The sequence below is a fragment of the Thiomicrorhabdus chilensis DSM 12352 genome, from assembly GCF_000483485.1.
Classification (GTDB): Bacteria; Pseudomonadota; Gammaproteobacteria; order Thiomicrospirales; family Thiomicrospiraceae; genus Thiomicrorhabdus; species Thiomicrorhabdus chilensis.
Map to the genome: position 1 here is coordinate 1 of NZ_KI519609.1, position 57,671 is coordinate 57,671.

The window sequence follows — 57,671 nt, forward strand, 5'->3', positions numbered from 1 at the left end:
GTCTGTTGTGCTCACCGTGAAGTCTGCACTTGAGACACCTGCCGCTGTACCTGTAAGGGTCAGGGTGTCTCCATCCAGACTCACATAATCCGTACCTTCGGTCGCCGCCAAGGTTAGTCCTTCGCTGTTCGTCGATAGGTCAACCGTGTAGCTTTGACCTTCTGTCAGTGTCACTGGGTTGTTGTCTTTGTCCACCAAGCTGACGGTGTAAGTCGCTTGCTCGCCTTCAACCACACTTTCGGCTCCCGTCAGGACTGCATACACAGTATCTTCTTCTCCTGGAGGGTTGTTTGGCGTGGTGTCGTCTGTGATCGTCGTGATGACAGGCGTATCATCCACAGAAATGTCTACAAATTGTTCCGCACCGGCAGTAATGCTATTGATGGCAATAGAAAAATCTTCAGGAGCTTCTGCCAGGGCGTCATCAACCGTATTGACTTCAAAAGCAAAAGAACTTGATCCTGCAGGAACCGTGACTGACAAAGTTTCTACAATATCTTCACCTTCTGCAGTGATATAGCTATAAGTGAAGTCAACGGTAAGGTCTTGTGAGACGACAACCGGATTACCATTTTCATCATTTAGGCTGACTATATAACCCGCAGCCGCTCCTTCTTGGACCGAAGTATCTCCACTTAAGCTCACTATAACTGGAACGACAATATCTCCCACAAACTCTCTCGTAGTAATGTCATTCGCGGAACGTGTTCCTGTATCAAAACCACTGGTCACTTCACCTTCTGATCCAAGGCGCTCCACCACATTTAGACCACCCGAGTTTGCACTTGAAGCATCCCCTTCACCGGCCGCCGTGGCTTCTAGGTCTTCGGGGTCAATGATGCCATCAAGTAAGGCCTGCTGTAACGCCTCTACATCAACCGCACCTTCAGTAGCCGAATCGGCAGCCAATCCCACCACATCATCGTCCAATACCATTTCGGTATTACGTCCTAGCGTCAACAGGTCTCCGTTATTCAAATCAACGGTTACGCCACCCGTTACCGAGGTTATAATTACCTCGTCGGCAAAAACCTGATCGCCAACAACAAGCAACCTCACTTCTCCCGTGTTTGGGTTCACAGCTTGAACAGTTCCAGTAACAGCAGTAATTTTTCCGGCAACGATTGACATGACATTTCTCCAATGTGATGAGTGGTCTGGATAGGATTATCCATTTATGGCTTCTATATTACTCTTAAATCCATAAGGTACTATTGTCCTAAAGTACTACAGAGCCAAAAAATATTTAAATCATAGAATCACCCCTCACCTGTTGCTTAAAAAAGAACGAAAAAACAAAGCCCTAGCTAAATTTCATCTGATAGGTTTATAATGGCATTTCTACCATCACTGATAGAAACGTCTATAGAGGTGAAGACAATGAGTACAATCAATCCGGTTCTATCCTCAGCCGCGTTAAGCGCGCAAAGCCCCATGAGCAATCCTGTGCCAAACGAAGAGTTGAGACTCAATGAACAAAGCACAACGACCTCAACCCAAGCAGGCAACAGCTCGGTCACACTTTCTGAACAGGCCTCCAGAATGGATCCCAATGCACAAAACCTGAATGCCAGTCAAACGGTGCAAGATGCGGCCGCACCAGAAAACCGAACCGCAGAAAGCCAACAGCAAGACAGTGGCTTAACCTACGCGGCAAGCCTACAAAATCAAGCCAATTATTTACAGTTGAACGAGACTGCTATGCCATCTGAAGAAGAGAGCTCTCAAGCCAAGTCTTAAACAAATCTTTATTGTGGCTGTATTACCAGCCACAAGGTGGCAATAAAATAGAAAATGCTGCTTGAATGCAATAGGTGACTCAAGCTCGATAAGTCATTAATATTCAATAATTATAAAAAAAACTAATCTATACATAAAAATTAATACTTTCTCAATGATTCTTCAAGTATTTGAGATTGATTATCAAATGCCTCGGGAGTAAACTTTACTCAACTTAAATAAATTACCTTTATTCAAGTTGGACTTAAAATTCCCTTTTAAGTCAATTTAAGCGGCTACATTGTCAAACCGCTTAAATGCTCCTCAGACTTAAAGCACGATATGGCCAATATCGTGCTTTTTTTTTATCCGACAAACCTATTAGAATACTCTCAATACCGTTTCTTTCTCTGAAGAGATTATATCCAAGGAGCCAATATGTCAGACCACCCGCACCGCGCCTACAAACATGGCCATGGCAGTGATGCCCAACACAAACAGGATCAAGCACTGTTCAGCAAACTTCTGGAATGTCACGACCAACTCAAACGAGAAACCGTGAAACTGGAAAACGGTATTTGCAGCACGACGACCGCCAATACCGCAGAGCTTGCAAGAATCATTCAGGAACATGTTACAGGCATGGAAAAACGCTTTGGAATGGGGCGTGCGATTCGCTCTTGGGATCCTTTGTTTGCGGCACTGTTTGAATATAAAGATCAAATCACCATGCGCTATCGCAATGTCGAAAACGGCGTGGAAGCGACCTTAACCAGTGACGATCCTAAAATCATCGAACTGATTCATGCGCATGATGACACCTTACATGGTTTTGTAGACCGCGGTTTCGAGGCCGGGCGCGAAGAAAGCCCTAAACCCAGCTGGCTTGAATAAGGTGCTGACTCCCTTGAATTCGCAACTCACAGCCGCTATAAAAAGAATCAAATCAACAGTTATGGAGCAAGCCCATGATCATTATGTGTCCTAAATGTGCCGGTTTGAATCGCGTCGCAGACGATAAACTGGAAAGCCAACCCACCTGCGGAAAGTGCAAAAGCCCACTATTCAACGCCAAACCCGTTGAAATGAATTCAGAACAATTCCTACGCGCTTATCAAAAAACCGATCAGCCGCTAGTCGTGGACTTCTGGGCTCCCTGGTGTGGCCCGTGCAAAAGTTTTGCGCCCACCTTCAGCCAAGCGGCTGCCCAGTTTGAGCCGAAAGCACGCTTTATTAAAATCAACACAGAAAGCGAACAGCAGCTGGGCGCTCAATTCGGCATCCGCTCGATTCCGACTTTAGCTATTTTCAAAGGCGGACAGGAAGTTACTCGCTTATCCGGCGCTTTACCGCCTGCAGAATTCAGTCGCTGGCTGCAGCAGTACCTGTAAGCACTTAAAAGTGCCTGTTTTTCATTCAGATGAAGTAAGATGGCAGGCACTACATTCTTCATTAAAGACTCAAGGATACCTTATGGAACTGGGCTCAGCCGAACACAAACACAAGCTCATCAACGGCATTCTCAAGGTCGCACTAAAGACTGCATCACTGGGGTTGATCCTAGGTGTACTGCTGATGATTCCAAGCCTGCTGCGCGACAATACCTTTGCCAACGGCCTAGCCTATGCCGGAAGTGCCGTCGTGATCGGCTCACTGATTTGGGCGGGGTGGATTGCCTTTCGCAAATATCAACGCATCATCAAGCCGTTTGACGAAACCTTCAACTAAATGCCACCGGGCGGTGACTCTAAACCCGGGTTATTTTTAAAGCCTTTGAAACAGGGCGAATAAATTTCTTCAACAGATTCAAAACCTGACTTTTGCCAATCAATGGAATCTGTCGAGCCCAGCTTTGAGCGTGCGTTTGTAACTCAGACATGGATGAAACAGACGCTTCACCCACTTGGGAATAAAGGGACACATTAAGCTTAAACACCAAGGCCTGCAGCGCAATAGAGGCTCCAAATCGTCTTTGATACCCTGCCAAGAACTGGCCAAGTGAGTGATTTTTCAAACCCGAGTCAATAACCGAACCTGAATCCATTGCCTTAGAGACGTCCCCAGACCAGGCCTGCTGGTTTTGCCAAACAAACATCGCCTCAAGCAATTGCGGAAGGCTTTGAGCCTGAGCGATGGCACGACGCAATTTCCAATTCAACCAGGCCTGCTTAAACAGCCATAAACCGCTGAATACTACAAACAGGCTCACCAGCAAAGCAATCCACTGGGCGAACCACGATAACCAGGCCGGTATCGCCAAGCCCCAGTCAGATGCAACCGCCTGGATTTTCAGTTTACCGCTTGAGGGATCAAAATAGCGCACTTGCAAAGCCGGCAAATTAAACACCCCCGACTCCAATACTCGATAAGGCACACGCACTTGCAAACGGCTCATCAAGCCACTCTCGTTCATGGATTGCTGCGCTTGGTAACTTTCGGTGAGCCACTCGATTTTCGGATCATGACCAATCTGGGCAATCAACTGGTAAGCTAGGCTCTGCAAATCCTCCGAACTCACCCCTTGGGCTTGAAACGTCCAGATCCAGTGGCGTAAATCGCCGGACTCATGCAACCAACCGGCACCTTCAGAGACAAATGCAACCTCTCCGACAACCTGCGTCACCGGAAGAAAACTCGGTAAAGGGTTTAAGGTCAAACCGGCCGGCTTGTCGTAAAACTGCCAACGTTGGTTGCTGGTATTTTTCACCACCACTGCCGGCGATTCAACCAAAAACTCAGTGCCAATGGCATCTGGCTTGAGTCGGTAATTCGAAGCCAGCCAAACCCGTTTGCCCTGATTGCCCTGCTCCTGCGCAAACACTTCTTCACGCACTGGCTGTTGCGGAACAACAACATTCCAATCAGCGGAGTCACGGCCCTCAAAACTAGCTAGATTAGCGGCATCCAAAAGGCTTACCTGCGCTGTCCAACTGACATTTTGCGCCGCATAGATCGATCCTGACGGAGCCGACCACTCAATTCGTACTTGCGGATTCGGCCTGACCTCGACATGCATCTCAGGCACTCTGACACGCCCAAACTTCTGGGCGGGGATGTCGATTAAGCCCTCCGTCAAAGGATACAAGCGCAAACGGATCCGCTCTGAAGAGGCATCGACCTCACCGATTGCAAACTGCTGTTTCAAGTCGCGCAAATCCCACTTCTCAAAGTCCTCTACGGCGACACGCCCCTTAAAAACCAGGGTTACGCGCTCGCCCAACATGACGTTGTCCGGATAGATCCTGACGAACTCATCCGCTGCACTGGCAGTTGAAAACGCCAACAACCAGGCAATGGGCAACAGCGTCCAACGAACCCTCTTAACCAGGCGGCTAAAAAACGTCAAACTCACCATGGCTGCACTCCCGGAATCGGATGCGCCTGTTCCTGTGCCGCCTGAAACCCTTCTTCGCGTTCAAAAATCCGTCTCAAGAGCACGTCCTGTTGGTCGTCTATTTGCTGCAATTGCTTTTCGAACACTTGTGCCCTTTGTTGTTGTCGTTGAAGCTGCAAAATGGCCGCTCCCGTTGCGTTCTGCGCGCGCTGCTCGGTGCTTAGCAAAGTATCCGCTCCCTGGGAGTCAATACGGTAATCGGTAATCTCGCCGGTTTGCGGCAAAATCACTTTGTCTTCCCCACTGGAACCTTCGATGTCATCCGCACCAAACCCCGGGTTTTCAGACGACATATTCGGTTTTTGTCCGCCATAAAAGGCCCCGTCGGAATCACGCCCTTTACCGCTGCCATCGTCCTCCTCTTCTGCTTTGGCACTCTGACCGGCGTCCTCAAACTGTTTGCGCTGCAAGGCCAAAGCCAGGTTTTGCTCAGCCTTATCGTACTGAGGCCAGTAGAGCAAAGCCTGCCGATAGGCTTCAATCGTTTGCGGAAGTAGGTTCGCCAAATAATAACTGTTGCCTAGATTGAACAACGCCTTTGCTCTTGAAACGTCATCCTCCGCGGTCAGTGCCGCCTGCCTGAAATAGAGCACCGCGGATTCCAGATCGCCGGCTTTATAGGCCGAGCTGCCGGCGCCTAAATAACCGTCATACTCGGCTACTTCATCATATAAAGAGGTCGCCAAATCATACTGCTGGGCTTGAAAAGCCTCATAAGCTTTTTGCTTAATAGACTGTGTCGACTCGCTCGCTTGAATCTCCGGTGAGGACAGCAGAGTGGAGAAAAACACCGCAAAACCAAGCGAAAACATCGGCACCACAGTCTTCAAGCTCGATTTAGAAGGTTTTTGGGTAGAAGCCAACACCAGAGTCAGTGGATAAAAAGCCAGCAATAAACTCACCAGTCCCACCACCATAAACGGTTGGGAAAAATCACGCCAGACTTGCTGATTGGCTGGCAGACTTCGACTTTGCGCAGGCAAGGTCACCTCTTTCAATAGGCGTCCCATAAAGGCTTGATCCGCCGAGGCCTGCAAATAAACGCCTTGCAGGGTTTGCGCCCATTTTTTGAGCACCGCCTCTTCCAAACGGCTCTGCACCAACAGTCCGTTTACATGCAAACGACCGGTTTTGTCACTTACGTCTGGCAGGGGGCTAGGGGTCGGCTTGCCGACTCCTAGCCAAATGGTTTTGACATCGGTTGTGCCGTTGCGCAAAGCTTGAGTCACCGGAAGTTTCTGTAGCGCTTCCGGCAGACTCTGAGGTTTCCAGAACGCCGGAGCGCCATTGCTCAAAACCACCATCACCTTGGCGTTGCCGGCTGTTTGCTGCAAATGATTTAATCCAAAAATCGTTGCCAACTCCAACCAGCTTCCTTGGGTCGGCAACATATCCGGCTCCAATAAATTCAAACCATGCTGAAACAAACCTCGGTCAAAGCTCAGCGGACTCACCAAATGCGGTTGTCCGGCAAAGCCCATCAAAGCCACTCGGTCGTTCGGCTGCAATCCCTTGACCATGGTTTCGACCAGCGATTTAGCCTGTAAAAAGCGATTCGGATAGACGTCCTCAGCAGTCATGGAGTGGGAGAGATCCATCATCACCAATACATCCACCCCCGCTCGGCTGACCTGATCTGGACTCGGCAATAGACTTCGTGGTCCAGCCAATGCAATAATCAAACACAGCCACCCCAGAGTAAGCAGGCGGCTCGGCGAAACCCATTTTTTGAGCTGATGATAAAACCCCATCACCCGACTCATTAACCCAGTTTGAGAATGGACAGGCCTGTTCAAACTTGAATATTGGCCTTTGCTTGCAGAAACGGAAGCACTGGCGTCAATCCAAGGCCACAAGTTAGAATCCGCATAACGCTGCTTTTGAGCCTTGAGCCACCACAACTTAAGTAGCCACAATAGCGGCGGCAGAAACACAGCCCACAACCACATAGGGGCACGCCATTGCAGACCGCCGCTCAATAACACCGACCAAAATTCCAACATCATGTCCATTAATGCCCTCCTTGTGTGGCGGCTTCAGTCTGTTTGGACAAGCGTGACGCCAAAGAAAGACTTAACAACAGGTATAACAACAAAGCGGCCACACCAAACAACAATGGCCACTGATACAGCGGAACTTTACGGGGCGGACTCGGTGGTGCCAGATAGGGCACACCTTCTGTTTGATCGATCTGACGCAACACCTTCTGCAGATCATCCCCGCTGCCGATCTGATAATAGTGTCCATTGGTTTCAGCGGCAATCTGTTTCAAAGAAGCCGACTCCAGCGGCTGGTAAAGCAGACCGGAATAAAGACGTGTATCGGCCTTATCGCTACTGGCCCCCACTCCGACCGTATAGATCGGCACATTCATCATCTGCGCATAGTTAATCGCTTCCTCTACGGCCACTCGGCTAGGCTGCGACTGGCCATCACTAATTAACACCACCACTCGTCTCAACGTCTCTTCATCGCCTTTCTGCATACCCTTTTCGGCCTGCTTCAATGCCAATCCCAGGGCTTCGCCCAGCGCCTCATCGGTGCGACCGGCCAAATAAGGTTTCAAACGTTTCAAGTTCAGTCTGGCGGCGGTCTGATCGGAGCTCAACGGCATTAAGGTATAGGCCTGCTGTGCATAGATGGTCAAACCGAAACGATTGCCGGCCAGGCCGCCAATAAACTGATCCAATACCGACTTCACCACGTTCATGCGTGTATCGGCTTGACCGTTCACCTGATAGTCGGGCAACAAAAAGGAGGCCGAACTCTCAATCACAAACACCACATCACGCACGGTTTTTTCTTGTGGCAAAGGTTCAGATAGCTGCACCTTTTGCGGCTGAGCCAAAGCCAGTGCAACACTGACAATCACCAAGCCACGCAAAAGCTGTAACCCCATTCTCAACCATGAAAAGGCAGAAGGACGTGTAGAATCCACCGCGCCCCGAGTCTGCAGATGAATCAGCGGATGCCGGAACACAAACTGACGTTGCGCCTGTAGCTGTGCCAAATCATCCTCCCCTGCCTGAACCGGCCCCAGAGAAATAGTTTGCAACATCCACAGCAGCGGCCAAGCAAACATCAACCACAGCCAAACAGGTGATGCAAAACGATCCACGTCAAACGATAAAACATCCAGCCATGACAATACCAAGGATTCCATCTACTCAATCATCCTTGTTCAACAGGCCTAAATGGACAGGCCTGGTCAAGTTCAAAACCGAATGCGACTTCAACAGGATTCGTGCCTGCTGAATCAGTTCATTGTAAGTTTCACGTGAAACCTCCGCTTGCGAGAACCCCAAACGGCTCAACTTCTCCATAAAAGCGGTCATCTCAGCGGTTTCGGCTTCGGATGGATGCAAGCGACTTTGCAACTGCTTGGCCCAGCCATATAAGCTCCACAACTGAGATTTATCGATCACGAACCTGTCAGCGGAAGACTTGAGTGCCGCATTTTGAAAACTTTGCAGTTGCCTGGACAAGCGTATCGGCACGTAATAAGATCGCCCCACCCACAGCAAAAACACAACAAGCAGCACCCCGATAAGGCTCCAACCCAACAGAGCCAACCAAAAATCCCAGTCAACACCGGGCGGCATCGGCACTTCAATATCCTGCAAAGACAAACCTTCAAAAGGAACAGGAGTCGAATTGACTGCGGAATCAGCCATCGGCGACCTCCCCTCGCTGCGCCAGCTTGCTTAAAGAGTCATGCGTCAGCAATCTGGTGACCAAGGCCCCGGATTGCTTTAAACGTTTCTGCAAGGTCTGAAAATAATTCTCCGCCCAAAGATGATATTGCTGCACCTGCTGAATGCCGTGAAGCCTGAATACTTCAGAGGTGGCCACTGACTGCAGTTGCATGCCTTCCGCCATCGGTAAATCACGCTCAGCGGCATCTTCAATGAGCACGGCTTTCACTTGGGTTGTCTGCTGTAGGGCAGTCAGTATCGTCGTGGTCTGAGCATCGGCATCGTGAAAATCGCTGATCAGAATCACTCTCGACCCGGGCTGGATCCGCTGAGTCAATTCCAGCAGCACATCATTCAAGCGGGGCTCTTGACGACTCAAGGCCTGCGGAGGACAAGGTTGCGAGAAAATCTCCATCAGATGCTCAAAAGTGCCGCGTCCCTCAAAGGTCGGGGTGGGCTGCAAATCCTCGGCCAAACGCGCCCCTTCCACCGGAATCGACGATTGCTGCGCCATCCACAGGTAATAACCAGCCACGCGCAATGCCTGCTCGGCTTTCAGGCGGGTTTGAGTCCCAAAGCGCATGCTTTGGCGCTGATCGACCAATATGAACCAGTTTTCCTGGCGCTCTTCCTGAAACAGTTTGGTGTAAGCCTGTCCGGTGCGTGCCATCAGACGCCAGTTGATACGCCGAATCTCATCTCCAAGCTGATAAGGACGACTCTCCTCATACTCCAGACCTGCCCCCATAAAACGGCTAGTCTGCTCGCCTTGCCGTAATGCCTCGCTTGGCCGAAGATTCCTCGGCAGGGAACCGGCCAAGTGAGAAACCTCTTCTGCAAGGTCACCGATTTGCTGGGCCGACAACAGGGGCTGCTGCAAGCGTTTGGAGCTTTCCATAGACGGCTCCATCTGCTTTAACAAGCCCTGCATTCCCGATTTTATTAAGCGTAATAGCGACATATCCCCTCGCGATTCCAATCGTCAACCCAGCTTCATCAAGCGCTAGCTTCGGTTAAAGGCACCGGCACCAAATCGATGATTTTCTTGATGACCGAATCCGCATCCCACTGTTGTGCACGTCCACTGAAGCTCACAATCAAACGGTGACGCAATACGTCGGGCAGTAAGCTGATCACATCATCGGGTGTGACAAAGTCACGTCCCTGCAGCCAGGCATAAGCACTGGCGGCGTGCAATAAGGCAATCGACGCTCGCGGCGACGCCCCCACCTCAAGCACACCTGCCAAATTCGCATCCAGTTCACCCAGTTTGCGGGTGGCGCTGATCAATGCCACCATGTACTTTTCAACCGGTTCGGACACATACTGTTCTGAAATCGCATGACGCGCATGCAATACATTTTCAGGGGTTAAAAATGCGCTCGGCTGCTCCTTGTCTTCGCCAAAATGATGAGCGCGGTCGCGGCGCAGAATCTCCAACTCTTCGACCTCATCCGGGTAATCCAGCACCACGTGGAGCATAAAACGATCCAGCTGAGCTTCCGGCAACGGATAGGTGCCGCTCTGCTCTAACGGGTTCTGAGTCGCCATCACCAGAAACATTTCCGGCAAGGTACGTGTCTGTCCACCGGCGGTCACTTGCTTTTCGGCCATCGCCTCCAACAAGGCCGACTGCACCTTGGGCGGCGCACGGTTAATCTCATCGGCCAACACAATTTCATTAAAAATCGGCCCCTTCACAAAGCTCAACTGACCGGTGTTGACGTCCAACACCTCGGACCCCATCACATCGCCCGGCATTAAATCCGGCGTAAACTGAATGCGCTGAAAGCTGGCGTGTACACCCATCGACAAAGCTTTGACCGCTGTCGTTTTCGCCAGGCCCGGCGGACCTTCCAACAGAATATGTCCGCCCGTCAATAAGCCGATGATCATTTTATCCAACAAGGCTTCCTGACCAACAATGACGTTTTGCAAATGCTGTTTCAGGGCATGAAATTCTGTTTGTGTAGACATAAACTTATTCCTAAATAAAGGGGGGTTCTTATCACCATATTATGGCATATTCACTTCAATTCTTCTGCAAGACAAACATTCACATTGATGGCCTCCTCTGCCATTTGGTTCTTTGCCGCGCTTTATACCACTCATGATTCAACACCAGTAAAATCGGAAACGGAACCAACAACCACAGATTTTCTAACGGCACCGTAGCGGTATTAAATACCGTCTGTACCGGTGGGACATACAACACCGCCAAGATAAACAGGGCCTCAGTCGCCACCCCAAACCAGATCATCTTGTTGATACTGGTGAGTTGCCAGATTGCACCTTCCCAAGAGCGCAAGGTAAACACGTTCGCCATCTGGCAGGTGATGGCCCCCAACAAGGTCATGGTCATCGCCTGACGATGAAATTCCGAATCAATCGACAGGTCGCCGTACTGCCAGCCGTTCAGGAACAAGAACCCCAGAAAAGCAAACATCGCCGCCAAGCCCTCAAACACACCGTTCATAAAGTAACCGCGTTTGAAAACTTCCCAGTCGAGAATTTTCTCGTCCTTGCTCATCGGTGGCCGTTGCATAATATGTTTTTCCGGCTTTTCCGACCCCAACCCTAAGCCGGGCAACTGATCCGATCCCAAATCAATCAACAGGATTTGAATCACCGACAGCGGCATCGGTATCTTCAAAAAGAACTGCAACACATAGGGCACAATTTCCGGCACATTCGAACTGAGTATGTAGGTGGTCAGTTTCTTGATATTGAAATAAACCGTACGCCCTTCCTCAACCGCCGCCACAATCGACTTGAAATTATCGTCCAGCAAGATCATGTCGGCCGCCTCTTTGGCGACATCCGTACCGGAGCCCATGGCAATGCCGATATCCGCCTGCTTCAGCGCCGGTGAATCATTGACACCGTCACCGGTCATGGCCACCACTTCGCCGTTGGCCTGTAACAGTCGGGCAATGCGCAGTTTCTGAGCCGATGCCATGCGGGCAAATAATAAGTGGTGATGCTTCAACTTGGCTTGTAACGCGGTGTTCGACAAACCATCCAATTCATGCCCGGTCAGCACTTCGTCCACCCGCAAACCGATATGTTCGGCGATGGCCTTGGCCGTCACCGGATTGTCGCCGGTAATCATCGTCACCTTGATATGCGCCGAATAACATTCGGCAACGGCCTGCTTGATATCTTTTCTGGGCGGGTCGATCATGCCAATCAAACCCAAAAACGTCAGCTGATCTTTACCATCACCGGATTTTTTAGCCACGGCCAAAACCCGATAGGCCTTCTCAGCCAGCTTTCGGTTCTGCTCTTCAATCTGCTGCCGAGACTCTTGAGTCAAAGACTCTATCGACTCGGCCTGAACCTCATCGCATAAAGGCAACACGCTTTCCAGCGCGCCTTTGACAAACAACAAGCTTTCATCGCCTTGTTTAACCAGCGTCGACATCAGTTTTCGTTCGGTCGAAAAGGCATACTCTTTAAGTTTTTCAAGCTCAGGAACTTCGATGCACTTCCTGGCTGCGGCCACCAAAGCAGCCTCGGTAGGATCACCAATGACTTTTTTCTCGACCGCATCCAAGGAGACATTCGTATTCAACGCGGCAACCGTCAAAAATTCATGAAGACGATGTTCACTCTGCGACGATGTCTGTTTTTTAAACTGACATTCTCCTGACCCGAAATAACCATTTCCGGTAATCTCCACCTCACTGCCGTCCGCCAAATGAATCACTCTGGCAGTGATCTCGTTCTGGGTCAAAGTGCCGGTTTTATCGGTACAAATCACCGTGGCCGACCCCAAGGTCTGCACCGAATTCAGGTTTTTGATCAACGCTTGCCGTCTCGCCATACGCTGCGAAGCCAAAGACAACGACAGCGTAATCGTCGGCAACTGGCCTTCCGGGACATTCGCCACAATCAACGAAAGAGCAAAAATCGCCGAAATCAGCAGGCCTCTATCTGAAAACCAGCCCAGAAAAAAGAACACCAGTCCCACCCCCAAGGCCAACAGGGTCAAGACGGTGGTCATATGACGAATTTCTTTCTCAATCGGCGTCTGAGTGGTGACCACTTCCGCCGTCATTCTCGCAATCTTGCCGAACTCGGTGGCATCGCCAGTGGTCGTGACCACCGAATGGCCATTACCGTTGGTGATTGACGAACCGGCAAACACCATGTTTTTGGCATCCAGTTCACGTTTCGCTTCGCCGGCTTCCATCTGCCGGGCAGAAGGCGTGGATTCGCCGTTTAACACCGACAAATTCAGATAAATGTCATGGGCACTGAGCAGAATCGCATCCGCCGCAACCTTATCCCCTTCTTCCAGTTGCAGGATGTCACCCGGCACAATCTGACTGGCCTCTACCGTCTGTACTTGCCCTTCGCGAATGACTTTGGCTTCCGATTTGACCAGTTTCAGCAGGGCTTCCATCGCCTTATCGGCTTTGAATTTCTGCCAGAATGTAAAGTTGGCATTCAAAAACACCGCGCCAAACACCGCATAGGCCAAAATATCGTTACCCTGACCGGGTTGATAATGATCGGCCACCAACGCCAGAATCGCCGCCACTTCCAACAAAATCGGGAAAAAGGAGAGGTACTCTTTTAGGTACTCGATTCGATAATCTTTTTTGTCTTTCTGTCGAATCTGGTTTGGGCCAAAGGCCTCCAGACGCCGAACGACTTCTGCATGCGACAGCCCGGTTTCGCTGCTTTTCAGCGACCGCAATACCTGCTCAGGAGCCTGTTTAAACAGCATGGTCAAACCTTCCAGGGATGGAAAATAATGCTGTTGACCGAAGACTCGTCAGTGATGCGATTCAACATCTTTTGTGAATAGGCATTCGCGTCGTAAATCGCCAAATCCAAGTTATTGGCAATCAGGTAAGCGTTTATTTCCTCGGGATCGACCGGCTGCATGCTGTTCACCACCTCAACACTCTGGTTCAGCATCTTAGCAATCTGCACAAATGGCGCGGCCTCATATTTCAATCCCGACTTGGTCGAGGCTTTGGAGGCCGAGCGGCTATTCTGCAAATAGAGTTTTCCCAGGGAATGCTCATCAGCAAGCAAACCCAACCAAAGCAGATAGGCATGCGGGTTAACGGCCTTGCCAGCCGCCAACATGACCCGGTGGTAAGAACGCACCTGCGGCAAGTTCTTGATCTTCACAACCGCAATCGCGGTTTCCAAGCCGGCACGCACAATTTTTTCACTGAATGAATGGCTTTGGGAAAGCTTGCGGGTTGCACAAAATAGGGTATCGATCGCATAAAGCTGTTCAAAGTGCTTCAGCTGCGTCAGCATATCGCCTTGCAAGATGACGGTTTCGACCTCGACCTCTTGTGCGTCCGCCAATTCTTTCAACGAAGCGACCGAAAGGTGTAATTTCTCGACCGATTCCTCACCATTATCAATAAACAATAACGTCAAGGGCAACTGCACCGAACGTGCATAATTGATTGCATATAAACTCGCCGCTTCCGACAGTAGCGAACCATTCACCAAAGACACGACACGCATACCGTTCTCCCGTTTTGAAAACTCGTTTTAGTAAGCTGAAGTTATTGCATAAAATCCAATAATGACAATAACATAGCCAACATTAATGCAAAACCCATTTTCACTCAAAACCTTATCAAAAATCGGGCTATTTTTGCGGTACGGTTTTTGGTACCACCCACTGCACCCAAAATCCAGACAGTAGCATGGCGGCACCTACCAACCAAAACGCCACTTCAAGCGAATCCAGCCACTGTGCCATCACCCCCATTAGCAACGCGCCTATCGCATAACCCAAATCGCGCCAGAATCGATAAATTCCTATCAAACTGGCCTGATGTTTAACGCTGCTGAAGTCGGCAACTGAAGCCCCTAGGTTAGGATAGAGCATTGCCATTCCAAGGCCGATAAATGCGGCTTCCACACTCCAAAACACACTACCTTGGGTCAATGGAATGGCCAAAACCCCTAAACCGCAAAATCCCATTCCCCAAACAATCAAGCCCTTTCGGCCAATCTTGTCCGACAAAGGGCCGGTCACCAGCTGAGAAGCACCCCAAACCAAGGCATAAATCATAATGATGGCGCTGCCCTCAACCAAAGACAGATTCTGAGATAAAAAAAACACCGGCAGAAAAATCCAGATCAACGCATCGGTAAACTTTTCCACCAGGCCTGCCTGATTTAAAGCGAACAGATTACGATCTTGCCAACTGGCAGTTTTAAACAATTGCCCGAGTGTTTGATGGTCCGCAGGGTCAGCAGATTGGTGATGCAGTTCCGCCCACATCATCGTGTCTTTAATAAAAAACATCGCCACCAACAAACCTAGTAGAATCACCAAACTGCTGAAAATAAACAGGCCTTCGCGCGCACCATATAAATTCACAAAATAAGCGGTCACCACCCCGGCAATGCCCACTGCGGCATAACCGGAAAACTCATTCAACCCGTTGACCAACCCCTTCTGCGTCGATCTGGCCAAATCCAATTTACTGTTCAACGCCATTGACCACGCCAAACCTTGATTCAATCCCAGCAAAAAGGTCGCGGCTATCACCCAATTCCAGCTCGGGGCATAGAGCAACATAAACGGAATCGGCAATGCGACCAGCCAACCAAGAATCAAAACCTTTTTGCGTCCGTAATAATCCGCCAGCTTGCCAGCCAAAAGGTTCATCACCGCCTTGACCAGACCGAACACCACCACAAATGAAGCCAACAGAAAGAACTGTTTTTCAGCCAGCCCAAATTCGGTTTCAGCCAGCCCCGGAATCACGGTACGGGTCATTCCAATAGTCAGCCCCACCAGAAAAACTTGAAGCAACTGCAATAGAAACTGACTTTTATTGGCACGAATACCGTGTTCAGGCGAGGGGTGAGTTGTCATTTTCAAAACTTAATGTATGTTATTCATGCTTAAATAAACGGGAATGTCCTATCTGTTGCAGTGCATTCTAATCAATCACACATAACTATTCAATTAATCAATTGAATAGTTTAAAAATTCGATTCAAACGGGTTTATATTGTCATGTCCTCAGTTAAGAAACAGTTATTCGAACAATTGGCGAACATCGCACAGGCTATCTCCTCCCCTCAACGGCTCGAATTGCTGGATTATCTGGCACAGGCTGAGCGCAGCGTCGAAGAACTCAGCCAGCTCACTGGCTTAAGTCTGGCCAATACCTCAAGGCACTTGCAGGTACTGAAACAAAATGCTTTGGTAGAAGTCAGAAAAGACGGCAATAAACGCCTATATTTATTGGCAGGTAATGACGTTGTCAACCTGATTACCAGTCTCAGGAAAACCGCAGAAACTCATCTGGCTCAGGTTGAGTTTTTGCTGGACAGCTACCTGACCCAAAAAGACAAGCTCGACCCCATCAGTGCAGACCAACTCATGGAAATGAGCCAAAACGGCGAAGTCATCGTTGTGGACGTCCGACCCGAAAAGGAGTACCGGCAAGGTCACATTCCCCATGCCATCAACATCCCACCGGAAGACCTTGACCGGCGACTGAATGAACTCGATAACAGTAAAACCATTGTCGCTTACTGCCGCGGACCTTACTGCCTGTTTTCTTATGATGCGGTTGAAGCCCTCCAGAAAAAAGGCGTCACGGCGCACCGTTTGGTTGACGGTTTCCCTGAATGGAAAGCCGCCGGACGACCAACCACGGAAAAAAGTCAAAGCTGACTGGCATAGACTCTAGTGTAGAGTCCTAAACTGTATCGTTTAGCCATCAAAGCAATTTATTAAGTGCGCTGAAATTCTGTTGGGAGAAGCGATTTGGCTCTGCTAATATAGCAAATCGGCTCAATTAGCCGTTGCCTTTCACTTTTGAGGAAACAACAATGAAAACAAAAACAAGATTCTCGATATTCACCCTGTTCTGGCTGCTGGCCTTTTCAGCCTTCAGCGCCTCTGCCGAAGAGGTCAAGGAGAACTTCAAAAACTTGACCGTTAACGCCAATCTGGTGATGGCGGAAGGTAAAACTTTGGCGGATGATGTGGTGCTACTGACCCACGGAACCACCACCCACAACGGTCGCGAAACCTACCGCAGCATCCAGAAGTTGCTGGCCGAGCAAGGCATCAGCTCTTTAGCACCGAACCTGAGCCTGAACGTCAACGACCGTCACGGCGAGGTGAATTGCGCACTGCCACAAACCCACAAACATGAAGACGCGTTGGAAGAGATGGGCTTCTGGCTGGATTGGTTGAAAGCCAAAGGCGCAACCTCAGTGACCCTAATGGGGCACTCGCGTGGCGGAAACCAAACAGCCTGGTTCAGCGTGGAACGTGACGAGCCGGTTATCAAAAAAGTGATTCTGATTGCCCCCCAAACCTGGAGCAAGGAAGCCGAACACAAAGACTATGCCAAAAAATACGACTTACCGTTGCAACCGATTCTGAATTCGGCTGAAAAACTGGTCAAGGAAGGCAAAGGCGACACAATGCTCAAGGGCATCAACTTCATTTACTGCAAAGACACTTCAGCCACGGCCGAAGCCTTTGTGAGTTACTATAAAGACGAACCACGTATGGACACGCCGACCTTGTTGAAAAAAGCCCTCAAGCCCACTTTGGTGATCATGGGCTCCGCCGACAAGGTGGTGGCCGATTTGCCGAAGAAGATGGAAAACGTTGATAACGACTTGGTTCAGACCTACAGCATCGAAGATTCCGACCACTTCTTCCTGGACCTGTTCAGCGAAGAGCTGGTGGAAACCGCGGTGGAATTCATTCAGGAGTAATCTCCGACCAAGGATAACGCCTTAAACCAAAAAGCCCGGTTAAACACTTTTGTTAACCGGGCTTTTTTTATTGGCTTTTAACACTCACACGGGTCAAAAGCCATCTAACCTGAAAATGAACAGGCCTGTTCATTTTCAAAGACAAATCCGCAAAAATCGATTACAGCTCCACGTCGTAATAGACCTTTTGCACGTCGTCCAAATCTTCCAAACTGTCCAAGAACTTCTCGAACATTTCCAGATCCTCACCCTCAATCTGCTTGAACATTTGCGGAATAAACTGGATTTCGTCCACTTCAAACTCGATGCCGGGAAAGGCTTCGGTCAAAGCTTGACGGGTTTTAGCGTATTCGGTATTGGGAGCAAACACACTGACTTTTCCATCCTCGCACTCAATATCCGTGACATCCACATCGGCCATCATCAGGGCTTCCAGCACGGCTTCCTCGTCTTCACCCGGAAACACAAAAATTGCACTGTGGTCGAACATATGCGCCACACTGCCTTGGGTTCCGATTTTGCACTTGGCTTTGGTGAAGCAGTGGCGCACGTCACCGAAAGTACGGTTCGGGTTGTCAGTCAAACATTCCACCATCACCATCGAGTTGCCCGGGCCGTAACCTTCATAACGCGCCATGGCAAAGTCTTCGCCGCCGCCGCCCTTGGCCTTTTCAATCGCTTTGTCGATGACGTGAGCCGGAACCTGATCCTTTTTGGCGCGTTCAATCAAGCCCGACAAGGCCAGATTACTCTCCACCTCAACCCCGCCATTTTTGGCGCACACATAGATTTCACGGCTGTATTTACTGTAAACCTTTGCCTTTTGATCGGAAGTTTTAGCCATCGACTCTTTACGGTTTTGATAGGCTCTACCCATTTCGCACTGCTCCGTTGAAATATCAATATAAAACCTAAATTTTACACCATTCGTTTTTGATTAGGGATTTAAACGGTTCCGAAATCCTGCAGACGGTGCTTAAAATGGTTGGAACATGGCATAAAAACCGTCAACGTCTCACAAAAAACTGGTTTTCTTTGCAAAATAAACAGGCCTGTTCAATTACTCAATCCTACAATTTTACCCCTCAAAACCCGCAAAAAAACAGGCTTTTAAAGTGCTTGCTTTCCACCCGTTTATACATAGAATGAATGTTCTACTTTCTAAGCAAAAGAGTTTCACTCACATGCGAAAAAATTGGATTCTCCCTTTTGTCTTGGTTGCCGCCTATTTACAGGCCAATCCAGCCTTTGCCAAGCCACCCGTTCAGGTGATTGCCTATGAGGCTTCCTTGACCTCTCAACCGCAAATGATTAAAGCGCTGGGACAGCTTCAGGCAAAAGAGTCCATCGACATTTCCGCAAACGTCACCGACACCATCCACGCCATTCACTTCAGCGCCGGGCAAACCGTGCGCAAAAGCCAACTGTTACTGGAACTGAACAGTGCTGAAGAACTGGCGGCGCTTGAGGAAGCCAAAGCCCTGGCAGAAGAGGCGAACCTGCAGTATCGACGTGTCAAGGAAGTGGTCGGGCGCAGTTCGGTCACACAATCGATGGTCGATCAAAAATACCGCGAATGGCAGACCGCCATCGCCAAACGCAAGGTGATTGAAGCCCAAGTGGCCGACCGCCGAATCTACGCCCCCTTTGCCGGGCAGTTGGGTGTCTCGCCGTTCTCGGTGGGCGCCTTGGTGACTCCCGGCACCAAAATCGTCAGTCTGGACAACACCCAAGAGATGAAGCTCGATTTACTGATTTCCACCCAACACCTGCGCTACCTGAAGATCGGACAAAACGTCACCTTAAGCACCCCGGCGTTTCCGAACAAAACCTTTGTCGGCACCATCAACGCCATCTCGCCACGCTTGGAGCAGAATGTGCGCATGGCTCAGGTGCAAGCTCTGATTGGCAATCCGGCAGGCCTGCTCAAAGCCAACATGATGGTCGAAGCGCAAATCGACCTGCCAAACAAAACCCAGTTAAGTGTGCCCAATACCGCGGTATTGATGCTCGGGGACAAGGAGTTTGTTTACCGTTTGCATGCCAGCCAAGATGGGAATCACCAAGCGGAAAAGGTTGAAATCCAAGGCGGTAAAATCGGCCCTTCCATGACTGAAATCCTGTCCGGTTTACAGGCTGGTGACCTGGTCGTCAGCCAAGGCGTCATGCGTGTCAACAGCAAAGTTCCAGTTGCCATCAAAGCGATGCAGAATCAGGCCTCGCAGGAGACACTGTTGCGCCCCGTTAAGCAATCGAATTCACAGCAGGCGCCTTAATCATGTGGCTTTCAGACACTTCGGTTAAACGTCCGATCCTGGCGACTGTCGCCTCCTTGCTGTTACTTGCGTTTGGCTTGATGGCCTTTGACCGCATGAGCCTGCGCGAATACCCGAATGTGGACGCCCCCATTGTCACCATCGACACCGAATACCTAGGCGCTTCGGCCGCCGTGGTCGAATCACGTATCACCAAACTGATCGAAAACCGTATTTCCGGCATTGCGGGCATCCTCTATATCGAATCGACCTCCAGCGACGGCCGTTCACGCATTTCGGTGGAATTTTCCATTGAACGGGACATTGACGCCGCCGCCAACGACATCCGCGACCGCGTCTCGCGCGTGGCCGACAACCTGCCGGAACAGGCCACGCCACCGGAAGTGGAGAAAGTGGACGGCGACGACAGCCCAATCATGTGGTTCAACCTCAACAGCGACCAGATGAGTGTCACCGAGCTGACCGACTACGCGGAACGCTATCTGGTAGACCGCTTTTCCACCATTGACGGTGTGGCGCGGGTACGCATCGGAGGCGGCCAGTCGTATGCCTTACGTATCTGGCTCAATCCGAGCCAAATGGCGCTCCACGGCATCAGCGCTCAGGACATTGAACGCCAACTGCGTGCCTCCAATATCGAACTGCCAGTCGGCTCGGTACAGGGTGAACACATTCTTTTCAGCATGCAGGCCGACAAACCCCTGCAGAGCGTCGCCGACTTTGAAAACCTGGTGATCAAGCAAGGGGACCAGATTGGTCAGGTGACACTTGGCGAGGTGGCGGAGGTACGTCTGGGCGCGATTGAACGCCGCCGCTCTTTCCGCGGTAACGGCCAACCGATGGTGGGCATCGGCATCGTCAAGCAGTCCAACGCCAATACGCTAAGCGTGGCCAACCTGGCGCGCGAACGCCGCGAACAGGTCAACAAGACCTTGCCCGAAGGCCTCTATCTGGCTGAGAGTTACGACTCCTCGGTGTTTGTGGAGCAAGCGGTCAATGAAGTCTATAAAACCTTGTTCATCGCTTTGTCCCTGGTAGGCCTGGTGATGCTGGCTTTCCTCAAAAACTGGCGTGCCGCGCTGGTGCCGATCGTCACCTTACCGGTCTCGCTCATCGCCACCTTTGGTGTTCTCTGGGCCTTGGGCTTTTCCATTAACCTGCTCACTTTGTTAGCACTGGTGCTGGCCATCGGTCTGGTGGTGGACGATGCGATTGTGGTGCTGGAAAACACCCAGCGCCACCTTGATATGGGGTACGCCCCCAACGCCTCCGCGTATCTGGGCACGCGTCAGGTCGGCTTTGCGGTCATCGCCACCACCATGACCCTGATTGCGGTGTTTCTCCCCATCGCCTTTCTGGAGGGTCAGATCGGCCGGCTGTTTTCCGAATTTGCGATCACCCTTGCCGTGGCGGTCATTTTCTCCAGCTGGGTGGCGCTGACGCTCTCGCCGGCTTTGGCCTCCAAAATCCTCAAGCCGGTTCGCGCGCCGCGTCTTCGTGCCTCCAAATCCACTGAAACCGACCCTGACGATTCAGCCAAAGCTCGCCAGGCACCCAACCACCGCTTTAAAAAACTGCTGGTCAAAAATCTGCGCCACCCGTGGCTGATTGGTCTGACGTTTATTGGCATTGTCGGTGCCGCCGTACACTACGCCCAACAAGTCCCGCAGGAATATGTGCCCAAGGAAGACCGCGGCGCCTTTTTTGTGATGATCAAAGGGCCCGAAGGCGCCACCTTTGAATACATGCAGAGCTATATGGACGAGATTGAAACTCGCCTGATGCCACTGGTGGAAAACGGCGAAGCCAAACGCCTGCTGATCCGCACGCCGCGATCATTCGGCAACAGTGAAATCTTCAACAGCGGTTTTGTCATCGTAGTGCTCGAAGACTGGTCGCAACGCCGCAACGCTTATGCCATCATGGACGAGGTACGCAAACAACTCTCCGATCTCACTGGCGTCAAAGCCGTGCCGGTAATGCGCAACCCGATAGGCGGCCGCATTCAGAAACCGGTGCAGTTCGTGATCGGTGGGCCAAGCTATGAACAGCTTGAGACATGGCAGGCGCAGATGGACAAGGCGATCAACGAAAACAATCCCGGCCTGACCGGACTGGACTGGGATTACGAGCCGAACAAACCACAGCTGAGTCTGACGGTGGACTACGCCAAAGCCAAGGCCCTTGGGGTATCACACGAAAACCTGACCGAAACCCTGCAGATCCTGCTCGGCAGTAAACGCGTCACCACCTATGAATACGAAGGTGAAGAGTATGATGTGATGATTAAGGCCGATCACAAGTGGTTCCGTTCACCCCAGGATTTGGAACACATTTATTTGCGCTCCGAAACCAGCGGACAAATGATTCCTCTGGCGGACATCACCGAGGTGACGACTTCTGGCGTCGCCTCCAGTCTCAACCGTTACAACCGGGTACGCTCCATGACGCTGTCGGCACAGCTCGACGATACCCTATCGCTGGGTGAGGCACTGAATTATCTTAACCAGCTGACCCGCAGCACTCTGCCAGCGGAGGCGGTCATTGACTATAAAGGCCAATCGCGCGACTTCCAAAACGCCTCCAGTTCCTTTATTTTTGTGTTTCTGTTTGGTGTGGTGGTGATCTTTCTGGTTCTGGGCGCACAGTTCGAGAGTTTTGTGCATCCGCTGGTGATTCTGTTCACCGTGCCTCTGGCGCTGGCAGGTGGTCTTTTTTCACTGCTGGCCTATAATATGTCGCTCAATATCTACAGCCAGATTGCACTGGTATTGCTGCTCGGCCTGGCCACCAAAAACGGCATACTGATTGTGGAGTTCACTAACCAACTTCGCGACCGCGGACTGCCGCTTTACCGCGCTCTCGTCAGCGCGACCCAGCTTCGCCTGCGACCGATTGTGATGACGGCGGTCACCACCATTGCCGGAACCATTCCGCTGATTTTCTCCAGCGGTGCCGGGGCGGAAACACGTTATATTCTCGGCGTGATACTCTTTTGGGGCGTGGCGTTTTCAACGCTGTTGAGCCTGTTTGTGATTCCGGCCGTCTATGCTCTGCTGGCCAAACACACCGGCTCACCTTTGACGGACACACGCAAATTGGAAGCCGCTCTTAAACAGCCTCCCACCAAATCGTAACGGCTTGGCATACGCGCAAGACTCACCAAACGAGTCCATTGAACATTTACATTGACCCGTCCAGCCACTATGATGCTAAGCATGGTGGCAACATCCAAATGCAGTCAGCAAACGAGCCTCGGCAGACAAAATCAAAATAAATAACCGCCACCTCAAAACATGGACAGCAAACACATGATCACAGTACTCGGTGCTTCCGGCAGCCTGGATAAAAACAAGGAGTGTATCTCCTTTCTAGTCAATCAAACCATTCTGATTGATGCCGGCAACGTGATGCGAGCACTTGGCCAGGACAGCCTGAAGATTGAACATGTTTTTTTGACCCATGCCCATTTTGATCATATAACCGACCTGCCTTTTCTGATTGAAACCCATTTCGAAAAACGCCAAAAAACCCTTAAAATCTATGGCCTGAAAGCCACCTTGGAAGTGCTCGAAGCACACTTGTTCAACGGTGTCATCTGGCCCCGTTTTCAAGAGATCGACCACCCAAAGCTAGGGCACCCTATGCTGGAATTTGTGGAAATCGAATGCGGTCACACTCTGCAAATCGATGATATTGAAATCACGCCGATCAGCGCCAACCACAGCATTGAAGCCTGCGGTTTCATCGTCAAACAAGACAACCAGGGAGTCTTGATTTCGGGCGATACCTTCGACAACCCGCAATTGATCGATCACCTCAATCAGGATTCCGAAATTCAAACCCTATTGATCGACGTCTCCTTTCCGTCCTCCATGGACAAGTTGGCGCAACAGAGCAAACACTTAACGCCGACCCGTTTGATGGGCATGCTTGAGCAACTGAAACACCCGGTCAGAGTCTACCCCTATCACCTTAAACCGGCTTATGAAACCGAGATTCTGGCGGAGCTGTCTGGATCGGATTTTGCACCCTGGATCAGCAAAGTACTTGAGGCCGGGGAGCAACTGGGCGCACAAACCTCGGTTCTGTCCATGGAACAAATGACTTCGGCGCCGGACTATTCCAGTGAAGAAAAACTGGCTTCTTTGCTCAAAATCGCCCAAGCCTTGTCGGCGGAAACCCATCTTGAAAATCTGCTGGAAATGATACTGGAACAAGCTATGGATTTTTCCAATGCGGATGCCGGCACACTCTATCAGCTTTCGCCGAATCGCCAGGAACTGACCTTTACGGTGGTGCAGAACAGAAGCCTGAACATCAAGATGGGAGGCACCCAAACACCCATTCTTTGGGACAACCTTCCTCTCTACCTGGAGAATGGCGAACCCAATCTGAAAATGGTCGCCGCCCTTTGTGCACTCGACAAACAGGTCATCAACATCCCGGATGTCTATGCGGCCGATGCGTTCGACTTTTCAGGTACACGCAAATTTGATGAAAAAACCGGCTATCGCTCGGTTTCCATGCTGGTCATTCCGCTATTGGATCGTAATCAGGAATTGCTTGGTATCCTGCAACTCATCAATAAGCAGGACCCGGTGGGCCAGGCCATCGCTTTCAGCGCGCAAGACCAGCAAAGCGCTTTGGCGCTGGCCTCGCAGGCGGCGATTTCACTTAACAACGCCTTGTTGATCCAGCAACTGGAAGAGTTATTTGAATCGGTCCTCTCCACGATTTCCAAGGCGCTGGATGAAAAGTGTTCCTTTTCGGGCGCACATGTACGCCAGGTGGCCGAGCTGTCAGAGTTGATTGCCAACGGCATTGACCAGGATCAGAGCGTTTATCAGGATGTCCACTACTCCGCGGAAGAACTGCATACCATCAAGGTCGCGGCGCTTCTGCACGATGTTGGCAAGATCACCACGCCTGAATTCATCATGCAAAAGGCCACCAAGCTCGAACGCGTGACCGACCGGATTGAGACCATTGGAGAACGCATCGAGATACTCAAACGCGATGCCGAAATCCGCTTTTTGAAGGCTCAGCTGTCTGCCTCGAAAAGCGAAGGGGACACATTTGAAGCCTTGCAAAAAACCTATCAGGATGAGATCGTCGCACTCGATGAAATCTATGACTTCCTCAAACAGAGTAATACCGGAAACGACTATTTGAGCGACGCTGAAATCGCCGGAATTGAGGAATTGGCCAAGCGGACTTATCAAAAAAACGGTGAAACCGTACCCTTTTTAACGCCTGATGAAGTCCTTAACCTGTGTATTCGTGCAGGCACCCTTAACCAATCCGAACGCGCCAAAATCATGGATCATGCACGCGTATCCTTGGAAATATTGCAAAGCCTGCCGTTTCCGCGCAAGTACAATCGCATCGTCGACATCGCTGCCAACCATCACGAAAAGCTCGACGGTTCGGGCTATCCGCGCGGCCTTAAAGCCGATCAACTGGCCTTGGAAGACCGTATTTTGATTTTGGCGGATCTCTATGAGGCGCTCTCTTCACAGGACAGACCCTACAAAGAACCGCACCCGCTCTCCAAAATCACTCAAATCCTCTCTTCCATGGCGAATGACGGCTTGATCGATAAAACGCTGGTTAAATTCTTTTTTGAAAGCGGCCTGTATAAACAGTTCAATAAACGTTTAAAATCCAGCCAAATCGATGAAATCAAGCTCACCATCAATTGAAACATGCCGTCGGCATGGACAATTCAATTGACAAGCCACTCTCAAAATCGCTATGCTGGAAGCTCATCGTAATAACAGACGGTTGTGTGTGGACGTTCAATGAACTTATACAAACGCGCTTTACTCATATTTCTAGCATTATCGCTCATTATTCGGCCCGTCTTTGCCGAAGGTCTGATGCTGCACAGCGCGCCCAACATGCAGACCGATTCGTTGCCGCACACTTCCAACCATAGCCAAATAAGCAGCAGCCAGGTTATGGACGTCAGTCTGGCCATGCAACACGCTCTGCACCATCCCGACAAGACGGCACCCATGAACATGGATATGGATATGGATTGTTGTGACCACCAAACCGGTAGCTGCTCTGATTGCAGCGATGGCAGTTGTGTGGTCATTTCGGCCGCACCTCTGATCGCCAACGCACAATCCACCACCTTGATTGTTAACCCCATTTCACACATCCAAGCCAGCGCGGTCGTAGCCGTGTTCAAACGTGCCATTCCGCCCGAATTGCGTCCCCCCTCCGCTTAACTCTTAGTTTCTGATACAGATCCCACATGCACCGCCCTGAATGCGGTGCCTGATTGTTTTTAGAATTTAGGAGTTTCACAATGAAAACTTTAACACCCTCTGTCAACGCGCCTGCGCGTGTGACCCGTCGTCGCTTTATCGAAGGCGCTGTCATCGGCTCGGCTATGGTCGGAGTCGGCTTCAAGCCATCTGAATTGCTGGCAAGCACTGCGCAAACCGTCAAACCGATGGCGCATCCCAACATCCTTACCGGCACCGAATTCCACCTGGAAATCGGCCGTGCGGTCGTCAACTTCACCGGCACACCGCAAATTGCCACCACGGTAAACGGCATGCTTCCGAGCCCGACGCTTGTGTGGCGCGAAGGCGACACGGTCACCCTGCATGTCACCAACACCTTGGATGAGGACAGCTCAATCCACTGGCACGGGATTATTCTCCCCTTTGAAATGGACGGCGTCCCCGGGCTCACCTTTGACGGCATCCAACCCGGTGAAACCTTTACCTACACCTTCACCGTCCAACAGCATGGCACCTACTGGTATCACAGCCATTCCGGCTTTCAGGAACAGACAGGCCTGTATGGCGCGATTGTGATTGTGCCCAAAGAAGCCGACCCTTACGACACCCAGCGGGACTATGTGATTCAGCTCTCCGACTGGACCGATGAAGACCCGAACGAGGTCTTTGCCAACCTCAAGAAAATGCCGGATTACTACAATTTCAAACAGCGTACCCTGGGCGACTTTTTCAGTGAAGTACAGGAAAAAGGCTTTAAACAGGCGTTTAATGACCGCAAGATGTGGAACGAAATGTCGATGATGGATCGCGATCTGTCAGACGTCACCGGCCATACCTACACCTTTTTGATGAACGGCTCCAATCCCGCAACCCATTGGCGTGGCCTGTTCAAAAAAGGCGAACGCGTACGCCTGCGTTTCATCAACAGTTCGGCCATGACCTTTTTCGACGTGCGCATACCCGGTTTAAAAATGACGGTAATCGCCTCGGACGGCAATTTGGTGCAATCGGTGGAAGTCGACGAGTTCCGCATCGGTGTTGCCGAAACCTATGATGTATTGGTAGAGCCCGAGGATGAACCGGCCTACTGCGTGTTTGCACAGGCACTGGATCGTTCCGGCTTTGCGGTAGGCAGCCTGACCACCGATGCCAAGCTCACCGCCGAGGTGCCTGAAATGGATCCACTGCCGATTCTAACCCACACCGATATGGCGATGGGTGGGCATCACAGCGGGCATGATATGTCGGGCATGGAGCATACACAGCACACCATGCCCGAATCCTCCGGGGAAATGGATCACAGCATGCATCAAAACATGGACCATTCACGCCATGCCATGCCCCAGAGCAATACAGAACCGCTTCACCAAATGGAAGCGGACATGGATCACTCCAAACATGCCATGCATCAGGAGATGAACCACGAGCAACCGCAATCGCACTCAAAACACGCTATGGAAGCTTTTTTCGACGCCAATCAGGTCGTCGCTGACTGGCCGGTTGAGCAAGCCGAGATTCAATGGGGACCTCAGACCAATATGCGTGCCGAAAATGCGCAGTACCGTCTCAGTGATCCCGGGGTGGGGCTCCGCAATAACGGACGCAAAGTGTTGACCTATGCCGACTTGCGCAATCTCCACTCAACCCGACACGATCCGCAACCGGATCGCGAAATCATCCTTAACCTCACCGGCAACATGGAGCGCTACCTATGGTCGATCGACGGCGTTCCTTATTCCAAAGCCGATCCGCTGCATTTTAAATACGGCGAACGCATCCGCATTACCTTCGTCAACCACACCATGATGAACCACCCCATGCATCTGCATGGTCTGTGGAGCGATCTGGAAACCGGCGACATGAATCACCTGCCGCGCAAGCACACTGTGATCGTACAGCCCGGTGCACGCATCAGTTACCGGGTCACGGTCGATGCCAAAGGCGTATGGGCGTATCACTGCCACATGCTGTTCCATATGGCCGGCATGTTCCGCAAAGTGATTGTGGCGTAATTCAAGGTAAGGAGAACACAATGAAAACACAAATATTATCCGTTTCAAAACGAGCAGGCCTGTCCATTTTGACCGCCATGTCGACTCTGACTTTATGCGTCCCAAGTGTGCAAGCGGGCATGATGGATGATCCGGTCATCAGCAAGTTCACCATGGACAAACTCGAAGTCAGCGACCAGGAAGACAACCCCGTTATCTGGGAGACCGACTTCTGGATCATGAAAGGGCTGCAGCGTCTGGTCATCAAATCGGAAGGCGAATCGGTCAACGGCGAAAGCGAAAGCCACAACCTGCTGCTTTACGGCCAGGGAATCGCCCCCTATTGGGATCTGCAATTGGGATTGGGCTACGACACCCATGAAGAGGATTCACACAACTGGGGCGTCATCGGACTGTCGGGCATGGCGCCCTACTTCTTTGAAACCGATGCCTATGCTCTGGTGGACGGCGATGGCACCCTGGGATTGCGCTTAAGCACGGAATACGAGGCGCTGATTACGCAACGATTGATTCTGTCTCCGGAAGCCGAACTCAAAGCCTATTCGGGGGAGATTCCAGAACTTAAGATCGGTTCCGGACTCTCGTCTTTAGGGATTGGCCTACGTCTGCGCTATGAATTCACGCGCAAATTCGCCCCCTATGTCGGAATCGAATGGCACCAAACCTTCGGCGATACTGCCGATTACCATGAAGAGGACCAAGAAACCTCCCTGGTGGCGGGTCTGCGTTTCTGGTTTTAATCCAGCCGGCTTTTCGGCTTCCTAAGGAACCTCTGATTGAATCAAATTGAGATTCTTAGGGGGCTGAAAAGCCAAGACCACAAGACTAAAATTCAGACCAGGATTCGTCATCACCCGAAGCGTTTTGAAGACTTGCGCCTTGAGTCCGTTCGCTGTGTTGCGACTTCACGCTGGATTCTGTCTTTTCAGCAGGACGCGAATTCTCGGCTTTTTGCTCTGTTTTTGCTGGCATGCCAGCCGATTCGATCGCCAAAGGGGTCTTAGACTGCAAGCGCGGATTGGATTCCGCCAAGGTCGCTTCCAAATCATCAATATAAGCCACCACTTCACGACTCAAACGCTCCAGCTCATCCAGACTCGCTGTCGCACTTTCCGTATCACCCAATTCCTTAAGCTGCAAAATCTTGCCGATATGGGCATGCATCGCCTGATGGGCCATTTCCAGCTTCTGATAACTCGGACTATCCGCATACTGCTTACCGGAGCCATAAATCCATTTGCCCAGTTCACAGGCGGTTGGATCTTGAGCTTGCTGAGGATCGATCCCCACCTCAAAGCCGTGAATGTACGCTCTGGCCTTGGCACGCCATTGGCGATGCGCCATACGGATGCGCACAAAATTGGCATCGGCTTCCAAAGCACTGGCATGGCCTTTTGGCTTAATTTTGAAGGTCTGCGCGTTTTGAGTCATGGCATGGGTCAAGCCTTCCAGCTGCTGAGCCATCTGGCTGGTCTGTTCGGCCGTGGCGGCGTTCTGTTGCACCGATGAATCGATCGAGGCAATCGCCAGATTCACCTGGCCGATGCCCTGACTTTGCTCCAGGCTGGAAGTGGAAATTTCATCGATAATGGACTGCACATTCTGGATGGACTGCTGAATCTCCTGAAGCGCCTCACCGGAGCTGTTGACGTAATCGGAACCCTGCTTAACCCGATTCAAGGTATCTTCAATCAAGCCACGAATCTCCTTGGCGGCTTCAGCCGATTTACCGGCCAAATTGCGCACCTCTCCGGCTACCACTGCAAAACCACGTCCATGATCACCGGCTCGTGCCGCTTCAACCGCCGCATTCAAAGCCAGCAAATTAGTCTGGAACGCAATCGAATCAATCAAACCGATGATGTCGCCGATCTTCTGGCTGGCCTCACTGATGGAATCCATCGATTCGATCGCCTGCTGCATCACAAGCACCCCATTTTCCGCTTTGCAAGCCGCATCATGCGTCTGTTGGGCGGCCTGCTGAGCATTTTCGGCACTGCTTTCAACCGCACTGGTCATCTGTTCCATGGAGGCCGACGTCTGCTCAATCGAGGCCGCCTGACTTTGAGAACTCTGACTCAGCCCGATGCTGGCACGACGCACCTCCTGGCTGTCTTCGTCTATGTACTGAGACACCTCCTGAACCCCGGCCAAAATATCGGAAATATTCTCCATACTGACATTCAATGCCTCTTTCACCACACCGAAATATCCGGGACAGGCCTGTTCAATATTGTGCTGAAAATCCCCCATCGACATCGCAATGGCCACTTCGGTGGACATATCCAGTGAACGCACAATCGCATCCAGAGTGATATTCAGCGCTTCCGCCACCGGACGCACCGTTTCATCGGCTTTTTCCAGGTCGATACGATAACTTAAATCGCCATTCAGCACACCCTGATGAACCGTTCTGACCTCATTCAACAATTGCGACTCCAGCGTCTTGTCGGTCCACTCCACGACCGTGCCGACGCGCACCCCGGCTCGGTTGCTGACCGGCACCAACTTCAAACCGAACACCAAGCCGCCCAATTCAATCTCCTTGAACTCGGTGGAGGTCAATTGTGCTACGGCTTGCTGTAAAGCCTCTGCCGCATCCTTTTGAGCTTGAAACTGGCTGATGGATTGGCCAACCACTTTTTCGACCTCAAATTCCGAAATATCCTGCTGAATCTTTACTTGACGTTTATTCAAAAACGCCTTCAGCTGGCGATTCACAAACGACACCTGATGATTGGCATCCAGCAACATCATATTGACCCACGCCTGATCGACCGCAAGCTTCAATCGCTTGGCCCGATCCTGAGCACTTTCCAAATCAGACTGGTAGGCTCCAACCGCCAAAGCGCTGGACTGAATAGCACCGTTAAGACGGCCAATACAATTAGGACGAACCCTCAAGTCCAATCGCTGCTTGCCGCCTGCAAACATACGCAAATAATGAATCGATTGATCGATACTCTTTTGTAAAAATCCGCCCATCATCCACGCGACCGCCACCATCAACACAGCCAACAACCCCAAAACTTCGCGCGACACTTGGAATACGGTATGGGTCAGCAACAGCGGCATCACGCCGACCACAAACATTAAAATCAGCATCTGTCCACGAGGGGTCAATTTGGACCAAAGGTTCCAGTCATGCCAGCATACACCCTGATAAATGTCGCCGTACTTGATCGAGGCTCTGCCCGAATTCAGGTCTTTATATGCCTGTTCAGCAGCCTTTTTCTCAGCAGAAGTCACCGCCTCACGAACCGATAGATAGCCGGTGTTCTGACCATTCTGATCGTAAACCGGCGTCACATTGGCGCGCACCCAATAAAAACTGCCGTCTTTGCGGCGGTTTTTAACGATCTGTGACCACGGCATGCCCTGTTGCAAAGTCATCCACATATCTTTGAAGACAGCTGAGGGCACATCCGGGTGCCGAACCAGATTATGCGGTTCACCTATCAACTCATCACGAGAAAACCCGCTGGCAATCTCAAAACTGTCGTTACACTCTAGAATTGTACCGTTCAGATCGGTTTTGGAAACCAGGGTCAATCCCTTTGGAATCTCGTATTCTTCAATGGTCACCGGGTGATTTTCGCGCATGGAACTCTCTCAAATTGATCTATTTTCAGGGTAAAAAACCCTTTGCATTTTAACGGTTAAAATGCAAACAAAAAAGCACCGGAGTAATTTATTTCAGGAAACCGTGTAAGGGTAGATGAGACTTCCCAAAAAAGGAAATAACCACTCTGATCGAGGGTCGGCCGAGAGGCCATTGAAAAGCAAGAACGGGACGTTTTAGTAACTAAAACTCACATTGAAATCGTAATGAAATTCGGGAAACGCACGCGGAGAAAGCAGAACGCCGTCTTCATCGGCATAAACTTGCATGCCCGGTTCAATGGTCAAACCGTCAAAAGACAACACAACATCGGACTGTGCCTCATTTTTTTCAGTGCCTTTCATTGGACAAGAACCCAATGCGTAAACCACCAACGGCAAAGATTTAATGTGTGCCGAATGCCGGATGTAACCGTTCACAATAATGCCACGCCAATCATTTCTGACCGCTGCAATCGCCATCTCATGATCCAACACTGCATACTGATCTGCGCCGGCATCCACACATAAAACCCGACCTTTACCCGGCTGCTTCAGCGTTTCGGAAAAAGCCGAGTCATTGCATTTAATCTTAAGCGTTTCAACACGCGCACCGACCGAACTGCATCCACCATAGGACTTGAAAACCGGGCTGACAACCTGGATGACATCCTGATATCGGTCGCAAATATCTGCTGTACCTAGCCTCATCGAATTCTCCTTTGCTAAAATTCAATCTGTTAAGAAAGTCCAAATCGCCAGCAGAAAACTGGCGAAATCTCAGAAAAGTAACCCTATTACCAAGCTTTGTAAGGCAAGAACTTACCATTCAAAGTAACCACCACTCTGTCACCGGCTGGATTTTCTTCTTTTTCGATATCCATGGAGAAATCAATGGCGCTCATAATCCCATCTCCAAACTTTTCATGGATAAGCTCTTTCATGGTCGGTCCGTAAACACCGACAATTTCATACAAACGATAAATCAGCGGATCGGTTGGCACCGCTTTTTCCCAAGACTTGTGCGGAAACGCCATCAAAGCCTCTTCCACTTCGGAACCCAGACCCAAAAATTCACACAACTTGGAAGCCGGGCCAGCATCCAGGTGATTCATTCCCATGCAGGCAGAGGTCGTATACACCTCACTCAATCCAGCAGCGCTGGCGATATCACACCAACCCACTTTCTTAGCCTGTTTTGCCAATACAATTACTTCAGTCATCTCAGTTTTCGTCATCATGGTTTTTCTCCAAATATAGTTAACATTCAACCGAGATATAGCATGCTCCATGCCATATATTTAACACATTGATTTTAAACGATTTACATAAAATAACAGCCCGAAAAGAACGACTTTGTCTCACATTGTTTATCAATGTTAACAATAATCTACATTTGTATTGATATATAGAGCAATCTATTAAGATAATAAATTAATAAAATTAATTAACATGTTGATTAATAATGAATTAATAATTTAGTGGCATGCTTCAAGCTAATGTTAGATCAGGTTTCGAATGTCGAAATTTTATTTTTTAAATTTAAGGAGAATCCCATGGCTGAAGCAGCTCACATTCCATCTTGTTTACGTCCCATTGATATGGACGGACTGAATAAACTTGGCGAAGCCGGAAAGGCCAACCCAAACGCGATTAAAACACTTAAATCCAAAACCGTATTGGAAGGTCAGTTTAAAAACTTCAACTACATCCGCGACCTTGACCCGATCGTGGTTGACGAGCCGCCAGGACTATTGGGGGAAGACACCGCTCCGAACCCATCTGAGATGGCACTTCTCTCTTTAGGATCCTGCCTGTCGGTAGGCGTTCAAGCGAACGCAACGGCTCGTGGCATTACTTTGACAAAGCTGGAAGTCAGCCTGGAAGGCGACATCAACATCACCGCCGTATGGGGAACGGGCGATATTGACCCGAACAAACCGCTGGGTGTGACCGATGTTCGCGCTTATTTTGAGATTGAAGCGCCTGGAACCTCTCAGGAAGACATTCAAGCGTTGGTTGACCATGCAATGAAATGGTCTCCTGTTGCCAACACTTACATGAATAAAGTCAACATGTCCGGTGAGTTGGTCGGCTAACCCAAACCAACAGGCCTGGTTATAAAACCAGGCATTTTCTTCTCAAAGGAGATGTTCTAATGATTAAGCAAATTGTAGAAAAAGACCTGAAACCCATGACGGTCGCCATCGATCACGGCACCTACACCACCGAGATTCTGGGTAAATTAGGCCAGGCCGGAGCCTTTCGTCACCACATTGCTTCGCAAAACAACGGTGAACTCAACCTGTTCGGAACCATCGCCGATATGGCCACGGTATCGGAAGAGTGCATGTCCACCGGTTTTATGATGTGGGCACAATCGGTCTGCACCTGGTATATCGAAAATTCAGAAAACCAGTGGTTAAAAACTGAGATCTTGCCCGATATGGTCGAAGGCAAGCTGTTTGGTGCTACCGCATTGTCCAACCCAATGAAGTATTTTGCCGGAATCGAAGAGCTGAAGCTCTCGGCGGTAGAGGTCGAAGACGGCTATATCATCAATGGAACCTTACCTTGGGTATCCAATTTATTAGAAAACTCTAGTAAGCATTTCTTTAGTTCCATTTTTACCATTCATAACAAAGAAGGCAAAGCGGATCGTGATGTCATGGCGCTGATTCCTTGTGATCTGGAAGGGCTCACCATGAAGCAAATGGTCGAATTTGTCGGCATGGAAGGCACCGGTACCTACGCGCTCATCTTTGACAATGCATTTCTACCAAAGAAATACCTATTAGCGGATCCGGTTGGGCCCTACCTGCAAAGAATCAAAGCCGGCTTCATCTTACTGCAAACAGGCATGGCCGCAGGTGTCATTCAAGGTTCAATCAATGAAATGAACAAAGCCAACCTGACCTTGTCTGACATCAATGAATTTCTGGATGACTCTCCTGAAGAGTTAGAGGAAGAATTGGAAGACGCCATTGAATTGATTCAAGCACTGTGCGAAGAACCCTATACGCAAGGTGCAGAGTACATAAAATCAGTTTTGGAGGCTCGCTTATTGGGCGCTGAAATCTGCAAACGTGCCGCAGATTCGGTGATGCAGCATTCCGGTGCAAAAGGTTACATCTTAGACGCGGTAGCACACAGAAAACAGCGTGAAGCCTATTTTGTGATTATCGTCACCCCTTCAATCAAACATTTACGAAAAGAGATAGACCGACTCGAAGCGGCCTAGGAGAGTATCATGAGTCAGCCATTTAAAAAATATATCTGCAAAACCTGCGGCTTAATCTATGACGAAGCACTGGGCGACGAAGATTCTGGTTTAGCACCCGGAACGCGCTTTGAAGATATCCCGGACGACTGGTATTGCCCGCTGTGCTTGGTCAGTAAATCCGATTTTGTATTGATCGACGAGACCAAAAAATCCGCTGGCGCAGAGCAGCCTAAACGCAAGGCGAGCACTCAGGCTGACATCTTGATCATTGGTTCAGGCTACGCCGGATGGCAAGCCGCGGAGGAAATACGCAAGGTTAATTCGGAAGCGGTCATCACCCTTTTGACCGCCGATGATGGTGCAGTCTATCCCAAGCCGGCCCTGTCCATGGCACTAAGCCAAAACCGCACACCCGATGACCTGCTGGAGGCCTCAGCCGCCGAAAAAGCGGCTGAATTGGACGTAGGTGTCAAAACCAAAACCAAAGTCATGTCCATCAACACCAAACGCAACAAGGTCATGACCACAACAGGCAGCTTCAGTTATAAAAACCTGATTTTGGCCACCGGCGCAAAAGCCATGACCCTCAAACCGGATGGCAATGCGGCGCATGAAATCATCACCATCAATGACCTGAACGCTTACAAAAAGTTCTATAAGCGTCTTCAAGACGTCAAGAAAGTCACCTTGATCGGCGGCGGTCTAATCGCCACAGAACTGGCGGAAGACCTGAGCAGTTTTGGCGTAGAGGTGGAGATGGTGATCAGAGGATCAAAGCTGATGAGTCAGATCATGCCCGAAGCGATTTCGCATAAGCTGACCGATAAACTGCATGACAAAAACATCAATCTTATCTTTAATTCTGAAATCACCAGCATGGACACTTCGGAAACGGGTTATGTCCTGAAAACCGATCAGGGAGAAACCCTGGAAACCGAATTAGTGGTGGCCGCCATAGGCATCTCGCCCAACCTGGAATTGGCCAAAAAGGCCAAGCTGGAAACCAATTTGGGCATCTGCATTAACGAGCACTGCCAAACCTCGGAACCCGGCATTTTTGCCATTGGAGACTGCGCCGAATGTGATGGTGTGATACAGGCTTATCTGGAACCTATCAGACGTCAGGCCAAGGCGCTTGCGTCTGCTCTCTATTCGGATTCTGCAAGCCTGTTTGAAGTGGTGCCTACCCTGATTAAAACCAAAACTCCGAGTCTACCAATCATGTTGAGCCCGCCATTGCATGCCACCCACGGTCAATGGGAAATCAGCACCAACGTCGGCGAAAATCAAAAACTGCTTTATATGGAAAACGACAAGGCCTCCGGGTTCGCTCTCAGCGGCGAACTGGTCAAGTCTGCCAATGACCTCTATAAAGAGATGTATGCCAGTTGAGCATTCAATTCTGCATCAAATATAAATATAAAAACGGGGCCTAAGCCCCGTTTTTATTGAATGTTTTCTTTAATAAATCGACACGAACAGGCCGGTTATCTAACAATTCAATTCAAACCACAGGCCTAAATAAAAACCGATTGGTAAAGGCTTCCAACGACTTTAGAGACTTCAGAGACTTCAATCTATTTCCAACTTCTTTAATCGATAGCTAAACTGCCTTGGCGTCATGTTGAGCATCAACGCGGCCTGAGTCTTATTGCCGCGGGCTTGTTGAAGCGCCTGCAATAAACGACCGCTTTCATCCTCCGAAACACGCCAATAGGTTCGTTTATGTGATTCCGCCTGTCTGGGCAAATCATGCCATGACCCATTGCTGCCATCACCTTTATAACCAGACTCTATGGCTCCGCTAAAGGCACCTGAAACCGAACTGCCGTCTTTCCAGACCGCTCTCTCCTCAGTGGGCTGCACACTCTGAGTATGCGTGTTAATAATACCGCTTTCTTCCTGAATGATCTTTTGCATCAAGCCATAGGTGATGAAACGGCTCTCGTCGGCCATCAGCACCGCCCTTTTCACGACATTTTCCAATTGACGTATGTTTCCAGGCCAGTCATAAGACTCTAAAAAATTCATGGCGTCACGGTCAAAAATCGCACTGGTATGGTATTCCTGATTAGCTAAATTCAGGAAATGCCTTGCCAGCAGGCGAATATCTCCTCCTCGCTCCCTAAGTGGGGGCAATTCAATGGGAAAGACATTCAAACGGTAGAACAAATCCAAGCGGAATTTGCTGTTATTGACCGCCTCATGCAGATCCTTATGAGAAGCCACCACAATACGCGTATCGATAGGAATAGGCTTGGTGGCCCCAACCCGGGTAATGGAATTTTCTTCCAAAACCCGCAGTAGCTTGGCCTGCAAACCAAAATCCAGATCCCCAATCTCATCCAAGAACAAGGTGCCTTGATGAGCCAGTTCGATCTTGCCCTTTTTAACCTGAGTTGCGCCGGTAAAGGCCCCTTTCTCATGGCCGAATAACTCCGATTCCAGAAGCTCACTGGGAATCGCAGCGCAGTTGATTGCCACAAAAGGCCCGTCCTGACGTTTTGAAGACAGGTGCAACATCCTTGAAAATCGCTCTTTACCGGTTCCCGACTCACCTTTAAGGAGGACCGTGACCGTTGCATTGGCCGCTTTTGTCAGTTTATTCAAGGCAGCCATCAAGGCTTTACTTTCGCCAATGATACCGTACTGGCTTCCTTGAGAAAGCGCCAGGGATTTAAGCTGCTCATTCTCCTCCTTAAGAATCTGGGTCTGGGTCTCCAATAAAGTATTCACCGCTAATATTTCACTGATGAAGACCGAAATAAGCTTCAACACACTGAGATCCCTATCTAAAGACCGGGAGCGGTTGCTGAGTCGGTTCACGGCAAACACGCCAATCGGCACACCGCTTCTGAAAATAGGCGTGGCAATGAATGCAACCGGTTCTTGAGGCAAGGTGGAGCGATCCACCGTGCGACAGAGGTAATCGTCTTCACTGTCAATGTCTGGAATAATCACCGGCGTAGCCGCTTTCATGACCTTACCGGTGATGCCTTCGTTAATGGCAAATCGGCTTCTGGAAATCTCATCGGGTGTCAAACCGTAAGCATAAGCGGTATACAAAAATCCCGAGGCTTTTTCCTGCAAAAGCACGCGTCCCCTGTTCAACCCCATCTGCCTTGAAATCAAACTTAAAATGGCATGAATTGCTTTTTGCGGCTCAATGGCATTTTCAATCTGCGAGGCGGCTTCTTTGATTACCACATATTCAGAATGATTGGCGATGTCGATTTTTTCTTTCTTTGCCATAAGATTTCCTTAAAATGAGACCAAAGACGGTTTAAATGTAAACGTTTATGTCCAATGAATGGGAAGTAAAATCATGTCAATCTCATGCGCCCTGTATGATCAACTTGAAATTGCGGCCATGCGTAAACAAAAGGTACGCATCGTACTGGAAGGGAGCAATGCAGAAAGCACCGTCTATACGGGCCATATAAAAGACCTGTGTTGTGTCGATGGACAAGAATTTTTTGTTTCTTCAAAAAATGAAAAATGGCCATTGGAGACCATAGTTTCAATCGAAAACATTGAGTCACCCGATTAAAAGGTGACTCAACTGGGTTAATCACTCCATTTTCCAAGAGTAATACTTGATTAGTTTAGCGGCGATGGTGTCCAGCATATATCCGATCGCGCCAATGACCACTACGATCGCGGCAAGGGTATCGTAATCCAAGGTGTCTCTGGCATCATTGATGGCGTAACCTAATCCGGAGGTCACCCCCAAATATTCTGCAGGCACCAATACCACCCAGGCTACACCGACAGCCAATCGAATCCCGGCAAACACATCTTGTGCGATGGCCGGCATAATGACACGACGCAACATCTGGTAACCGTCCGCACCCAGATTGCGAGCAACCTGAAACCAGTTAGGGTCAATACGTTGCACACCGTGCGCCGTACCGAACACAATCGGCCAAACCGTTGCCATCACCAGCAGGAAGATAATCGCACCGTCCCAGGTTTCAAAAGCCAAAACGGCTATCGGCATCCAGGCAAGCGGACTGATCATACGCAGGAACTGGAACGGCATATTAGCCACCTGACGCACGAACACAAAATAACCGACCAGCACCCCAACCGGCACACCAATCACAATCCCCCAAAACAGACCATAAAGAATACGCTCAAGACTGGAGAGGATCGTATCCCATAAAAACGGGGTGCCAATCAACTCCCACAAGGCTGTTAACGCCGGCCCCGGTGCGAATGCCGCAAAAGCCTCAGTATCGGGGTTAGATTCAATAAGAATCCCCCCTACCCACCAGAAAAACAACAAAATACTCATACCCAAGGTGGCATTGGTAAATCCCTGCAACCAATCGGGCATCTTATTGTAAGTCGTTGCTAGCTGACCTAAATTAAATTTAGCGTTTGTCGTAACGGTACTCACAATTTAAACACCTCTTCACGAATTGTAGGATTGCTTGGATCAACGCCTCTAAGCTTTTCCCACGCTCCGTATTTATCCATTGCGTTTTTAACATAGTCGTAGTTCACCAGGTCTTTGGTCACAAAATCCGTATCCAAATTCTGCAAAAACGTCGTATCTCCAGTCACAAGGGTATCCTTCAACTGGTCCACAATAAACTTTGTGGCAGAAGGATAAGGGTAAGGGTTAAAGTCAATACGACCCACATCCCAATCATCGTGTTTAATCGCATCCGGACTCGCATAATTTGCGCTGTCGTAATCGGTCATGGCCTTAAGTACTACCTTTGCCTTCATCGGCAAATAACGCTTACCTTCACGAGAAAGCATCTTGGCGACTTCTTCTTTATTTTCCTGGGCATACATCGCACCACGTACAACCGCATTCATCACTTTTTGTGACCATTCAGAGCGGTTATCCACATCGTCATCATGCATACACACCACACAACATGGATGGTTTTTCCAGATATCCCCGGTGAAACGCAACATTTTCCCGCCCGCCAATACTTCACCGGCGGCATTAAACGGTTCGGCAACAATGTAGGCATCAATCTTTTTAGCGGCCAAGGCTGGCGGCATATCCGGCGGCGGCATAATCTGCAAGTTCACCTGGTTTGGCTTCAATGGCTCCATCTGATCTTGAATAACCGGCTCCAAACCGGCATTTTTCAAGGCCATTTGCAGCACGATATTGTGCATAGAATACCAGTATGGAACCGCAATCTGCTTGCCACCCAGTTCTTCAAAACTCTCAACTCCGGTATGCTTGCCAACGACTAAACCAGAGCCGTTGGTATGAGCCCAGCCGGTAATCTTGACAGGGAAGTTATTGTTGTATCGCATCCACACTGGAATCGGTTTCAAGAAATGCACCAAATTAAATTTATGTGCTGCAAAGCCTTCAATCAAAGGCGACCAGCCGCGAATCAAAGTAGGCTTTTCGGCGGTCAAACCTTCTTCCTCGAAAAAGCCCATGCCATGCGCTACCAATAGGGCGCTGGCATCGGTAATTGGCAAATAACCGATTCTCACCACCTCATCTGCCGGTGGCTTCATATTCGCAAACGCCTGCGAAGGCATGCTCATCGCCGCCGCCAAACCACCGGTTGCAGCTAAGCTGTCCAAAATAAACTCTCTACGGCCTTTTTGCGGATTAAACTTGTAATCCAGTCGGGCCATCTCATCATCACAATTACAATACTGACACATAATCTTTCTCCAATAAGGGTAAGGAAAACTTAAAAACTAAACTCTGCATTAAGAAGCCATCTGTTCCAACTCAGACTCTTTCGCCTGATCAATCTTTTCAAACTCCGAGAACAAATACTCTTTCAGCTCAATAAACGGCGCTTCGTTGCGATCTCGCGGATAAGGTAAATTAACATCCATGGAACCCACGATTCTGCCCGGGTTATGATTCATAATCACCACCTTGTCGGCCATGGCGACCGCCTCATCGATATCATGTGTCACCAACACCATGGTAATGCCATAATCGTGACAAATCTGTGCCACTTCGGTCTGTAACGCGGCTCTGGTAAAGGCATCCAGCGCCGAAAAGGGCTCATCCAACAGCAACACATCCGGCTCCGTTGCCAAAGAACGCGCTAACGCCACCCTTTGTTGTTGTCCGCCCGATAATTGCTGCACGTTCTTATCTTTGTGGTCTTTCAACCCCACCATATCCAGCAACTCTTCCACACGGTCTTTCTTATCTTTGTAGGTGCCAGAAAAAACCAAGCCTAAGGCGGCGTTTTCACGCACCGTCATCCACGGATAAAGCGAAGGTTTTTGAAACATCATGTTCCACTTTGCACTGGGTTTGGTGACCGTGTGTGCGTTGATGCGAACCGATCCCTCAGAGGGCATCAACAACCCGGCAATCATTTGCAAAAGTGTCGATTTACCACAGCCGCTTCGGCCAATCAGAGCCGTTAACTGCCCTTGTGGAATGGTTAAGTTAATGTTCTCCAAGGTTGGAGAGACCTGTTTTTTATTGTAAAAATGGAATAAATCCGTAATCCAAATGTTAGCTGATCCCATGATAGCTCCTAAAAATTGCATTCAGAATACCCATAACTCATATCAGGCCAATAAAACAAAAAACATAAATATCAATGGGTTAACTAAAAACAATGGCGCACACTTACACTTATGGCACCATAAAGCTACATTTATGCACTACTAATGGCGCGGTTTGGCAGTATTTGTTTACAATTGTCAACAAACTACGACAGCACCACTTTTCGTGCCCGATCCACAACCCCGTTTTTTCGGCACAATCCCGGAAAAGAGCCCACCAACATAAATTCATTTCCAGCCAATTGCAGACACTTTGTCTACAAAGTCCGACACAAATAATGCAAAGTTAATAATGAAAACTAATTAAATACATGCAATTAACTAAGTAAGTTGTTGTTTATTTGGTAATTGTAGATATTAGGCATCAGTCATGCCTAGTAATAATGGTATTTATTTAGGAGATGACCATGAGAAAACGTGTATTAACAAAAAGTATTGAAACCATTCTATTTGCCTCTACCTTAGGTCTGGGGCTGACAGGCGTGAGCAACAGCGCATCTGCCAATGAGTTTACAGACGCACTGACCGGTGGAAAACCCACTGTCGATGTTAGAGTACGCTATGAAGGCGTCGACCAAGACACCAAAGAAGACGCCTCTGCCTTTACTGTCAGAACTCGAATTGGCTATTTAACCGGAGACTATAAAGGGTTCAACGGGTTCGTTGAAATGTCCGATACATCGTCAATTGGCGACAGACAGGACTTTTACGTTCCCAAAGGGCCTGATGCGGGTGGTGACAGTGCTAAAGCCGTTGTGCTTGACCCATCCCTTACCACACTAAATCAGGCGTGGATTGGCTACAAGTATGGAGAAACTTCACTGAAAGCCGGTAGAATGCGCGTCATCATGGACAACCGTTTTCTAGGAAACGTGGGCTGGAGACAGAAAGAGCAAATTTACAGTGGTGCAAACGTAAACACCAAAGCCATTCCCAATACCGAACTGAGCTATGCCTACATCACCAACGTCAACAACCCAATCGGAGTTGATATTGAAATGGATAGCCATGCCGCACAAGCCGTTTTTAAAGGCATCCCGGGCGGAAAATTAACCGGTTACGGCTATTTCCTTGATTATGAAACCGGAACAGACAGCCAAACGATTGGGGTTAGATATGCCGGTAAAGCCAAGGTAAGCGACGCTTTTAACCTTATTTACCACCTTGAATACGCCTCTCAAGACGACTATGCCGACAGCGACAACATCGGCGGCGACTACACTCGTGGAGAACTCGGAGTGCAAGTAGGTAAAGCCACAGTATTAGTCGGTCAGGAAAAACTTGGAGGCAACGGCAGCCACGCTTTCCAAACGCCTCTGGGAACCGTTCACCTATTTAACGGTTGGGCAGACATGTTCATAGGCCCTGTTGGTGGAACACCTGCAAACGGACTGGTAGACAACTACATCAAAGCTTCCGGCAAAGCCTTTGGCATGAAACTCGCCGCTGCCTATCACGACTTCAGTTCAGACGTAGCCAACCAAAACTACGGAACGGAATATGATTTATTAGCGGCTAAAAAGTTCAATAAAACCTACACTGCAGGCATCAAATACGCCGCCTACACAGCAGACGACTACGCCAAAGATACCAGCAAACTGTGGATTTGGGGCGAAATGAAGTTCTAATCCAATCCAGCAACAATCCAAAAGCTCAGGCCCGTTTTTACGGGCTTTTTTTATTGATAACCATAACTCTCTACTAAACATACGTTCCAGAAAAAAACTACCCATAGAAAAAAACAAGATACGTTCACAATCCTTTATTACCATTTAAACCTTAAAAATAGAGAACCTTCCCTACCTGCTATTCATCCATGTTCTCAGGTATAGTATTGAATTTATCGCTTTTTAATCCAAGGCTTTTGCATGACCCAACCCGATAGCATTTCTATGATACTGCTGACCTTCGGCGGACTGTTTTTAATAGGTTTGGTAGCGGATCTTTTGGGCCGACACACCCCTTTGCCACGGGTCACCTTGCTGATTTTCACCGGTTTTTTGATTGGCCCATCGGTACTGAATTGGTTGCCCGACTTTACTCAGGATTGGTTTCCGGTATTGACCGATATTGCCTTGGCGATGATTGGCTTCATGCTGGGTCAAAATCTGACAAAGGCCAAACTGAAAACCATGGGACGGCCAATCCTAGGGATTTCAATCGGGGTGATGATCATGACGGCCAGTTTGATGTTCGTCGGCTTGATTTTGCTGGGCGCGCCCATTGAACTGGCATTAATTCTGGCGGGCATCGCACCGGCGACGGCACCGGCTCCAGTGGTGGATGTGGTTAAGGAAAGCCAGGCATCGGGGCATTTTACCGATACCTTGCTGGGAATTGTGGCGGTGGATGATGCTTGGGGCTTGTTGCTGTTCAGTTTTCTGCTGGTCGCGGCCTCGATTCTGGCCGGCAACCATGGCGCCATACACACCTTGGAAAGCGGCCTTTGGGAAATTACCGGGGCGGTGTTGCTGGGGCTGTTTTTAGGTTTTCCGATGGCCTACATCACCAGCCACCTTTACCCAGGAAAGTCGTCACAAGCCGAGGTACTCGGACTGGTTCTGCTGTGCGCAGGGTTGGCCGAATGGCTTGAGGTTTCCTATATCGTGTCGGCCATGACCATGGGAACCGTTGTCGCCAATTTTACCCGCCATCACCGTCATCGCCCATTTGATGAACTCGAAACGCTAGAGTGGCCTATGCTGATTCTGTTCTTTTTGCTGGCGGGGGCAACCTTGCAGTTGGATGCGCTTTATCAGGTTGGTTTTATCGGCTTGGGTTATATCGCCTTTCGCATTCTTGGCCGCATCAGCGGTTCCTATCTAGGCGCACTCTGGGCAGGACAAAAAAGCGGGGAATATCGTTGGATGGGCTTGGCGATGCTGCCCCATGCGGGGATTCCCATCGGCATGGCGCTGCTGGCCACTCAAAGCTTTCCGGAACTTCAAAACACCATTTTGGCGGTGATTCTGGGGTCCACCATTGTGTTTGAACTCTTAGGCCCACCACTGACCCGAATTTTGCTGATTCGCAGCGGGGAGGCCAAACCGCGTCATAAAAGACACGAAAACCAGACAGAATTCAGCGATTGATTCTTACATAGGGTACCTAATAGACCCAACGCAAATCACAGCTCTGGAGCATCATAATGCTCGGGCTCGTCGGTGTACACGCACACATTCCAGTCCGCCGCCAGGCCGTCTTCCGCAAGACAATAACGGTTGAAGAAATCCACAATCTCCTGACGCTGACAATGGGCTTCAAACGCCGCCATATTGGCCCAGATCTCATTGAACACAATCGGAAAGCTGCTGCCTTCGGCAAACGGACTGGCGATGTGCCGAGTGACCCGATATTGCAAACAGCCGTCTTCACGCAGGGTATTCGGTTCCAAAGACTGCAAGACCTTGAAAAGTTCGGTTTCTTTGCCCGCTTTGGGCAAAAACTGCGCCAGGCAGTAGACTTTTGATGACATCGGCTTCTCCGCTTGATTCAATTGAATGCATTGGCCGTTAAGATAACCAAAGCGCAACGGATAAGCAAACCGTTTGCTTGTGTCTTATATGTTTTAAAAAAATCACGCAAGGTTCGGCATGAAGATAAAATACCCCCATGACAAAACACAACTCAACATCCCATAGTAATACCGTCACCCAGGATCGAAACTTCGACAAGTTGGTCGATAAATTCGAGGCCAAGATATATCACACCGTCAAAGGCGAATGGCGCTTGAAACTGCTCAAAGAAGACTTGCTGGATTTTCGCCCAGAAAAACCGGCAGGCCTGGTATCGGAAACCGCGCCTTTGCAGATTTGGGATGCGGGCTGTGGTTTTGCACAAATCAGCCAATGGCTCGCCGAGGCCGGCCATGAACTCACTTTGTGCGACCTGTCGCACCAGATGCTATTACGCTCCCAACAGAATTTTGAACAGGCGGGCTTAAACGCGACCTTCATCAATGCCGCGGCTCAAGAACTTGCCCCAAGCCTACCTGTGTTTGATTTGGTCTTGTTTCACGCCGTGCTGGAATGGCTCGGCGAACCCAAACAGACGTTGCAGGCCGTAGCCGATAAGGTCAAACCCGGCGGTCACCTGTCACTGCTGTTTTACAACCGCAATTCGGTGGTCATCCGCAACACCCTGCGCGGCGCTTGGCGTTTGCCTTATATTCTCAACGACGAATACATCGGCAAAGGCAAGAAACTCACTCCGCCCAACCCGCAAATTCCCGAAGAGGTCATGCAATGGCTTGAGGACTGGGGCTTTGAAATCGAAATTCATACCGGCATACGCTTATTCCACGATTACATGACGCAAGAGGTGCTTCAACAAAGCGATCTGGACGACCTGCTGGCTCTGGAATACCGTTTTTGCCGCCAACCCACCTACCGAAATATGGCGCGTTACATCCATCTTCTCGCGAAACGTAAATAAGCAGGCCTGCTGGTTTTTCAAACACGTATAAGCGACTATAATTGCTGCTTTTAACAAGGTGCCAACCACCATGACCACAAGACAACTGGGCAGGCTGATACGCCCGCTGATGAGATTGATTACCCAACACCCCAAGACCCTGCTGGTTATTTTTCTGGCCGGCGGCCTCTGGTACGGTTACGAAGTCGGCGTGGCACGCCCCGCCATGAGTTATATGGGGCTTCCGCAGGCGGTTTCGGCACCGGCGGCCAACAGTTGGAGTCATACTTTGCGCAATCAGGCGTTTATGCTCGGTTACTCGGAAAAACTCGCCAACCCGCTGTGGGTCACTTATCAGGTCACTGCCAAGCGTTTTGACAGCGGCAAGCGCCCGAGCCGATTCTCGGCCGACTGGCGTAGCCCATCCTATGTCGATCATAATGATTACACCCGTTCTGGATTTGACCGCGGTCACATGGCACCCAACTATGTCATTGCCAGCCGTTATGGGCGATCGGCCCAGCTTGATAGCTTTTTGATGACCAACATCACACCGCAAAAACCCAGCCTGAACCAGAAAAGTTGGCAACGTCTGGAGGAGATCATCGCCAATGACTTTTCCGACTGGTTTGGGGACTTCTGGGTGGTGACCGGGCCGGTCTTCGCAACCGAACCCAAAACCCTTAAAAACAGCCGCGTCGCGATTCCCGATGCCTTCTACAAGATTCTCATCAAACCCGGTAGCGCCGAGCAGCCCGCCAAAGCGCTGGCGTTTGTGTTTCCGCAAAGCGCTAAACCCAACGCCAGTCTAATGCAGTTTGTGACCACCATTGATGAAGTGGAAGAGCGAACCGGACTGGATTTTTTCCACCAGCTAGAAGACGATTTTGAGAACCGCCTGGAATCTAGCTTGACCCCGCAAGCCTGGAAACTCGAAGCGGTTGCCAACCGACCTTCGCGCTATTAACATAGTGTTATTATGTCTTTAGAAAAAGTTGTCATGCTGAGCACCCCAAGAGTACTTGCTTCGCGGCGCGTAGCCGAAGCATCTGGTGCCAATAATGCAGGCCCTTAAAAAATCCCTCCACTTCGATTGGGATGACAGCCCAAATCATTAACTTAATGATACTGTGCTCTGAGCGATTTTATCTTTTCACTTAACCTGGAGTTTGGCTTTGACCTCTTTTCCTGAACCCCAGTCAGACCAACCACACCCCGATCAAAGGTCGCGCCGCCAGCTTCTTAAACAGCTGGGCCGTCAAGTTGCCGTCTTAGGCACCGCGGCAACCGCTATCGGCTTGAGCGGCTGCACGGTCACCGAGGTACGCCGTAGCCTAAACACCGGTCAGTCGCTCTACAAAGGCCAGGTAAAAGAAGCCATCCGCGCCGAAGTCAGTCAGCAAATCCCATTGACCGGAGTGCCTGCAATGGATGGGCTGGTCAAGAAACAACTGGCCGCCTTCATGGACGAACTCTTTAAACAGTGGGGTGAAAAGCACATCGCCTCACCTAAAGAGTACGTGAAATACACCGACCAATACCGCAGCCGTGCCTTGATCGACTTCAATAGCGGTAAAATCCGCGTGGAAACCCTGGAAGCCAAACACAGCAAAACCGCGCTCAAAAACGCGATTGTCAGCACCTTGCTGACCCCGGAAGACCCCAGCCAGGTCGATCTCTTCAGCGCTAAACCGATTGCCGCCGGCAAAACCCCGTTTCTGCATGATCTGGTTCACGACCAAGACGGCAAGGCGGTACGTTATGTGTGGCGTGCAAAGCGCTTTGCCGACTATCTGATTCGCACCCGCTATCGCACCTATGAGCAAAAAGGCCACACGCGCCATGCGGTGGACTTTGCCATGACGCAAAACCATCAGATCACCCAACAACAGCGTTACCACAGCTCGGTGGTGCGCCAGGCGCGGCGTTTTAAAATTGAACCGGCTTTGATTTACGGCATTATCGAAACCGAAAGCGCTTTTAATCCCTATGCGGTCAGTTCCGCGCCGGCTTATGGATTGATGCAGATCGTGCCCAAAACCGCCGGTCGGGACGTGCATCGCCTGCTTTATAAACGTGACGGCATGCCCAGCAAACAGACGCTGTTTCAAGCCGAACGCAATATCGAATACGGCACTGCCTACCTCTCCATTTTATTCAACCGCTATCTGGTCGGCATACACAACGCCCGCTCTAGAGAGTACTGCGTGATTGCCGCCTACAACACTGGAGCAGGCAATGTACTTAAAGCCTTTGACACCAACCGCACACGCGCTCTGGAAAAGATCAATCGTCTAAATAGCCAGCAGGTTTACCAGCATTTGCGAACCCGCCTGACCTATGCCGAAGCACGCCGTTACCTGCTCAAGGTCACCACCAATAAACGCAATTATCTGACTTGATCTTGAATGACCTCCAAAACAAGCAGGCCTGTCCATTTTCAACCATCGATCCTGTCTGCAGCGGATCGGATTCGAACCACTCGAATTTGCAGTACAATATCCTCATTCACCTGATTTGATTGCCGGAATTTTTATGAAAGACTCTCTGCCCAGCCAAAAAGACACCCTTTACGCCCAAGCCCATGAAGCGGTCGGCGCTTTCCAGTTCGATGAATCCGTGGTGGCGGTGTTTCCGGACATGATTCAGCGTTCGGTACCGGGCTATCAAACCATACTCACCGGTATCGGCGAGCTTACTGAGACCTACGCCCAACCTAACAGCCAGCTTTATGACCTGGGGTGCTCTTTGGGTGCGGCCACCCTGACCATGCGCCGCAAGCTCACCCAGCCCAACTGCAAGATCATCGCCGTGGACAACTCCGAAGCCATGGTGCAACGAGCCGGCGAATATCTGCACGCCTACCACTCCGACGTGGCGGTGGAATTACTGTGCGCCGACATCAACGCGGTGGCCATCGAGAACGCCTCGGTGGTGGTCATCAATTTCACCTTGCAGTTCATTGATCCGGATGCGCGCGAAGCCCTGCTGAGCAAAATATTCCAAGGCTTGAAACCCGGGGGGATTCTGATTCTTTCGGAAAAAATCCATTTCGAAGACGCCACCTTGCAGTCAGCCATCGAGCATCTGCATCTGCAATTCAAACGTGCCAACGGCTATTCGGAGCTGGAGATCAGCCAAAAGCGCAGTTCGCTGGAAAACGTACTCATCAGCGACACCGCCGATTTCCATATCAATCGCTTGAAAAACATCGGATTCGAATCCGCCGGAATCTGGTTTCAGGCCTATAATTTCGCCTCTTTAATCGCCATCAAAGCGAAATAACCAAACTAAAACGGCACGGACAAAAACAAGCAGGCCTGTCCATTCTCAATTCGGTTAGATTACGAGCTTCTGTATGAGCTTCTGCAAGCCACACAAAAAGCCACTATAATAAGCGCCAATTCTTAACGGCGCGATTAACGGCAGGTTCCACGTGAAACAGCATTACGACTTTTTTTGGGAAAAACTAAACGACCCTCGGTTTGACGAATGGAAACAGATTCTTCCCGGCCTGATCGACGAAGCGTTGCACCCGGAAGGCAACGGTAACCTGCCGCGCTGGCTGGCGGCGATGGAAATTGTCCGCGACCTGCCCAGTAATCAGCCCTTCAACCTCAATCAATCGGCCATTACCGTTGGGCAAGACGACCTGGACAAAGGACATAAAATCCAGCTGGAAAGCGCCCTAAGAGTCATGATGCCCTGGCGCAAAGGTCCTTTCAACATTCACGGAATCGAGATCGATACCGAATGGCGTTCCGACTGGAAGTGGGATCGGGTCAAACCGCATCTCAGCCCTTTGGAAGATCGCAAGGTGCTCGATATCGGTTGCGGCAGCGGCTATCACCTGTGGCGCATGATGGGAGACCGGGCCAAGCTGGCGGTCGGGGTCGATCCGAGCTTGCTGTTCATGAACCAGTTTCTGGCCTTAAAGCACTTTATCGGAGAATCGGTTGACGCCTACTTTTTGCCATTGACGCTTGACCAGCTGCCGGTATCGCAGAAAGGCGGCGCCTTTGACACGGTTTTCTCGATGGGCGTGCTCTACCACCGCCGCTCGCCGATTGACCATATCTACGAACTCAAAAACCAACTCCGTCCCGGCGGTGAATTGGTGCTGGAAACGCTGGTGGTGCCCGAAAGCTTCGGCCAACTCTTAGTGCCCGAAGACCGCTATGCGCAAATGCGCAATGTCTGGTTTTTGCCCTCGGTTCCTGAGTTGCAACGCTGGTTAGAGCGTTGCGGACTGACCGATGTACGCTGTGTTGACCTCAACCAAACCTCAACCGAAGAACAGCGCTCAACCGACTGGATGCAATGGAACTCCCTGCAGGATTTCCTAAACCCGGAAGACCTCAACCAAACCGCGGAAGGCTACCCGGCGCCTTTGCGTGCCGTGTTGATCGCGCAAAAACCTGCTTAATTTCGCTTATGGCCATTTGGCCTTTACGCCTGCATAATGCCCTTCAAAAAACGAGGTGACTCCCTTATTCCAAGCCATTTTTTGCTTTCAATATTAGCAACTGCTTAAATTTAAGTAATTGATAGTATTAATTTATTTTAATAGTTCAACAATAAAATAAATTTGTTACCCTAATGGCGTGAATTCGGTATATGTTACTTAGGTAATGCATTTTTAGTTCTATACCCCTACATTTATTAAGGTTCGATTATGTTCAAATCTCTCGGCTTGCAATCCAAATTCCTATTTATCAACGTACTGATTTCGATTGTTGTTCTATTAGGGCTAGGGGTAATCGAATATCAGAAATACCAGCAGGAATATCAAAAAACTGCGTCTAACCTGGCGGAAGAGTTGCGCGGCGACATGGAGCGCAGCATCAATACCAAACTCGCCATCGGAGTCACCAACGCAGTGAGTTTCGCCTCCAATGGCCAACTGGTCAGAGCGATCAGCCAGCAAGATCGCGCCAGCGCCCTAAAGGCATTGGAAACAGTCAATCAGACTTTTAGAAAAAACACCGATTTCAAAAACATCAAGATCCACATCCACACGCCGGATAATCGCTCTTTCTTACGCGCCTGGAAACCCGAAAAGAACGGGGACGACCTCTCTTCTTTCCGTTTTGGCGTGGCCAAAGTCATCAAGGAGCAAAAGGCGATTTCGGTTTTGGAGCTCGGGCGTGCCGGACTGGCCGTGCGCGGCATCACCCCTTTGTTTGACCAAGACACCTACATCGGCTCGCTGGAGTTCATTCAGGGGATGGGCAGTGTCGCTCGCGATTACCAAGCACGCGACATGCACTATCTATTACTGCTAAACGACTATGCCCTGAGCATCAGTACCAACGCCAAAAACAACACTAAAATCGCGCAATACGTGCTCGGTAGCGAAAAATCGTTCAGCCCGGAAGCGGTTCAAATGGCGCAAAAACTCAATTGGAATGAGCTCAAAAGTCAAGGCTGGAGCATTCAGGACAATCTACTGATTACCCAGGCGATCGTCAAAGACATGCAAGGCCAGGAAGTGGGTGTGCAGGTGATAGGTGCGCCCACCACCAAACTCAACAACGCTATGGCCAAGATTGAAGCCGCCATTACCAAGGAGTTGATATTGTTGGTGGTGGTGGTCCTGCTGCTTGGCATCGCCACCCAGATTGCGGTTCGTAGAATGGTGCTAAACCCGGTCACCGCACTGCAACGCACCATCGAAACCGTCACCCGTCAGGGTGACTTTTCTGCACGTGCACCAATCTCCGGCTCCCAGGATGAAGTGGCCTCCATGTCTGAGGATTTCAACAACTTGCTTGAGAACACCCAGCAGGTGATTAAAGAAACCTCACAAACCATGCAGGCCATCGGCCGCGGTGATTTGAAACAGCGCATTCAAATCCAAACCGTGGGTGAACTCGACCAACTCAAAACCCAGATCAACCAGGGTGCGGACACCCTTGAAGCCACCATGGCGAGCCTTGGGGAAACCCTTAAGGCCTTGGGGGATGCCAACTTCGGCGCTCACATTAAAGCCAACAACCAAGCACAAGGTGCCTTCAAAGAAGCCTTGGACAATGCCCGATCGACCATGGGCAATTTGAATGGCGCGGTATCCGAAATCAATCAAGTGGTCGCCGAGATGGCGGATTCGAACTTCTCCAACCCGATTCATATCGAGTTGAGCGGAGACCTGAACACCTTGAAGCAGAACATCAACCAGGCGCTTGGCAACTTGGAAAACGGTTTTGCCAGCTTTAATGGCAGTTTGACCAACCTAATTGACGGTGATTTGACCGCCCATGTGGTCGGCGACTACAAGGGCGAATTGGCGAGACTGCAGGACACCATCAACACTGCCCTGAATAACATCGCCACCATCTTCATCGACATCAAAACCACCTCGGAATCGGCGTTATCCAACATTCAACAGCTGACCAACGGTAACGACAACCTGAACGAGCGTACCCAAAACCAGGCGGCGTCCATTGAAGAGACGGCGGCTTCCATGGAGGAGATCACCTCCACCGTGCAGAATTCACTGTCCAATGCCAAAGAAGCCAATGACTTCGCCAAACAGGCCAAGGCCGATGCCAACCAGGGTGAAGCCGTGATGCAGCAAGCGCAGGCCGCCATGCAAGGCATTCATGCCGCCAGCGCCAAAATTTCGGACATCACCACACTGATTGATAGCATCGCATTCCAGACCAATCTCTTGGCACTGAACGCTGCAGTTGAGGCGGCCAGAGCCGGAGAACACGGTCGCGGGTTTGCGGTAGTGGCCGGTGAGGTTCGCACCCTCGCACAACGCACGGCCGAAGCCGCCAAGGAGATCAGTACGCTGGTGGCGGACACCACCAAGCAGATCAATCACGGCACCGAGTTGGCGGAGCAGTCGGGCGACATGCTGCAGCAGATCAACCAACGTGTCACCTCGGTATCGGAAATGGTGGATGAGATTAGCCGTGCTGCCGAAGAGCAGTCAATGGGCATCAGCCAGATCAATCAGGCGATCGGCTCCATGGACAGCGACACCCAACAGAATGCGGCTCTGGTTGACACGGTAGCGCAAGACACCGAGCATATGAGTCAGCAGATCGGTCGACTGGTTGAGCTGGTCAACGCCTTTAAAATCGATACCGGCAAACTTCTGCCTAAAAAATAAGCAGGGGTCAATCACTTCCCTTTAAACGGCCTGCATAAATGCAGGCCGTTTTTATTTGCGCCGCACAAACCGACTAAGCTGTTCTCTCAATAAGGAATCACTAGGGTAAATCTTATGCCGCTGCCCACGTTGATGAATCGCTCTCAGATATCCCTTAAAGGTTTGTATGCTCTGCGTATCGCAGTATAATGATTTTTTTGCATACTCTGCATAACCTGATTTCAAACCCCATAACCCAAAGTGCAATGAGATTATGATGGCCAATCCTTCCCTCGCCGCCCGTTTTCAAACCCTGCAAGCCCATATCAACGAACAGATCATCGGGCAACCGCATTTGACTCAACGCATGCTGATCGCCCTGCTTTCAGACGGTCATCTGCTGGTCGAAGGCCCGCCGGGACTCGCTAAAACCAAAGCCATCAAGGTGTTGGCCGAGTTGATCGAAGGCAGTTTCCATCGTATCCAATTCACCCCCGACCTGCTACCATCGGACATCACCGGTACCGAAATCTACCGCCCGGAAACCGGGGTATTCGAATTTCAATCCGGGCCGATTTTCCACAACTTGATTCTAGCGGATGAGATTAACCGCGCACCGGCCAAAGTGCAATCCGCCCTGTTGGAAGCCATGGCCGAAGGCCAGATCAGTGTCGGCAAACACACCCTGCCGTTGGAAAAGCTCTTTATGGTCATGGCGACCCAAAATCCGCTTGAACAGGAAGGCACCTACCCTTTACCGGAAGCGCAACTGGACCGCTTCATGCTGCATGTCAAAATAGACTACCCTTCGGCACAAAGCGAATACCAGATTCTGGAACTGGTGGAAAATGAAGCCCGCGACTTGTCACCCTCCCGACCCGAACACCTGAGTCAGAATGACCTGTTTGCGGCGCGAGAGGCGATTTTGAACCTGCATATGGCGGATGCGGTCAAAACCTACCTGATTGAATTGGTGATGGCCACCCGTAATCCGCAAGCTTACAGCGCCGAACTGGCAAGTAAAATCGGCTATGGTGTCAGCCCACGCGCCACTCTGGCACTATCGCGATGCGCTCGTGCCCACGCCTGGTTACAGGGTAAGGATTATGTCAGCCCGGATGATGTGCAGGCGGTTCTGCATGATGTCTTCCGCCACCGCCTGCTGCTCACTTTCGAGGCCGAAGCCGAAGGCTTGAATGCCGACGCCATCATCGACCAGATACTGGGTTACGTTCCGGTTGTGTAAACCCGGAAAAAAAATGGATACCATCGAATTATGAGTGTCGCTCCCCGCCCCCTCTCCAAAGAATCAGCCGAGAATCCCAGTCAGACACACGCTGAAAACGATGTGGGCGCTCTATACAGTTCTCTGGATGAATTGGTGGGATGGAGGTTTCACGTGAAACAACGCCGCCTCAACAGTCCGCAAAAAGTCATGGACCAGGTCAACGGCAGCCACCAAAGCCTGCGTAAAGGTAGCGGCATGATCTTCAGTGAAGTCAGACAGTATCAGCCCGGTGACGACATCCGCCACATCGACTGGCGGGTCAGCGCCCGTACCCAAAAAGTGCATACCAAACTGTTTACCGAAGAACACGAAAGACCCACGGTCATTGTCGCTGAACAGACTCCTGCGCTGTTTTTTGGCAGCCAGGTGCGTTTAAAGGCGGCTCAGGTGCTGAATATCGCCAGCATTTTGGGCTGGATTGCATTGCAACAGAACGACCAGATAGGCGGTTTGAGCTTTAACCAAAACCAGCAGGCCTGGGTATCCCCCAAACGCAGTAAGACCAGTCTGCTCAACTGGACCCAACAGAGCCTTAAGTTGCAACGCACCTTGACCCAACCGGGATCGGCCAACCCAAAACTTTGGCAGTCTGCCAGTCATCAGCTGGTTAAACTCATCAAACCCGGCAGCAAGGTGTTTTTGATTGGCGACATGCTCAATCTCGATTCAGCCAGCTTGAATCACCTGCACAGCTTGCGCCAACATAATGAAATCACCGCCATCCATGTGTTTGATCCGCTGGAAAAACGCTTGCCGAAACTCGGCTGGTTGAGCCTGACCAGTGGTTGGCTCGGTGAACAGTTGTTGCCACTGAACAGTCGCCGATCGGAAACCCGAAAACGCTACCGGGAAAATTATCAAAGCCGCTGGGAACAGACGCAAACGCAGTTACGTAAACTGCAAATCCCATTGGTGGAAATCGCCACCCATGAGGATCCTTTGGCGGCTCTGCTGAAAAAGCAGGTTATCCGCTAAGGAAAGGAACGCAATGGCGATGAACGATGCTGGCAACCAAATGGCAGAAACCCTGGCCCAATTGAAAGACATTCACCTGCCCGATCCGGTGGGTTGGTGGCCGATGGCATTCAGCTGGTGGGTATTGCTGTTCAGTTTAAGCGCCCTGCTGTTTGCGCTGGTGTGGTTTCTGCTCGACCGTCATAAACGCCAGGCCTATCGCCGCGAGGCTTTACAACGGTTCAACGAGCTTCAGAACAATAGGGAATTTACCCCTCAACAACAGATTCTGCAAATCAACGCCTTGCTCAAGCAGGTGGCCATTACCGCCTACGGTCGGCAAAGCGTGGCTTCCCTAAATGAACAGGCCTGGTTGAAATTTCTATACGACACCGCCAAATACATACCTCAGCCGGATAATCTGGCACACATACTGGCCACCGGCTATCAGACAACCGATAAACTCGATCAACGCCAGGTCGAGCAACAGCTGGAACTTTGGCGCGGCTACGCAAAACAATGGATCAAGGGACACCACCTCTAATGCACTGGTTCAACATCTGGCAAAATTTTGAATTCCTCTGGCCATGGATGGCAGCATTTTTGCCCCTGCCCTGGCTGGTGCGCCGTGTGCTCAAACCAGTTGCCCAGCAACAAACCCCACTGCTGGCGCCCCACATCGTGCAGCGCGTATCGGCCAGCTTTGCGGAGGAATCCTTGATTCAACCCAACAACCGACCCAAACGCATTCCCGGATTGTTTATCGCACTGTGGGTTTTGTTTCTGCTGGCGGCCATGCGCCCGGTCTGGTTCCTGACCCCCACCCCTTTCACCAGCAGCGGTAAGGACATGATACTGGCGGTGGACCTGTCCGGTTCCATGCAGAAAGCCGATATGTATTTGGGCGGTCAGGACGTCGACCGTCTCACGGCGGTAAAGTCGGTGGTTGCGGAGTTCATCGAACAGCGTCAGGGAGACCGCATGGGTTTGGTGGTGTTTGGTTCCCAGGCTTTCCTGCAAAGCCCACTGACTTACGACCTGCAAACCGTCAAAACCCTGCTCAATGAAGCCGAAATCGGCATGGCCGGTAACAACACCGCCATTGGCGACGCCATTGGCCTGACCTTGAAACACCGTATCAAAAACCGGCAGAATGAAGCGGTGCTGGTGTTATTGACCGACGGCTCCAATACCGCCGGCAATGTTGACCCGCTTGAAGCCGCCGAAAAGGCCGGTGAACTGGGATTGAAAATCTACACCATCGGGGTCGGTCAGGTAGAGCACCGCACCGGGCTGGATGCCTTCTTAAAAAGCAGCAAATCGGATATGGACCTGAAGAGTTTGAAGCAAATCGCCGAACTCACCCAAGGGCAGTTTTTCCTGGCGAATGATACTCAGCAACTTCAGGAGATCTACCAGGCCATCAACCGGCTCGAATCGGTTGAACACGAAGTCCACAGCTACCGGTTGCGCTCCGAACTCTATGTTTGGCCTTTGGGACTGGCATTTGCACTCAGCCTGTTGCTGGGCTGGCTCAAATTACGCAAGGCGGGGGGCTGAATGGAACTGCATTTCTTACGCCCTTGGTGGTTTCTAGGTCTGATTCCTGTGGTTTGGCTGGTTTGGAAAGCCTGGCACATCAAAACCCAACAGGGGGCTTGGCAAAACGTCATCGAACCCAAATTCCGCACTCTGCTGCTGGGCGATCAGGCAAACGACCAACCTTTGAATTCCGCCAGGCTGGCGGTCATTGGTCTGGCCAGCTTATGGCTTATGGCTATTATCGCCTTGGCGGGCCCCAGCCTGAAATCGGTGGAACTGCCTGCGGAAAAAACTCATCAGGGTAACGTCATTATCCTCGACCTGTCGCTGTCCATGCTCGCCGATGACCTCAAACCCAACCGCGTGAGTCGAGCGCGGTTCAAATTGATCGATTTGTTGAAGGCCCATCCCGAGCAAGCTTTCGGCTTGGTGGGTTATGCCGGCAGTGCCCACACCATCGCCCCGATTTCTGAAGACAACCAAACCTTGCTGACCTTAATTCCATCATTGAATCCGCTGATTATGCCGCAATATGGTTCTGAGCCCTTATTGGCCATGCAACAGGCCGAAGAGTTGCTCAAAGGTGCCAAGGTGACACAAGGGCATCTGATCTGGATTACCGATGACCTGGAAACCAGCCAAAGGGAAGCCATTGAAGCCTGGCTGGTCTCAACCGATTACAGCCTGAGCATTCTCGCCGTCGGAACTCCCGAAGGCGGCACCGTCACCCTTCCCAACTACGGTCTACTCAAGGACGATAACGGCGCCATCGTGCTCCCAAAACTGCCCTATTCCGAACTTGAAACATTAAGTCAAAACACGGGCGCGGCCTTGACGCCGCTCACCATCAATGACAGTGATCTGCAACGCCTTCTGCCCTCCAATCTCGGTGCCATCGCACAGCAAAAAGCCCAGTCGGCGAATCAAAACGAA

At 50.4% G+C, this 57,671-nt stretch carries 48 protein-coding genes (1 of these 48 running past the window's edge); 29 read left to right on the top strand and 19 right to left on the bottom strand.

Features of this window, described 5'->3' with window-relative positions; all coding sequences use genetic code 11:
• Positions 1 to 1,131: retention module-containing protein (locus tag B076_RS0100010; RefSeq protein ID WP_028485498.1), on the bottom strand; the 1,131-nt coding region annotated here is incomplete at its 3' end.
• Between the two features lie 249 nt (positions 1,132 to 1,380).
• Here B076_RS0100010 and B076_RS0100015 point away from each other — a divergent pair.
• The 4 genes from B076_RS0100015 (at position 1,381) to B076_RS0100030 (ending at position 3,447) form a co-directional block, all read left to right on the top strand.
• On the top strand, positions 1,381 to 1,740 hold the full coding sequence (locus B076_RS0100015; RefSeq protein WP_028485499.1) for a hypothetical protein: 360 nt from the start codon (positions 1,381 to 1,383) through the stop codon (positions 1,738 to 1,740).
• Positions 1,741 to 2,157: 417 nt separating this feature from the next.
• Positions 2,158 to 2,613 carry a hypothetical protein gene (locus B076_RS0100020; RefSeq protein WP_028485500.1) on the top strand — a complete coding sequence of 152 codons (456 nt, stop codon included), beginning with the start codon at positions 2,158 to 2,160 and terminating at the stop codon, positions 2,611 to 2,613.
• A gap of 74 nt (positions 2,614 to 2,687) precedes the next feature.
• The gene (gene trxC, locus B076_RS0100025; protein WP_028485501.1) at positions 2,688 to 3,110 is read left to right on the top strand and encodes a thioredoxin TrxC; all 423 of its coding nucleotides are present in this window, start codon (positions 2,688 to 2,690) and stop codon (positions 3,108 to 3,110) included.
• Positions 3,111 to 3,192: 82 nt separating this feature from the next.
• A complete protein-coding gene (locus B076_RS0100030) occupies positions 3,193 to 3,447 on the top strand; it encodes a hypothetical protein (RefSeq protein ID WP_028485502.1) in 255 nt (84 codons plus the stop codon).
• A gap of 19 nt (positions 3,448 to 3,466) precedes the next feature.
• Here the strand turns inward: B076_RS0100030 and B076_RS0100035 are convergent, their stop codons facing one another.
• The 9 genes from B076_RS0100035 to B076_RS0100075 all read right to left on the bottom strand — a co-directional run bounded on the left by B076_RS0100035 (position 3,467) and on the right by B076_RS0100075 (position 15,676).
• Positions 3,467 to 5,074 carry a BatD family protein gene (locus B076_RS0100035; protein ID WP_028485503.1) on the bottom strand — a complete coding sequence of 536 codons (1,608 nt, stop codon included), beginning with the start codon at positions 5,072 to 5,074 and terminating at the stop codon, positions 3,467 to 3,469.
• A complete protein-coding gene (locus B076_RS0100040; protein ID WP_028485504.1) occupies positions 5,068 to 7,125 on the bottom strand; it encodes a VWA domain-containing protein in 2,058 nt (685 codons plus the stop codon). Before B076_RS0100040 ends, B076_RS0100035 begins: the two co-directional genes overlap by 7 nt.
• The gene (locus B076_RS0100045) at positions 7,125 to 8,276 is read right to left on the bottom strand and encodes a vWA domain-containing protein (RefSeq protein ID WP_028485505.1); all 1,152 of its coding nucleotides are present in this window, start codon (positions 8,274 to 8,276) and stop codon (positions 7,125 to 7,127) included. The genes B076_RS0100040 and B076_RS0100045 overlap by 1 nt, the downstream gene beginning before the upstream one ends.
• 4 nt (positions 8,277 to 8,280) lie before the next feature.
• Positions 8,281 to 8,787 carry a hypothetical protein gene (locus B076_RS0100050; protein WP_028485506.1) on the bottom strand — a complete coding sequence of 169 codons (507 nt, stop codon included), beginning with the start codon at positions 8,785 to 8,787 and terminating at the stop codon, positions 8,281 to 8,283.
• Complete coding sequence (locus B076_RS11570) at positions 8,780 to 9,706, bottom strand: DUF58 domain-containing protein (RefSeq protein ID WP_157753480.1); 927 nt, start codon at positions 9,704 to 9,706, stop codon at positions 8,780 to 8,782. Before B076_RS11570 ends, B076_RS0100050 begins: the two co-directional genes overlap by 8 nt.
• Positions 9,707 to 9,804: 98 nt before the next feature.
• Positions 9,805 to 10,785 (bottom strand): AAA family ATPase, encoded by a 981-nt coding sequence (locus B076_RS0100060; protein WP_028485507.1) that lies wholly within the window; start codon positions 10,783 to 10,785, stop codon positions 9,805 to 9,807.
• 79 nt (positions 10,786 to 10,864) lie between these two features.
• Complete coding sequence (locus B076_RS0100065; protein ID WP_028485508.1) at positions 10,865 to 13,543, bottom strand: cation-translocating P-type ATPase; 2,679 nt, start codon at positions 13,541 to 13,543, stop codon at positions 10,865 to 10,867.
• 2 nt (positions 13,544 to 13,545) lie between these two features.
• Positions 13,546 to 14,307 carry a hypothetical protein gene (locus B076_RS0100070; RefSeq protein WP_028485509.1) on the bottom strand — a complete coding sequence of 254 codons (762 nt, stop codon included), beginning with the start codon at positions 14,305 to 14,307 and terminating at the stop codon, positions 13,546 to 13,548.
• Between the two features lie 127 nt (positions 14,308 to 14,434).
• Positions 14,435 to 15,676 carry an MFS transporter gene (locus B076_RS0100075; RefSeq protein ID WP_028485510.1) on the bottom strand — a complete coding sequence of 414 codons (1,242 nt, stop codon included), beginning with the start codon at positions 15,674 to 15,676 and terminating at the stop codon, positions 14,435 to 14,437.
• Between the two features lie 143 nt (positions 15,677 to 15,819).
• Here B076_RS0100075 and B076_RS0100080 point away from each other — a divergent pair, with 143 nt between their 5' ends.
• Together B076_RS0100080 and B076_RS0100085 are read left to right on the top strand one after the other, a co-directional pair.
• Complete coding sequence (locus B076_RS0100080) at positions 15,820 to 16,485, top strand: ArsR/SmtB family transcription factor (RefSeq protein ID WP_028485511.1); 666 nt, start codon at positions 15,820 to 15,822, stop codon at positions 16,483 to 16,485.
• A gap of 158 nt (positions 16,486 to 16,643) precedes the next feature.
• On the top strand, positions 16,644 to 17,546 hold the full coding sequence (locus B076_RS0100085) for an alpha/beta hydrolase (protein WP_028485512.1): 903 nt from the start codon (positions 16,644 to 16,646) through the stop codon (positions 17,544 to 17,546).
• Between the two features lie 160 nt (positions 17,547 to 17,706).
• Here the strand turns inward: B076_RS0100085 and B076_RS0100090 are convergent, their stop codons facing one another.
• The gene (locus tag B076_RS0100090) at positions 17,707 to 18,423 is read right to left on the bottom strand and encodes a YebC/PmpR family DNA-binding transcriptional regulator (RefSeq protein ID WP_028485513.1); all 717 of its coding nucleotides are present in this window, start codon (positions 18,421 to 18,423) and stop codon (positions 17,707 to 17,709) included.
• Positions 18,424 to 18,730: 307 nt separating this feature from the next.
• On the opposite strand from B076_RS0100090, the gene B076_RS11575 reads away from it, so the two are divergent.
• The 6 genes from B076_RS11575 (at position 18,731) to B076_RS0100120 (ending at position 28,834) form a co-directional block, all read left to right on the top strand.
• The gene (locus tag B076_RS11575) at positions 18,731 to 19,822 is read left to right on the top strand and encodes an efflux RND transporter periplasmic adaptor subunit (RefSeq protein ID WP_051347064.1); all 1,092 of its coding nucleotides are present in this window, start codon (positions 18,731 to 18,733) and stop codon (positions 19,820 to 19,822) included.
• A gap of 2 nt (positions 19,823 to 19,824) precedes the next feature.
• Positions 19,825 to 22,959 (top strand): efflux RND transporter permease subunit, encoded by a 3,135-nt coding sequence (locus B076_RS0100100; protein ID WP_028485514.1) that lies wholly within the window; start codon positions 19,825 to 19,827, stop codon positions 22,957 to 22,959.
• Positions 22,960 to 23,133: 174 nt separating this feature from the next.
• Complete coding sequence (locus B076_RS0100105; protein WP_051347332.1) at positions 23,134 to 25,527, top strand: HD domain-containing phosphohydrolase; 2,394 nt, start codon at positions 23,134 to 23,136, stop codon at positions 25,525 to 25,527.
• Positions 25,528 to 25,626: 99 nt separating this feature from the next.
• Positions 25,627 to 26,061 carry a hypothetical protein gene (locus B076_RS0100110; RefSeq protein WP_028485516.1) on the top strand — a complete coding sequence of 145 codons (435 nt, stop codon included), beginning with the start codon at positions 25,627 to 25,629 and terminating at the stop codon, positions 26,059 to 26,061.
• Positions 26,062 to 26,141: 80 nt separating this feature from the next.
• A complete protein-coding gene (locus B076_RS0100115; RefSeq protein WP_038150235.1) occupies positions 26,142 to 28,094 on the top strand; it encodes a copper resistance system multicopper oxidase in 1,953 nt (650 codons plus the stop codon).
• Positions 28,095 to 28,114: 20 nt separating this feature from the next.
• Positions 28,115 to 28,834, top strand: a complete 720-nt coding sequence (locus tag B076_RS0100120; RefSeq protein ID WP_051347065.1) for a copper resistance protein B — start codon at positions 28,115 to 28,117, stop codon at positions 28,832 to 28,834.
• A gap of 85 nt (positions 28,835 to 28,919) precedes the next feature.
• Here the strand turns inward: B076_RS0100120 and B076_RS0100125 are convergent, their stop codons facing one another.
• The 3 genes from B076_RS0100125 to cynS form a co-directional block, all read right to left on the bottom strand.
• Positions 28,920 to 31,697 carry a methyl-accepting chemotaxis protein gene (locus tag B076_RS0100125; protein ID WP_028485519.1) on the bottom strand — a complete coding sequence of 926 codons (2,778 nt, stop codon included), beginning with the start codon at positions 31,695 to 31,697 and terminating at the stop codon, positions 28,920 to 28,922.
• A gap of 195 nt (positions 31,698 to 31,892) precedes the next feature.
• Positions 31,893 to 32,405, bottom strand: a complete 513-nt coding sequence (gene rraA / locus B076_RS11580; RefSeq protein WP_051347066.1) for a ribonuclease E activity regulator RraA — start codon at positions 32,403 to 32,405, stop codon at positions 31,893 to 31,895.
• An 86-nt stretch (positions 32,406 to 32,491) separates the two neighbouring features.
• On the bottom strand, positions 32,492 to 32,935 hold the full coding sequence (gene cynS / locus B076_RS0100135; RefSeq protein WP_028485520.1) for a cyanase: 444 nt from the start codon (positions 32,933 to 32,935) through the stop codon (positions 32,492 to 32,494).
• Positions 32,936 to 33,250: 315 nt separating this feature from the next.
• On the opposite strand from cynS, the gene B076_RS0100140 reads away from it, so the two are divergent.
• Genes B076_RS0100140 through B076_RS0100150 form a run of 3 tightly spaced genes read left to right on the top strand, consistent with a single transcriptional unit; the run spans position 33,251 to position 36,309 of the window.
• Positions 33,251 to 33,793 (top strand): OsmC family protein, encoded by a 543-nt coding sequence (locus B076_RS0100140; RefSeq protein WP_028485521.1) that lies wholly within the window; start codon positions 33,251 to 33,253, stop codon positions 33,791 to 33,793.
• A gap of 59 nt (positions 33,794 to 33,852) precedes the next feature.
• The gene (locus tag B076_RS11585; protein WP_038150237.1) at positions 33,853 to 34,935 is read left to right on the top strand and encodes an acyl-CoA dehydrogenase family protein; all 1,083 of its coding nucleotides are present in this window, start codon (positions 33,853 to 33,855) and stop codon (positions 34,933 to 34,935) included.
• Between the two features lie 9 nt (positions 34,936 to 34,944).
• Positions 34,945 to 36,309 (top strand): FAD-dependent oxidoreductase, encoded by a 1,365-nt coding sequence (locus B076_RS0100150; protein WP_028485522.1) that lies wholly within the window; start codon positions 34,945 to 34,947, stop codon positions 36,307 to 36,309.
• Between the two features lie 180 nt (positions 36,310 to 36,489).
• Here the strand turns inward: B076_RS0100150 and B076_RS0100155 are convergent, their stop codons facing one another.
• Positions 36,490 to 38,169 carry a sigma-54-dependent Fis family transcriptional regulator gene (locus tag B076_RS0100155; RefSeq protein ID WP_028485523.1) on the bottom strand — a complete coding sequence of 560 codons (1,680 nt, stop codon included), beginning with the start codon at positions 38,167 to 38,169 and terminating at the stop codon, positions 36,490 to 36,492.
• Positions 38,170 to 38,242: 73 nt separating this feature from the next.
• Here B076_RS0100155 and B076_RS0100160 point away from each other — a divergent pair, with 73 nt between their 5' ends.
• Complete coding sequence (locus B076_RS0100160; RefSeq protein ID WP_038150239.1) at positions 38,243 to 38,467, top strand: Rho-binding antiterminator; 225 nt, start codon at positions 38,243 to 38,245, stop codon at positions 38,465 to 38,467.
• Positions 38,468 to 38,488: 21 nt separating this feature from the next.
• On the opposite strand, the gene B076_RS11590 is transcribed toward B076_RS0100160, so the two are convergent.
• Genes B076_RS11590 through B076_RS0100175 form a run of 3 tightly spaced genes read right to left on the bottom strand, consistent with a single transcriptional unit; the run spans position 38,489 to position 41,403 of the window.
• Positions 38,489 to 39,319 (bottom strand): ABC transporter permease, encoded by an 831-nt coding sequence (locus B076_RS11590; protein WP_038150241.1) that lies wholly within the window; start codon positions 39,317 to 39,319, stop codon positions 38,489 to 38,491.
• Positions 39,316 to 40,569 (bottom strand): ABC transporter substrate-binding protein, encoded by a 1,254-nt coding sequence (locus B076_RS0100170; RefSeq protein ID WP_028485525.1) that lies wholly within the window; start codon positions 40,567 to 40,569, stop codon positions 39,316 to 39,318. The genes B076_RS11590 and B076_RS0100170 overlap by 4 nt, the downstream gene beginning before the upstream one ends.
• A gap of 48 nt (positions 40,570 to 40,617) precedes the next feature.
• Positions 40,618 to 41,403, bottom strand: a complete 786-nt coding sequence (locus B076_RS0100175) for an ABC transporter ATP-binding protein (RefSeq protein WP_028485526.1) — start codon at positions 41,401 to 41,403, stop codon at positions 40,618 to 40,620.
• 446 nt (positions 41,404 to 41,849) lie between these two features.
• Here B076_RS0100175 and B076_RS0100180 point away from each other — a divergent pair, with 446 nt between their 5' ends.
• Complete coding sequence (locus tag B076_RS0100180; protein WP_028485527.1) at positions 41,850 to 43,070, top strand: hypothetical protein; 1,221 nt, start codon at positions 41,850 to 41,852, stop codon at positions 43,068 to 43,070.
• Positions 43,071 to 43,310: 240 nt separating this feature from the next.
• On the top strand, positions 43,311 to 44,534 hold the full coding sequence (locus B076_RS0100185) for a cation:proton antiporter (protein WP_028485528.1): 1,224 nt from the start codon (positions 43,311 to 43,313) through the stop codon (positions 44,532 to 44,534).
• A 35-nt stretch (positions 44,535 to 44,569) separates the two neighbouring features.
• On the opposite strand, the gene B076_RS0100190 is transcribed toward B076_RS0100185, so the two are convergent.
• The gene (locus tag B076_RS0100190; RefSeq protein ID WP_028485529.1) at positions 44,570 to 44,917 is read right to left on the bottom strand and encodes a putative quinol monooxygenase; all 348 of its coding nucleotides are present in this window, start codon (positions 44,915 to 44,917) and stop codon (positions 44,570 to 44,572) included.
• Between the two features lie 137 nt (positions 44,918 to 45,054).
• Between B076_RS0100190 and B076_RS0100195 the strand changes: the two genes are divergently transcribed.
• The 11 genes from B076_RS0100195 to B076_RS0100245 form a co-directional block, all read left to right on the top strand.
• The gene (locus tag B076_RS0100195; protein WP_051347067.1) at positions 45,055 to 45,876 is read left to right on the top strand and encodes a methyltransferase domain-containing protein; all 822 of its coding nucleotides are present in this window, start codon (positions 45,055 to 45,057) and stop codon (positions 45,874 to 45,876) included.
• 70 nt (positions 45,877 to 45,946) lie between these two features.
• Complete coding sequence (locus tag B076_RS0100200) at positions 45,947 to 46,822, top strand: DNA/RNA non-specific endonuclease (protein ID WP_051347068.1); 876 nt, start codon at positions 45,947 to 45,949, stop codon at positions 46,820 to 46,822.
• Positions 46,823 to 47,030: 208 nt separating this feature from the next.
• Positions 47,031 to 48,257 carry a murein transglycosylase domain-containing protein gene (locus B076_RS0100205; RefSeq protein WP_245566286.1) on the top strand — a complete coding sequence of 409 codons (1,227 nt, stop codon included), beginning with the start codon at positions 47,031 to 47,033 and terminating at the stop codon, positions 48,255 to 48,257.
• A gap of 133 nt (positions 48,258 to 48,390) precedes the next feature.
• Positions 48,391 to 49,140, top strand: coding sequence for a carboxy-S-adenosyl-L-methionine synthase CmoA (gene cmoA, locus B076_RS0100210; protein WP_038150244.1), 750 nt, complete (start codon positions 48,391 to 48,393; stop codon positions 49,138 to 49,140).
• 151 nt (positions 49,141 to 49,291) lie between these two features.
• On the top strand, positions 49,292 to 50,281 hold the full coding sequence (cmoB, locus tag B076_RS0100215) for a tRNA 5-methoxyuridine(34)/uridine 5-oxyacetic acid(34) synthase CmoB (protein ID WP_028485534.1): 990 nt from the start codon (positions 49,292 to 49,294) through the stop codon (positions 50,279 to 50,281).
• Between the two features lie 249 nt (positions 50,282 to 50,530).
• Complete coding sequence (locus B076_RS12850) at positions 50,531 to 52,975, top strand: methyl-accepting chemotaxis protein (protein ID WP_028485535.1); 2,445 nt, start codon at positions 50,531 to 50,533, stop codon at positions 52,973 to 52,975.
• A gap of 253 nt (positions 52,976 to 53,228) precedes the next feature.
• Positions 53,229 to 54,200: an AAA family ATPase gene (locus B076_RS0100225; protein ID WP_028485536.1), complete on the top strand. Its 972-nt coding sequence runs from the start codon at positions 53,229 to 53,231 to the stop codon at positions 54,198 to 54,200.
• 30 nt (positions 54,201 to 54,230) lie between these two features.
• On the top strand, positions 54,231 to 55,217 hold the full coding sequence (locus tag B076_RS0100230; RefSeq protein WP_051347069.1) for a DUF58 domain-containing protein: 987 nt from the start codon (positions 54,231 to 54,233) through the stop codon (positions 55,215 to 55,217).
• A gap of 13 nt (positions 55,218 to 55,230) precedes the next feature.
• Positions 55,231 to 55,740: a DUF4381 domain-containing protein gene (locus B076_RS0100235; protein WP_051347070.1), complete on the top strand. Its 510-nt coding sequence runs from the start codon at positions 55,231 to 55,233 to the stop codon at positions 55,738 to 55,740.
• Entirely contained in the window at positions 55,740 to 56,756 is a 1,017-nt protein-coding gene (locus tag B076_RS0100240) for a VWA domain-containing protein (RefSeq protein WP_038150245.1), read from the top strand. Before B076_RS0100235 ends, B076_RS0100240 begins: the two co-directional genes overlap by 1 nt.
• A protein-coding gene (locus tag B076_RS0100245) for a VWA domain-containing protein (RefSeq protein ID WP_028485540.1) crosses the window boundary here: on the top strand, positions 56,757 to 57,671 show its beginning. The gene runs 1,029 nt beyond the window's last position; the window shows 915 of its 1,944 coding nt (coding positions 1–915); its start codon is at positions 56,757 to 56,759; the stop codon falls past the right edge of the window.

Bases quoted from the DNA above. Each gene is read 5' to 3' on its own strand.
- B076_RS0100015 (WP_028485499.1), top strand. From the start codon at position 1,381: ATGAGTACAATCAATCCGGTTCTATCCTCAGCCGCGTTAAGCGCGCAA.
- B076_RS0100020 (WP_028485500.1), top strand. From the start codon at position 2,158: ATGTCAGACCACCCGCACCGCGCCTACAAACATGGCCATGGCAGTGAT.
- trxC (WP_028485501.1), top strand. From the start codon at position 2,688: ATGATCATTATGTGTCCTAAATGTGCCGGTTTGAATCGCGTCGCAGAC.
- B076_RS0100030 (WP_028485502.1), top strand. From the start codon at position 3,193: ATGGAACTGGGCTCAGCCGAACACAAACACAAGCTCATCAACGGCATT.
- B076_RS0100035 (WP_028485503.1), bottom strand. From the start codon at position 5,074: ATGGTGAGTTTGACGTTTTTTAGCCGCCTGGTTAAGAGGGTTCGTTGG.
- B076_RS0100040 (WP_028485504.1), bottom strand. From the start codon at position 7,125: ATGGACATGATGTTGGAATTTTGGTCGGTGTTATTGAGCGGCGGTCTG.
- B076_RS0100045 (WP_028485505.1), bottom strand. From the start codon at position 8,276: ATGGAATCCTTGGTATTGTCATGGCTGGATGTTTTATCGTTTGACGTG.
- B076_RS0100050 (WP_028485506.1), bottom strand. From the start codon at position 8,787: ATGGCTGATTCCGCAGTCAATTCGACTCCTGTTCCTTTTGAAGGTTTG.
- B076_RS11570 (WP_157753480.1), bottom strand. From the start codon at position 9,706: ATGGAAAGCTCCAAACGCTTGCAGCAGCCCCTGTTGTCGGCCCAGCAA.
- B076_RS0100060 (WP_028485507.1), bottom strand. From the start codon at position 10,785: ATGTCTACACAAACAGAATTTCATGCCCTGAAACAGCATTTGCAAAAC.
- B076_RS0100065 (WP_028485508.1), bottom strand. From the start codon at position 13,543: ATGCTGTTTAAACAGGCTCCTGAGCAGGTATTGCGGTCGCTGAAAAGC.
- B076_RS0100070 (WP_028485509.1), bottom strand. From the start codon at position 14,307: ATGCGTGTCGTGTCTTTGGTGAATGGTTCGCTACTGTCGGAAGCGGCG.
- B076_RS0100075 (WP_028485510.1), bottom strand. From the start codon at position 15,676: ATGACAACTCACCCCTCGCCTGAACACGGTATTCGTGCCAATAAAAGT.
- B076_RS0100080 (WP_028485511.1), top strand. From the start codon at position 15,820: ATGTCCTCAGTTAAGAAACAGTTATTCGAACAATTGGCGAACATCGCA.
- B076_RS0100085 (WP_028485512.1), top strand. From the start codon at position 16,644: ATGAAAACAAAAACAAGATTCTCGATATTCACCCTGTTCTGGCTGCTG.
- B076_RS0100090 (WP_028485513.1), bottom strand. From the start codon at position 18,423: ATGGGTAGAGCCTATCAAAACCGTAAAGAGTCGATGGCTAAAACTTCC.
- B076_RS11575 (WP_051347064.1), top strand. From the start codon at position 18,731: ATGCGAAAAAATTGGATTCTCCCTTTTGTCTTGGTTGCCGCCTATTTA.
- B076_RS0100100 (WP_028485514.1), top strand. From the start codon at position 19,825: ATGTGGCTTTCAGACACTTCGGTTAAACGTCCGATCCTGGCGACTGTC.
- B076_RS0100105 (WP_051347332.1), top strand. From the start codon at position 23,134: ATGATCACAGTACTCGGTGCTTCCGGCAGCCTGGATAAAAACAAGGAG.
- B076_RS0100110 (WP_028485516.1), top strand. From the start codon at position 25,627: ATGAACTTATACAAACGCGCTTTACTCATATTTCTAGCATTATCGCTC.
- B076_RS0100115 (WP_038150235.1), top strand. From the start codon at position 26,142: ATGAAAACTTTAACACCCTCTGTCAACGCGCCTGCGCGTGTGACCCGT.
- B076_RS0100120 (WP_051347065.1), top strand. From the start codon at position 28,115: ATGAAAACACAAATATTATCCGTTTCAAAACGAGCAGGCCTGTCCATT.
- B076_RS0100125 (WP_028485519.1), bottom strand. From the start codon at position 31,697: ATGCGCGAAAATCACCCGGTGACCATTGAAGAATACGAGATTCCAAAG.
- rraA (WP_051347066.1), bottom strand. From the start codon at position 32,405: ATGAGGCTAGGTACAGCAGATATTTGCGACCGATATCAGGATGTCATC.
- cynS (WP_028485520.1), bottom strand. From the start codon at position 32,935: ATGATGACGAAAACTGAGATGACTGAAGTAATTGTATTGGCAAAACAG.
- B076_RS0100140 (WP_028485521.1), top strand. From the start codon at position 33,251: ATGGCTGAAGCAGCTCACATTCCATCTTGTTTACGTCCCATTGATATG.
- B076_RS11585 (WP_038150237.1), top strand. From the start codon at position 33,853: ATGATTAAGCAAATTGTAGAAAAAGACCTGAAACCCATGACGGTCGCC.
- B076_RS0100150 (WP_028485522.1), top strand. From the start codon at position 34,945: ATGAGTCAGCCATTTAAAAAATATATCTGCAAAACCTGCGGCTTAATC.
- B076_RS0100155 (WP_028485523.1), bottom strand. From the start codon at position 38,169: ATGGCAAAGAAAGAAAAAATCGACATCGCCAATCATTCTGAATATGTG.
- B076_RS0100160 (WP_038150239.1), top strand. From the start codon at position 38,243: ATGTCAATCTCATGCGCCCTGTATGATCAACTTGAAATTGCGGCCATG.
- B076_RS0100170 (WP_028485525.1), bottom strand. From the start codon at position 40,569: ATGTGTCAGTATTGTAATTGTGATGATGAGATGGCCCGACTGGATTAC.
- B076_RS0100175 (WP_028485526.1), bottom strand. From the start codon at position 41,403: ATGGGATCAGCTAACATTTGGATTACGGATTTATTCCATTTTTACAAT.
- B076_RS0100180 (WP_028485527.1), top strand. From the start codon at position 41,850: ATGAGAAAACGTGTATTAACAAAAAGTATTGAAACCATTCTATTTGCC.
- B076_RS0100185 (WP_028485528.1), top strand. From the start codon at position 43,311: ATGACCCAACCCGATAGCATTTCTATGATACTGCTGACCTTCGGCGGA.
- B076_RS0100190 (WP_028485529.1), bottom strand. From the start codon at position 44,917: ATGTCATCAAAAGTCTACTGCCTGGCGCAGTTTTTGCCCAAAGCGGGC.
- B076_RS0100195 (WP_051347067.1), top strand. From the start codon at position 45,055: ATGACAAAACACAACTCAACATCCCATAGTAATACCGTCACCCAGGAT.
- B076_RS0100200 (WP_051347068.1), top strand. From the start codon at position 45,947: ATGACCACAAGACAACTGGGCAGGCTGATACGCCCGCTGATGAGATTG.
- cmoA (WP_038150244.1), top strand. From the start codon at position 48,391: ATGAAAGACTCTCTGCCCAGCCAAAAAGACACCCTTTACGCCCAAGCC.
- B076_RS12850 (WP_028485535.1), top strand. From the start codon at position 50,531: ATGTTCAAATCTCTCGGCTTGCAATCCAAATTCCTATTTATCAACGTA.
- B076_RS0100225 (WP_028485536.1), top strand. From the start codon at position 53,229: ATGATGGCCAATCCTTCCCTCGCCGCCCGTTTTCAAACCCTGCAAGCC.
- B076_RS0100230 (WP_051347069.1), top strand. From the start codon at position 54,231: ATGAGTGTCGCTCCCCGCCCCCTCTCCAAAGAATCAGCCGAGAATCCC.
- B076_RS0100235 (WP_051347070.1), top strand. From the start codon at position 55,231: ATGGCGATGAACGATGCTGGCAACCAAATGGCAGAAACCCTGGCCCAA.
- B076_RS0100240 (WP_038150245.1), top strand. From the start codon at position 55,740: ATGCACTGGTTCAACATCTGGCAAAATTTTGAATTCCTCTGGCCATGG.